The sequence below is a fragment of the Kribbella sp. CWNU-51 genome (assembly GCF_054073265.1).
Genome location: NZ_JBSXMZ010000023.1, coordinates 226648 through 283745 on the forward strand (window position 1 = coordinate 226648; position 57098 = coordinate 283745).

Here is a 57098-nt window from a genome sequence, read left to right on the forward strand (position 1 = left end):
GCTCGGTGAACCACCCCGGGAGCGGATCACGTACTGGTGCCCGGCCTGCCAGCCCGAGAACTGACCTGTGGACAACGCCATCACCGGGACGCGACACGGATATCTTCTCTGATGCATCGAACATTTGTTCGAACGAGAGGAGAGGTTGATGTGCGACAGATGCGGTGGCTTGACCAACGAGCAGTATTCGCGGCAGATCGAACGGAACATCCAGACCTACGGCTGGACGATGCAGTACGTCGAGGGCGACGGCGCCCGCAATCCCGGCTTCGGATACAGCCTCGGGCTGAGCCTGTACCGCCACCCGGAGATCATCGTCTTCGATCCCGATCCAGCCTGGGCCTACCTGGGCCTCAAACCCTTGGCCTGGGCAGTGATGGACGGCGCTGTCTTCGACGAAGGCGACGACCTCTCGGCATTCTTCCCACCACCAGAAACCGCCGAGCTCCTCCGCTTCCCCGACTCGGCAACCCACCTCTTCACCGCCAACCACATGTTCCGCGACCCCGACGAGTCTCCCCTCCCCGCCCTTCAACTCCTCTGGCCCCATCGCGTCACCCTCATCCAACCAAGCACCAGCCACCCCACCCCCAAGCGAGACGCCAATGACGACCGGCGCTAATGCCCGACCAGTTCCCGTTCAGCGAGGCCTGGGCGAGGCCGGGTGGTGCGCTAGGCGACGGCACCCCGCTCGGGAAGTGCGCGAGCGGTCGGAGCTATCAGTGCTGGGCCTGCCGCGGGTTGGTGCCCGTGGATGTGGCGCTCATGGACGTGGCGGCCGTAGATGCGGCGCCCGGGGACGTGGTGGCCGTGGATGCGGCGCCCGGAGATGTGGCGCTCATGGATGCCGCCCCCGCGGATGTGGCGGCCGTGGATCCGGCGCCCAGGGACGTGGCGCCCGGGGACTTGGCGCTCGTGGATGTGGACCTCGGAGGTGCGATGGCTGTGTGTAGGGCTGTGCGGGCGGCGGCGATGGCTGGGTGGGTGGCGGTGCCGCGGCGGTAGGCCAGGTGGGTTCTGCGTCGGATGGAGAGGGGCGTCAGTACGACGGCGGCGGGTGGCGCGGCGGCGCCCAGGTCGGGGACGAAGGCGACGCCTTGGCCGGCCGCGACCAATGCGAGCACTGCGCCGAAGTCGTCGGCGTGATGGCGGATGCGGGGCGTGAATCCTGCGGCCTCGCAGGCCCGGATGGTCAGGGAGTGGCAGAGGGTCCCTGGGGTGCCGGCGATCCACGGGGAACCACGCCGGTCGGTCAAGGGTCCGGTCGTCAGGGCAGCCAGGTGGACGGTTTCTTCGAGCAGCGGTTCCGTTTGCAAACCGGGATCGGATGCGATTGGGACGTAGTCGTATTCCTGGAGCAGGGCGACGTCGAGACTTTCATCGCGGAGGGCATCGGGCATCGACGCCGGATCCAGTTCGGTGACCATCAGGTCCAGGCCTGGGTGGTCAGTGCTGAGGGCGACGACGGCTGGCGTCAGGATGGTCGGGACTGCAGTCGGGAAGACGCCGATGCGCACGGTTCCGGTGAGTGCGGTTGCGGTCGATGCCAGGTCAGCGGCGGCCTCCTGCAGGATCGCGAGGATCGACTCGGTGCGCTCGACGAGGGCGCGTGCGGCTGGGGTCAGCGTGACTCGCCGGCCGGTCCGTTCGAGTAGCGGTACGCCGGTCTCGCGTTCGAGGGCGGTGAGCTGTTGTGACACCGCGGACGGCGAGTAGGTCAACGCCTCGGCAACGGCAGCGATCGTTCCCCGGTGGGCCAACTCGCGGAGGAACCGGAGTTTGCGTACGTCGAGCATCAGCTCAGCTTACGCTCGACGACACAAATGCGAACTGGATCTGCAGAGCGGAATGCGTGATCGTCGAGGCATGTCGCTCTCTGGTCTCTTCGTTCCGCTCGTCACGCCGTTCACCGCCGCGGGTGAGCTCGCCTCCGATTCACTGGAGGCACTCGCCCATGCCGTCCTCGATGACCGAGCGGCCGGGATCGTTGCCTTGGGCACGACCGCCGAACCTGCGACGCTGACGTCTGCGGAGCGCCGAAGGGTGGTCGATATCTGCGCCAAGGTGTGCGTGGAGCACGGCGCGGACTTGGTTGTCGGCACCGGGTCGAACTCGACCGCCGGCTCGATTGACTCGCTCGCCGAGATCGATCCACGCGCCACCGCTGTTCTCACGGTGGTCCCCTACTACACCCGGCCGTCCGAGGATGGCGTCGTTGAGCATTTCCGGCGACTTGCGGCTGCCAGTCCGGTGCCGTTGCTCGTCTACAACGTTCCCTACCGCACGGGCAGGCCGTTGGGCGCGGATGCCCTTGGTCGGCTAGCTCGGATCCCCAACGTTGCCGGGTTCAAGCACGCAGTCGGAGGGATCGACGATGCGACTGTCGAGTTCATGAGCACCGTGTCGGAGGATGTCGCGGTTCTAGCCGGCGACGACCTGTACGTGGGCCCACTGCTGGCGCTCGGAGCACACGGCGCGGTCCTGGCCTGCGCCAATGTGGCGACGCGGGCGTACGCAGACCTCCTCGCCGCTTGGCGCGACGGGCCGCTCGAACACGCGCGTGCGCTCAGCAACCGGCTCGTTCCGCTGGCCCGCGCGCTCTTCGCCGAGCCCAATCCTGCGGTGATCAAGGCCGTCTTGGCGGCTCACGGCCGCATCCCCAGCCCAAACGTGCGCCTACCACTGCTGCCGTCCAGCCCGGCAGCCACCACCGCCGCTCTCGCATGCTGCGACACCTTCGACACACCCGGCACCAAGCCAGCTCTCGAGCCGGCAATCCGCCGCTAACCGCGAGGACCCGGGCAGGAGGTGCTCGGCGGAGGTCCAGCTCCGTGGTCCGCTAGATCCAACTTCCCCGCGGCGCAGCGGGCTGCGGCCGCCCGCGCGAGGCGCATCGTGGCTGCTGCCCGAACGCAGCGGGCAGTTGGCGGTCGGGCGCACCAAGCGGACAGCGTCAGGCCGGGTTAGGCGGCGAAACGCGACGAGCCCGGGCCTGGTTACGCGGCGGAGGCGATGACGTCGGGCGGTGGAGGAGGCGATCCGGCCGGTTAGGCGGCGGAGGCTACTACCTCGGGCTCGATGGTGGGGTGGGTCAGGACCAGGGCCTCTTCGCGGGCAAGGTCTTCGCTGACTTCGGCGAAGACGGTGGACAGCGGCACGTCCAGGGCCATGCAGATGGCTGCCAGGAGCTCGCTGGAGGCTTCCTTCTGGCCGCGTTCCACCTCGGAGAGGTAGCCCAAGCTCACGCGGGCGTCGGCGGATACCTCGCGGAGGGTGCGCCCCTGGCGCAGCCGCTTACGCCGCAGGACGTCGCCCAGCAGGCCACGAACCAGCACCATGAGGTTTCTCCCTTCCGCCTGTCCGGTCGTTTCTACTCGCACGGTAGCTCGACCGTAGGAACCAACGGTACCCGTTGCTGGGTCACTACTCCTCGCAATGTCCACCTTCGGTGCGCCGCGCCGGTCTGTCCTACCTGTCCCCATGGTGGTCTCAACACCCCGATCAGTCGAGTTCTTCCGCCACAAGAGTTGCTCCGAGTTCCAGAACGGCCTGCACACTTGCTCGGCGTACGGCTGCCCGGTCACCGTTCACCTGCAACTTCCGCACCTGCACCGAGCCCGGTCCGGCCGCTGCGACGTACACCGTGCCGGCCTCGATCCCCGCCTGCGGGTCCGGTCCGGCCACACCGGTCGTGGCAAGGCCGTAGGTGGCCTCCAGCCGCTCCCGTACGCCGGTGGCGAGTGCGGCGGCCGTATCTGGGTGGACCGGCCCCACGGCAGCCAGAAGGTCCTCAGGAACGCCCGCAAGCGTGGCCTTGAGGTCAGTCGCGTACACAACCACTCCGCCGCGATAGACCGCCGACACGCCCGGCACATCCGTCAGCGCGCCTCCGACCAGTCCGCCGGTCAGCGACTCAGCTGTGGCAATTGTCTCCCCGCGATCCTTCAACAGGCCCACCAAGCGCGCGAGTACCACCTCGAACTCCGCGTCCCCACCGGCCACCTGTCACCTCCACCAATTCCCAACAGATCCCACCACCCCCACCAGACTCCCCCGACCCCAGACGTCGGCACGCCGGGCCGGTGTCACGGGAGGGGGCGTTTCGCGGCGGCGCGGAGGCGGAGTGCTCGGCCCACGTAGTCGATGCCGGTGACGATCGTGACGATAACGGCGGCGGCCATGAACGCGACGGCGGTCCAGTGGAGGGGCGCGAACGACTGCCACGGGAGGAGATAGAGGCCGAGCGCGATCGCCTGGAGCACGGTCTTCAGCTTGCCGCCGCGGCTGGCCGGCATCACGCCGTGCCGGATCACCCAGAAGCGCAGTGCCGTCACACCCCACTCGCGGACCAGCACCACGATGGTGACCCACCACGGGAGTTCACCGAGATAGGACAGACCGATGAAGGCAGCGCCGGTGAGTGCCTTGTCGGCGATCGGGTCGGCGATCTTGCCGAAGTTCGTGACCAGGTTCCAGCGGCGGGCGATGTCGCCGTCGAAGCGGTCGGTGACGATCGCCACGACGAACGTAGCGGTGGCGAGCAGGCGGTTGCCGTCGCCGTCGCCACCGTCGCGGAGCAGCAGCCAGACGAACAGCGGGACCAGGATCAGCCGCAGGACCGTGAGCGCGTTCGGCACGTTCCACACGCTGGGGGCGTGGAGCGGACCGGAGGACGCGTGCGACGCCGGGTTCGTCGGCGAGTTGGTCACGCGGTCAGGTTAACTGCCAGACGGCCGTCCCGGGTGCTCACGAGTGCCGCGAACTCGGCAATCAGGTCGACTCCGTCGCTCCCGACCACCTTCGCGGACACCAGATCGCCGACCCGGACGCCCGCCGGCAGGCCCGTGACCGTGGTCGAGCCGTCCACCTCAGGTCCCTGATGAGCGGCCCGCCCCTCCCCCGTACGCCCGACTTCGTCCCCTGAGGTGGAGCTGTCCGCGGACTCGACGCCAGTTGCGGTCTTGGTGTCTGCGGAAGGGGTGGGGTCGAGGGATTCGACGAGGACTTCGAGGAGTTCGCCGGTACGGGATTCGGCTCGGGCTGAGGTGAGGTCTTCGGCAAGCCGGGTGACGCGGTCGAGGCGGGCGGCGATGGTGTCCTCGTCGAGTTTGCCGTCGTACGTCTCGGCTTCGGTGCCGTCCTCGTCGGAGTAGCCGAAGACGCCGATCGCGTCGAGGCCGGCGCGGGACAGGAAGTCGCACAGGACGTCGACGTCGTCCTCGGTCTCGCCGGGGAAGCCGACGATGACGTTGCTGCGGATACCGGCCGTCGGGGCAGCCGCGCGGACCTGGGCGATCAGCTCGAGGAAAGGCTCGGAATCACCGAAGCGGCGCATGCGGCGCAGGAGTGGGCCGGATGCGTGCTGGAAGGACAGGTCGAAGTACGGGACGACGCCGGGGGTCGAGGTCATCGCGGTGATCAGCGTCGGGCGCATCTCCGCCGGCTGCAGGTACGAGACGCGCACGCGGGTGATGCCGGGGACCGCGGCGATCTCGCCGACCAGGGTCTCGAGCAGGCGCAGGTCGCCGAGGTCCTTGCCGTACGAGGTGGAGTTCTCGGAGACGAGGAAGAGCTCGCGTACGCCGTTCTCCGCCAGCCACTCGGCTTCGCGGAGGACCTCGGCGGGACGGCGGGACACGAACGCACCGCGGAACATCGGGATCGCGCAGAACGCGCAGCGGCGGTCGCAGCCGGAGGCGAGCTTGAGCGGAGCCATCGGGCCGCCGTCGAGGCGGCGGCGCATCACGCGTGGGCCGCTCGCCGGGGCGGAGGTGAGGTCGGGGGCTTCGATCTTCAGCTCTTCGGGCCGACCGGTGGCGAAGCGGCCCTTCAGGGCAGGCCCGTCAACCGAGGCGTCGTCAGACACCTCGCGCGCCGGCATCAGCTGGTCGGGGATGTGGCCGGCGTCGTGGACGTGGGTGGCGTCGCCGTGACCGGCGGCGTGCGTGGGGTCGCCGTGGCCAGGGATGGCTATGCCTGTGGTGGAGGCTCGGTCTGCGGGGGCCAGCGGGAGGAGTTTGCGGCGGTCGCGGGGGACGTGGGCCTGGTGCTTGGTGCCGGCCAGGATCGAGCGGAGGCGGTCGGAGATGTCCGCGTAGTCGTCGAAGCTGAGGACCGCGTCGGTCTCCGGGAGCGCTTCGGCGAGTTGGTCGCCGTACCGTTCGGCCAGGCAGCCGACCGCGACGACGGCCTGGGTGCGGCCGGAGTCCTTGTAGTCGGCGGCGGCGAGCAGCGTGTCGACCGAGTCCTTCTTCGCGGCCTCGACGAACCCGCAGGTGTTCACCACCACGGTGTCCGCCTCGGCGGCGTCCTCGACCAGCCGGAACCCGCCGGCTTCGAGCCGGCCGGCCAGTTCCTCGGAGTCGACATCGTTACGGGCACAGCCCAGCGTGACCAGGGCGACGGTGGTGGGTGGCGTAGTCATCCCCCCGAGTATGACTCGCCGTGCAGTCCGGCACCTAACTCAGGACCACGCTCCGCGACGTGAAGACCCCGGGCGGCGAGAGGTCAATTCGTCGGGTACTTGGTGAGGGTGCCGTCGGGGTGGGCGGTAAAGCGGTACAGCTTGGTGGATCGGCGCTGGCCGTTGAGGGTGACGATGAGATTGGCTGGGATGCCGACGGTGATGCGGATGTCCCCGGTCGTGGTGACGGACTGAGCGATCCCGGGGCTGAGGTGCCCCTGGAAGAGGCGCTTGCCCTTCTTGTCGCGGACCGTCAGGTAGGTGCCGTCCCCCTTCGCAGTGAGGGTGAGCTCGGTCTTCAGCACCGGTGGCTTCTTGGACGGCGTCCGGGTGGGACGGACGGTCGGCGTCGGCTTGGGCGTGGGAGTCGTGACGGTCGCGGCGGTGGTCGTGGTCTTGGAGGCGTTGGCCTCGATGTCGCTGGGGAGGGTGAAGAGGCGGACCATCCCCCAGCCCATCAGGCTCACCAGGATCGCGCCGACCACGAGCGCCCACCGCGGCCGGGCCGGATGCAGAGTCGGGCCTTTGACCGCGGCGCGTTCCTCGCGGCGAGCCTTCTCCTCCTCGACGGCGTGTTCGGCGTCGAAGGCGGCGAGCAGTGGCGCGGGATCAGCCTTGACCACCCGGGCGATCGAGCGGATATGGCCGCGGGCGTAGAAGTTCCCGCCACAGCGCGAGAAGTCGTCGGCCTCCATGGCGACGAGCAGCCCGGTTCTGATCCGGGTGGCGGCGCTCAGCTGCTCGATCGACATGTCGGCCCGTTCCCGGGCCGCCGTGAGCTCGCTGCCGATGCTCACGTCCCCACCATCCTCTCCATCGCCCGGCGTATCTCCGCGGTCCGTCGACATCGCCATGCCGACAACCGGATCGTCGACATCAAGTCAACGGCCTTGGTGCGACGGGGTCACGGACGTGTCAGAGTTGTTCCCTGACCGGACATCTGGCATCCGCCAGCATGTGCAATGCCTGTACCACTTCCCCGTTCGACGGCGGAGCCGTCAACCCGAACGGTACCGCGAGCGAGGAGCCGGTCAGTCGACGGTTCGCATCAGTTGTCTTGCGAGTCGAACTCGGCATCGCTCCCAGCACCGGTCCAGGATCCAGCAAATGAACGGCAATCCGGCCGTCGTCCAGCAGGTGGCGGCGCTGCAGCACCGTCACCTCGTCGATGTCCTCCCAGCGCGTTCCGATCCATTCGTGTCCGATCCGCAGCCGGATGCCGACCTCGTCGGCCACCAGCATGTCCCCGACCGTCAACGCCCTCGCACAGACCACAGCCAGTACGGCGAACCCCGCGGCCGCGAACCATCGCAGGATGCCGGTGGGACTGGTGGACGCGGAAGCGGCGAAGCCCACCGCGACCAGCAAAGCCCCGAGGGCGAGCCCGCCGTGCACCTTCTGCGAGGCGCGGACGGTGAACGGCACCGGCTTCGGGTCGAGGTCGAAATGGTCCTGCCTGGGCAGTGCGCTCGCGGCGGTCACGGGTCACTCTCCTCGGAGGGTGGTGATGAAGTCCTCTAGATCGTCCGGTTTGACCAGGACGTCCCTGGCCTTCGAGCCCTCACTGGGACCGACGACGCCGCGGCTCTCCAGGATGTCCATCAGCCGGCCGGCCTTCGCGAAGCCGACCCGGAGCTTGCGCTGCAGCATCGAGGTGGAGCCGAACTGCGTCGACACGATCAGCTCCGCGGCCTGCACGACCAGGTCGAGGTCGTCGCCGATCTCGTCGTCGAGATCCTTGCTCGGCCCCGCGACGGCGGTGACGTCCTCGCGGTACGTCGGCTCCAGTTGGGTCTTGCAGTGCTCGACGACGCCGTGGATCTCGGACTCCGTCACCCACGCGCCCTGGATCCGCATCGGCTTGCTCGCGCCCATCGGCAGGAACAGGCCGTCCCCCTGGCCGACCAGCTTCTCCGCACCCGGCTGGTCCAGGATGACCCGGCTGTCGGCCAGCGACGAGGTCGCGAACGCCAGTCGCGACGGCACGTTCGCCTTGATCAGACCGGTTACGACGTCCACGGACGGCCGCTGGGTGGCGAGCACCAGGTGGATGCCGGCCGCCCGGGCCAGCTGGGTGATCCGGACGATCGAATCCTCGACGTCGCGCGGGGCGACCATCATCAGGTCGGCGAGTTCGTCGACGATCACCAGCAGATACGGGTACGGCGAGAGCACGCGCTCGCTGCCCGGCGGCGGCTTCACCTTGCCAGCGCGGACCGCCTTGTTGAAGTCGTCGACATGCCGGAAGCCGAACGCGGCCAGGTCGTCGTACCGCATGTCCATCTCGCGGACGACCCACTGCAGCGCCTCGGCCGCCTTCTTGGCGTTGGTGATGATCGGCGTGATCAGGTGCGGGATGCCCTCGTAGTGGTTCAGCTCGACCCGCTTGGGGTCGACCAGGATCATCCGCACCTCGTCCGGCGTGGCCCGCATCAGGACCGAGGTGATCAGCGAGTTGACGAACACCGACTTGCCCGAACCGGTCGCACCCGCGACCAGCAGGTGCGGCATCTTCGCCATGTTCGCGACCACGAAGCCGCCCTCGACGTCCTTGCCGAGGCCGGCCACCATCGGGTGGTGGTCGTTGCGCGCGGTCGCCGACCGGATCACGTCGCCGAGGCTGACGATCTCCTTGTCGGTGTTCGGGATCTCGATGCCGATCGCGGACTTGCCCGGGATCGGCGACAGGATCCGCACGTCGGCCGAGGCGACGGCGTACGCGATGTTCTTCGAAAGCGCGGTGACCTTCTCGACCTTCACCGCCGAGCCGAGCTCGACCTCGTAGCGGGTGACTGTCGGGCCGCGCGTGTAGCCGGTGATCTGCGCGTCGATGCCGAACTGCTCGAACACCTCGGTCAGCCGGTCGACCACCGCGTCGGACGCCTTGGTCCGGGCCTTGTGGACCGAACCCGGCTTGAGCATCTGGCCGTCGGGCAGCGTGTACGTGATGTCGCCGGACAGGCTGAGCTGCTCCACCCGCTGCGGGATCGGCGTGTGCGGAGGCGGCTCGGGCGGCGTTTCCGGCTTGCTGGGACCACCGCCGGCGCCGACCGCGATGCCGAGGCCCGGAGCCCCGGCTGCAGCGGCCGCATCACCATCGACGTCGTACGCGTCCTCTTCAGGAACCGGAGCCGCCTTGGCCTTGCGGCCTCGCTTGGAGATCTCACGTCCCTCGAGCACCGGCGAGTCGTACGGCTTGATGGTCGGCTCGCCGTCCTCCTCTTGCGCGGCCTTGGCCCGGCGCTCCTTGCGGGTCAGCCGCACGGTGTCGTCGGTCGGCGCGGCCACGACGGACGGTGCGTCCTCCGGCAGCGCCGTACGCCCCATCAGTACGTCGAACGCCGCACGGAACCGCAGTGGGATCGCGTAGACCGGAGTGCCCGTGACGACGAGGGCACCGAAGATCGACAGCAGCACCAGCAGCGGTGCGGCAACGTACTGCGTCAACAGGTCCGACAGCAGGGACGAGACGACGTACCCGATCGCGCCGCCGGCGTCCTGCAACGAACCGTCGGCCGGGTTGCTCGGACGGGGCAGACCGTTGGCGATGTGGACCAGGCCGAGTACGCCGAGGGAGATGGCGGTCCAGCCGATCACCTGACGTCCGGCCGGGCCGTTGCGGTCCGGGTGACGCAGCGTGCGGATCGCGACGAACAACAGCATCAGCGGGACGGCCCAGCCGAGCATGCCGACGCTGCCGCCGACGACGGTCCGGATGCCGTTGCCGACCGCGCCCGGGAGGTCCCACCAGATCGCGGCGGCCACAACGACCGCCAGGCCGATCAGGAACAGGCCGGCGCCGTCACGGCGATGCTCGGGGTCGAGCTCGCGGGCACCGTGACCGATGCCGCGCACCATGCTGCCGATCAGATGCGCGATGCCGAGCCAGATTTTCACCACGCCGCGACCGAGAACGATCATGGCGGCCGCGAACGGACCCGGTCCGCTGTTTTTGGGCGTGCTGGTCCGCGCGGCGGAGGATCCACCGCGCTTCGCGCTCTGCCCACGCTTCTGGGCACCTGACGGACGGGAGCGTCCACCAGCAGCCGAACGAGCCGAACTCGGCCGTTTGGCTGCCGACTTCTGCGCCCGCGCCGGGGAAGACGTGCGGGTCGCCATATCTAGCAGGCTACCCCGATTACCTCTCGAGTCCCACGTGTCACACGCCGATTACGCTGCCCCATACATAACGTCACAACGCCGCCGCAACCGGACTGCAGCCACAGACCGAGAGGAAAGCGGTCCCTTCACGCCCCGGTGGTGCCGTCGAGTTGTTCGCGCAACAGGTCGGCGTGACCGCAGTGGCGGCTGTACTCGCCGATCATGTGGATGTAGATCATCCGGAGCGTCGACTCGGTCCCGCTGAAGGTGAAGCGGTCGTCGAGCGACCGCCCGGCCGCGGCCTCGTCCGACAGCTTCCACTCCGCGATCAGACCTTCGTACGCCGACTGTGCCTCAGCGGGATCGATGCGCTCGAAATCGGCGTCCTTGCCCAGCTCGGGAGCGAACAGCGGCTCAGCCGGCGACTCCGCGGCGAAGTGGATGCGGAACCAGATCCGCTCCACCTTGGTGAGATGCCGGATGAGGCCGAGCAAGGAAAGGTTGGACGGCGGAGACGGCCGCTCGGCCAGCTGCTCGGCCGTCAGACCGGCGCACTTGTACAGAAGCGTGGTCCGGTAGAAATCCAGGTAGCCCCGCAGCAGTTCGGCTTCGGGCGCGGTCAGCGAGCCGTCCGGCCGCTCGACCGCTGGCGCCGTCCACGCCGTCTTCAACGTCATGCCGCCATCAAACACGCCACGGTCGCCCGGAGCGAATCCATTACGGATTGACCGGCGGCGCCCAGCCGGGTCGCGGGATGAGACAGAACGGGTGACCGGCCGGATCCTCGTACACAGTGGCCGAGAGCTTGCGAGCGCCGAGAGCCAGGACCGCCGACCCGGCCGCGTCGAGGTCGTCGACCATGACGTCGAGGTGCATCTGCCGGGGACGCGTGGGATCCGGCCACTGCGGGCGCTGGTGGCCGAGGGCTCGCTGGAAGGCGAGACCTGAGGTGTGGTCGTTGTCGGCGACCACCACCCAGTTGTCGCTCTCATACGTGATGGGCTGGCCGAGCACGGCCGAGTAGAAGCGCGCGAGCTCCAGCGGTTCCGGGCAGTCGATCGCCAGGTGGTGCAGCCGTCCGATCATGGCTACAGTCTGCACGTCTCAGGATGTGTTCGGGAATCCCGGAATGTGAGATTGCCACTGGCGCGGGTCGAGGGCTGTTCGTTACCGTTCTCGGCAGGTCATGAGTGCCAGCGCGAAGCCCCGGCTCGCTGGCCGGCAACCCTCCTCCGCGGTGGGGTGCCCCGGGTGAAGACCAGGCCGTGCGGATACGCCGCTCGGCAAGTGCGGACTTCCTGGAGCAGCAGCATGTCGATTCTCTCGATCCTCGAACCGGCCAGCGCGAGTACGCCGCGGCCGACGGTCACCCGGCTCGTCACCGGCAGCATCCCCACCACGGTCGGCTCGGACCTGCTGGTCCCGCTGGCCGACGGCCGCGTCACCGACTACGCGAACTTCGACCACGGAGCCAGTGCGCCGTGTCTGGAGTCCGTCCGGGCCAGCGTCGAGGCTGCGCTGCCGTCGTACGCGTCGGTGCACCGCGGGAACGGCTATGCGTCCCGCATCACCACCCAGTGGTACGAGCGTGCTCGCGCCGAGGTGCACGCGTTCGTCGGTGCCCGTGCCGACGACCAGGTGATCTTCACCCGCCAGACAACTGACGCGCTGAACCTGCTCGCCCAGGCCGTCCCCGCGGACGCGACCGTGATCGTCTTCGAGTCCGAGCACCACGCCGCGCTCCTGCCCTGGCCGGCCGAGCGGACCGTCCGCCTCACGGCGCCAGCCGCCCCCAGCGAAGCGGTGACCAACGTCGCCGACGCTCTGCGCACCGCGCCGGAGGGTCCGCGGCTGGTGGTCGTGACCGGCGCCTCCAACGTGACAGGTGAGATCTTCCCGATCGCGGAGATCGCCGCGGTCGCCAAGGCGCACGGTGCGCGGGTCTGCCTCGACGCTGCACAACTGGCACCGCACCGGCCGGTGGACATCGCCGCACTGGACGTTGACTGGGTCGCATTGTCCGGCCACAAGCTCTACGCGCCGTACGGCGCCGGTGCACTGATCGGCCGCGCCGACTGGCTCGACGCCGCCGACCCGTACCTGTACGGCGGTGGCGCGACGACCGCGGTCACCGGCGACACCGTGGTCTGGGCGACCGGCCCGGCGCGGCACGAGGGCGGCTCCCCCAACGTGATCGGCGCAATCGCGCTCGCCTCGGCGTGTGCCGCGATCAGCAAGCACCGTGACGCAATCGAGCAGCACGAGCGCAGTCTGCTCGCCCGCCTCCGGACCGGACTGGCTCAGCTCCCCGGCGTCACGACGTACTCGATCTTCGGCGAGGACGCGGACCGCGTCGGCACTGTCTGCTTCACGGTTGCCGGTCTGAGCTCCACGCTCGTGTCAGCGGCACTGAGCGCCGAGTACGGCATCGGTGTCCGGGACGGCAAGTTCTGTGCGCACCCGCTCGTCGGTCACCTGCTCGCGGACTCCGCCGAGCACGGCACCGCGGTCCGGGCGAGCCTCGGCCTCGGTACGACGCGTGAGCACGTGGACCGGCTCGTCAACGCCGTACGGACGCTGGCCGCCGGTGGACCGCGGTCGGAGTACGAGGACACCGCCCACGGCTGTCAGCCCACCGACGACCCGCGGGACCTCCAAGCTCCTCGCATCTGGTAACGAACGCCGGCCCTCCTACTGCTCAGGAGGTACAAGGCCTACATGGTGAGCAGCGAACGCCAGTAGGTCCGCCCATTCCGCCGCGACCATGGCGGCGGGTTTCCCGAAGCCGTGACCGGTGTTGACCTCGACGCGGGTCAAGACCGGTCCCGGACCGGATTGGGCATGCTGCAGCTCGGCGATGAACTTGTGGCTGTGCAACGGCACCACCCGGTCGTCGTGATCACCCGTGACCACGAGCGTCGCCGGGTACGACGTGCCGTCGCGCAACCGATGCAGTGGTGAGTAAGCCAGCAAATCCTCGAACTCCGACGCATCGTCCGGATGGCCGAAGTCAGAGGCCCACGCGGCGCCCACTGTGAACAGGTGGAACCGCAACATGTCCATGACGCCCACACCGGGCAGTGCAACCGCGAACAGGTCCGGTCGCTGTGTCATGGCCGCTCCCACGAGCAGACCGCCATTGCTGCGACCGTGGATCGCGAGCTGCGCAGAGGTGGTCACCCCGGTGTCCCGCAGGTGCTCGGCGACCGCGATGAAGTCGTCGAAGACGTTCTGCTTGTTCTTCAGCCGTCCCGCGTCGTGCCAGTCGCTGCCGTACTCACCGCCGCCCCGCAGGTTCGCGATGACCAGCACCCCGCCGGCCGCGAGCCACGCCGGCCAGCCCGGCTTGTAGTCGGCCAGGATCGGGATGCGGAAGCCGCCGTACCCGTAGAGCAGCGTCGGGCGTGGTGCGGAGACGTCCAGGTCTGAGCGAGTGATCAGGAAGTACGGCACCTCGCGGCCCGGCTCGACGCGTCGCGTCACGGTGACCGACGGCGACGTGAATCCACCTGAGCCACGGACGAGCTCCGGCAAGGCCCGGACGACGCCCGACGACGTCGAGACGACGTACGACACCGTGGGATCGGTTGTGGTCGACAGGCCGATGAAGAGCTCGTCGTACTCGGGGCTGGCGTCGAAGCCCACCACTCCCCCACCCGGTACGTCGATGACCCGCGCATCGGACCCGTCGAGCGCGAAGAGCGTCAGCGCCGGCCGTGCGTCGACCAGCGTCAGGGTGGCCAGTCCGGCAGCTGTGCCGCGAACGGCCTGCAGTGTGGCCTCGCCCTCCGGGATCAGGTCGACGAACTCACCGTCCAACGAAGCGAGCACCACGCGACCACGGGAGGCGTCACGATCGGTCCGCAGTACCAGCTGGTCGCCGGACATCCGCACGAACGCGATCTCGTCGGCGAAGGAGTCCACCACCTTCACCGGCTCGCCGAAGCCGTCGGACGTGATCGGAAAGACCCAGAGCCGAGCGCCGGGGTCGGTGCCCTCGGTGATGTGGACGACGAGGTAGCGATCGTCGTCCGACACCTCCGGCGTGATGAAGTAGCGGTCCTGATCCGGGAAGCTCAGCACGAGCTCGTCATCGGACTGCGGTGTGCCGACCTTGTGCAGCATCAGACGCCCACCGGTGAGCGTCTTCGTCTCGGTGCCCTCACTGCGACCACTCGCCGGGTAGTGCAGATAGAGGTACGCCGAACTGTCCGGGAGCCACGTGGCTTCGCAGAACTTCGCCCCCGTGACCACGTCGTCCACGGGCGTACCGGTGGCGATGTCGAGCAGCCGGAACGTCGTCCAGTCGCTGCCGCTCTCGTTGACGCCGTACGCGAGGTACTTGCCGTCCGGACTGACGGTGAACGAGCCCAGCGAGTCAGTGCCGTCGGCGGACAGCGTGTTGGGGTCGATCAGGACCCGGCCGCCGGCGAGCAGCGCGTCGAGGGACTCGGCGACGTACACGACATCCTGGGCCTGGGTGCCGTCGTTGCGGCCGACGAGGTACCAGCCGGCCTTCTTCGCCGGGACGCCGGCGCGTGGGCGGGCCAGGATCGCCGCCATCGTGGTCTGGAACCACTCGCGCTCCGGATAGCCGGAGAGCTCGGCCTGGGTGAACTCGTTCTGCCTGCGGACCCAGTCCCGGGTGTCGGGTGCGTCAGGGTCTTCCAGCCAGCGGTACGGGTCGGCGATCTCCTGCCCATGCAGCGTGTCGACGACATCGTCGCGGCGGCTCTCCGGATAACTCATGCGGACAAACCTAACCGGACAGGACAACCTTCAGGAGTTCGTAGGCCGGCCAGGGACGAGCGTCGTACTCACCTGCTCCGGTGGGCGGCATCCCGCGCAGGCGCCGGAGCCAGGTGAGTACGACGGGCCCCTCAGTGGTGGGCCGGGGTGATGTCCTTGGTCCAGAGGACCGTGCCGAACAAGTTGCGCAGGGAGACCGTGAGGACTCCGGTGCGCGGGTCGATCGTGGTGTGGCCGAAGAACTGGTTGCCGCTCGCCGGCGACTGGCTCGCGAAGTCGGCGGCCTTCGAGAACACGACCTGCGGACCGAACGTGTCGTCCAGCGCGTTCGGCCCGAACGTACCGGCGTTGATCGGGCCGGCCACGATCTCCCAGAACGGGTCGAAGTCGGTGAACGCCGCGCGGGACGGGTCGTAGTGGTGGGCGGCCGCGTAGTGCACGTCGGCGGTCAGCCAGATCGCGTTGCGAACCTTGCGCTTCTTGAACTGGCTGAGCACCCAGGCGATCTCGTGCTCGCGACCACCTGGCGCACCGGCGACGCCGTTGGCGACGGCCTCGATCAGGTCGCCGTCCGGGACCAGCAGGCCGAGCGGCATGTCGCTGGCGATCACCTTCCAGGTCGCCTTCGACGCGGCCACCTCGCGGACCAGCCAGGCGGCCTGCTCGGCACCGAGCATCGCGACCGGGCCGACGGTGGCGGGCGTCGGGTTGGCGCCGCGGTAGGTCCGCATGTCGAGGCAGAAGACGTCGAGCAGCGGGCCGTAGCCGACCTTGCGGTAGATCCGGTCCCGGCCCGCGACGTGCTCCATCGGCAGGTACTCGAGGAAGGCCTTCTTCGCCCGGGACGCGAGGACGTCGACGCGCTTCTCGGTGTAGCGGTCGTCGGTGAGGATCTCCCCCGGGTACCAGTTGTTCAGCGTCTCGTGGTCGTCCCATTGCGCGACCAGCGGCACGTCGGCGTACAGGTCGCGGACGTTGTGGTCGAGCAGGTTGTACTTGTACCGGCCGCGGTACTCGGCCAGCGTCTCGGCGACCTTGGCGACCTCCTCGGTCACCACGTTCTTCCAGATGGTGCCGTCGGCAACTTTCAGCTCGGCCGCAATCGGGCCGTCGGCGTAGATGTTGTCGCCGGAGTGCAGGAAGAAGTCAGGGCGGGTGTCGTGCATCGCCTTGTACGCGATCATGCCGCCGAGGTCCGGGTTGATGCCGTAGCCCTGACCCGCGGTGTCGCCGGTGAACACGAAGGACACCGGCCGGTTGCGGCCCGGCGTACTGAACGAACCGTCGAGGGTCTCGCCGACCCGGCCGTGGGCGTCCTCGAAGCCGATCCGGTAGTCGTAGCGCTGGCCGGGACGCAGGCCACGCAGCGGAAGCCGCGCGGTGAAGTCGTCGGCGGCACTGGTGACCGGGCCGCGCAGCCGGATCGACTTGTCGAAGCGACCGTGGCTGGTCAGCTGGACGACCAGCCGCCCAGGGCGGTCCGTTCGGGACCAGACGACGGCCGACTGCGGGGTCACGTCGGCGCTGGCGATGCCGGACGGCAGGGCGGGCCGATCACGGCGTACGACGGTGGGAACCGCGGTCGCAACCCCTGGTACTGCGAGGGTGGCGCCGGCGACGGTGGATGCGGCCAGGAGCTGGCGGCGGCTCAAGTTCATGAGCCGAAAGTGCGCTCCGCTGATGACGGTCAGGTGACGGCCGGGCGAACTGGGCGCCAAATCACCCGCAGCGCCGGACACCCGGCCGCGGTCACCGGACGCCGGCTTGCGTGTGGCTACTGGGCGTGGTTCCGTTGGGGTTACCAGCCACCTTCTCGTACCCGCTGCCCCAGACCCGGTAGCGCATCGACCCGATGCACTCCGGAGCGGGGCATTCTCATGTCACAGCTTGTCGCGGACGAACATGATCCGCCACGGCCGCAGCAGCAGTACACGAACCTCTACACCGACCTCCTGACGACCGTCCGCGAGCTCGGACTACTCAAGCGGCGGCGCGGGTACTACTTCACCCGGATCGGCTTGGTGCTGGCCGCCTTCGCGGCGGTCTGGGTCGGTGTCGGCCTGCTCGGCAACTCCTGGTTCCAGCTCCTGATGGCGGGTGCCCTGGCGCTGGTGCTGACACAGGTCGCCTTTCTCAGCCACGACAGCGCGCACCGGCAGATCTTCGACTCCGCCGCGTGGAACGACTGGACCGCTCGCCTGCTGGCCGGTGGACTCGTCGGGATGAGCGCCGCGTGGTGGCGGTCGAAGCACAGCCGTCACCATGGGGCACCGAACCAACTGGGAAAGGATCCGGACATCGCGATCGGGGTCGTCGCGTTCACCCCCGAGCACGTTGCCAAGCGCACGGGCTTCCAGGCGTGGCTGACCCGCCGCCAAGGCTGGCTGTTCTTCCCGTTGCTGACCCTGGAAGGCTTGAGCCTCTACGTCTCGAGCATCCGCCATCTGCTGCGCCGCGGTGCGACCTCGGTCGAGCGCATCGAGGCCGCGATCGTCGTGGGCCGGCTCGGCGCCTATCTGGCCGTGCTGTTGATCCTGCTGCCGATCGGCAAGGCCGGCGCGTTCCTCGGCTTGCAGCTTGCCGTCTTCGGCGTCTGCCTCGGTGGTTCGTTCGCGCCGAATCACAAGGGCATGCCCCTGGTGCCGAGGACGATGAAGCTGGACTTCCTGCGGCGCCAGGTGCTGATGTCCCGCAACGTCCGCGGCGGGGTGATGGTCGACTTCGCGATGGGCGGCCTGAACTACCAGATCGAGCACCACCTGTTCCCGAGCATGCCCCGGCCGACGCTCAAGGCGGTCCGGCCGATCGTCCGCGAGTACTGCGCCCTGCATGAGGTGAAGTACACCGAGGTCGGCTTCTTCGCGTCGTACAAGATCGTCGTCGACTACCTGAACAACGTCGGGCTGCGGGCGCGCGACCCGTTCCAGTGCCCACTCGTCGCGCAGAACCGGAACTGATGCACTTTGCCAAGCCGACCTCGCCGGTCCACCTCACCGCACGCAGGGCGTCACGATGATTCTTGATGATGACGGCGTGGGCGCCCAGCAGCGGTACGTCAGCCTGTACACGGATCTCCTCCAGACTGTGCGGGAGCTCGGCCTGCTTCGGCGGCGCCAGGGCTACTACTACACCCGGATCAGCGTGGTCCTGACGGCGCTACTGGCCGTCGCCGTCGGCGTGGTCCTGCTCGGCGATTCCTGGTTCCAGCTGGTGCTGGCCGTTGCGCTCGCACTCGTCCTCGTGCAGGTCGCGTTCCTCAGCCACGACAGCGCGCATCGGCAGGTCTTCGACTCCGCGGCCCGGAACGACTGGACGGCACGCATCCTCGCGGGCGCGATCGCCGGCATGAGTGTGACCTGGTGGCGGACGAAGCATTCCAGGCACCACAACGCGCCGAACCAGGTCGACAAGGATCCCGACGTCCAGCTCGAGGCCATCGCCTTCACGCCGGATGCGGTCGCGAAGCGCGGACGACTGGGTCAGTGGTTCGCCGCACGCCAGGGCTGGCTCTTCTTCCCATTGCTGACGCTGGAAGGGCTCGGCCTGCACGCGTCGAGTCTTCGGCACCTGCTGCGCCGCGACGCGACCCGGCTGGAACGCATCGAGGCCGCGATCGTCGTCGCGAGGCTCGCCGGCTATGTGGCTGCGCTCTATCTGCTGCTCCCGGCCGGGAAAGCCAGTGCCTTCCTCGGCCTGCAGCTCGCGGTGTTCGGCGTCTGCCTCGGTGCGGCGTTCGCACCGAACCACAAGGGCATGCCGCTCGTCCCGGCCGGCATGCGGCTCGACTTCCTCCGCCGCCAGGTGCTGATGTCACGCAACATCCGCGGTGGCGTCCTGGTCGACTTCGCGATGGGCGGCCTGAACTACCAGATCGAGCACCACCTGTTCCCGAGCATGCCCCGGCCCACGCTCCGGCGGGTGCAGCCGATCGTCCGCGAGTACTGCGCTCTGCACGGCGTGAACTACACCGAGGTCGGCCTGTTCACTTCGTACAAGATCGTCGTCGGCTACCTCAACAACGTCGGCCTGCGCGCCCGGGACCCGTTCCAGTGCCCGCTGGCGGCAGAGCTGCGCTCAGGCCGGCGGGATCTCGCCTGATCCGCGGATGGTGAGCTTCACCGGGACGCGGACCGTCCGGCCGGGGCGATGCGGCTCCGGGAGACGCTCGGTCATCAGCTGGATCGCCGTCCGGGCCATCACGTCGGCCGACTGTGCGACCGCGGTCAGGCCGGGGCTGAGCAGGTCGCCGAGGGCGAGGTCGTCGAAGGAGACCAGCGCGACCCGATCCCGCCGGCCCGCGAGACCACGGAGGACCTCGGCCGTGGTCATGTTGTTGGCCGACAGCAACGCCGTCGCCGGCTCCGGACGATCCAGTACGGCGGACAGCGTGATGCCGATGCCCTCGGTGGTCGGCTCGGACAGGTGGACCAGGTCCTCGTCCACGTCGATGCGGTGCCGGGCCATCGCGGCCCGGTAGGCGACCACGCGCTCGCGGGCGGTGAAGATCCGCTCGTCGTCACCGAGGTAGGCGATCCGCCGGTGCCCCTGCCGGACCAGGTGGTCGATCGCCTGGTCGATCCCGCCGGCGTTGTCCGCGAGGACGGCGTCGGCCTCGATCCCGTGGGCCGGCCGGTCGATCGTGACCACGGCCATTCCCGCGTCGACGTGCGGCGCGAGGTAGTCCTGGGTCTCCCCGATCGGCGCCATGATCAGCGCGTCCGGCCGGCGGGCGACGAACTCCAGGCAGACCTCCCGCTCGCGCTCCGGGTCCTCGTCGGTGAGCCCGATCATCACGACCGAGCCGGACGACCGGGCCCACAGCTCGACCGCGCGCCCGAGCGAGGCGAAGAACGGGTCGCCGATGTCGCGGATCACCACCGCGATCGTCCCGGTCTTGCCGCGGCGCAGCATCCGGGCGCTCTCGTTCGGGGTGTAGTTGAGCTCCTTGATCGCGGCCTGGACCTTGGCGGTCAGCTCCGGGCTGACGTTCGGCTCCTCATTCACCACCCGGGAGACGGTCTTCAGCGCGACCCCCGCCCGGGCCGCGACCTCCTTCATCGTGGGCCGGCGCTGGCCCGTCCCGTTCACTCCGCTGATGGTCATCGCCGGCCCCTCTCTCCCCTGTTGTGTCAGTGCCTCGTGCGCTTAGCTCTCCACGACGACCGGGATGATCATCGGGCGGCGGCGGTGGGTGTCGCTGACCCACTTGCCGACCACCCGGCGGATCACCTGCTGCAGCTGGTACATGTCGTCCACGCCACTGCCGATCGCCTTCTCGATCTCCGCCTCGATCTTCGGCTTGAGGTCGTCGAAGACGGTGTCGTCCTCGGCGAACCCGCGTGCCTGGATCTCCGGCCCGGCGGTCAGTTTGCCGGTGACAGAGTCCATCACGGCGATGACCGAGATGAAACCCTCGTCGCCGAGAATCCGGCGATCCTTCAGCGAGGTCTCGGTGATGTCGCCGACGGTCGAGCCGTCGACGAACACGTACCCGCAGTCCACCTTGCCGGCCACCACGGCCTGCCGGTCGATCAGGTCGACCACCACACCGTCCTCGACGACGACCACGTTCTTGGCCGGTACGCCGGTCTGGACGGCCAGCTCCGCGTTCGCGTGCAGGTGCCGGATCTCGCCGTGCACGGGCATCACGTTGCGCGGCTTGACGATGTTGTAGCAGTACAGCAGTTCGCCCGCGCTGGCGTGTCCGGAGACGTGCACGAGTGCGTTGCCCTTGTGGATCACGTTCGCGCCGTGCCGGGTCAGGCCGTTGATCACCCGGTAGACCGAGTTCTCGTTGCCCGGGATCAAGGACGACGCGAGTACGACGGTGTCGCCCGGCTGGATCTGGACGACGTGATGGTCGTTGGCCGCGATCCGCGACAGCGCCGACATCGGCTCACCCTGCGAACCGGTCGACACCAGCACGACCTGCTCCGGCGGGTAGTTGTCCAGCTCGCGCATGTCGATCAGCGTGTCGCCGGGCACCGTCAGGAAGCCGAGATCACGGGCCACACCCATGTTGCGGACCATCGAGCGGCCGACGTACGCGACCTTGCGGCGGTGCTTCACCGCGGCGTCCATCACCTGCTGCACCCGGTGCACGTGCGAGGCGAAGCAGGCGACGATGATGCGCTGGTTCTTCGCGTTGGTGAAGACCCGGTCCAGCACCGGGGCGATGTCGCGCTCGTGGGTGGTGAAGCCGGGCACCTCGGAGTTGGTGGAATCGACCATGAACAGGTCGACACCCTCCTCACCGAGCCGGGCGAACGCGCGCAGGTCGGTGATCCGGTTGTCCAGCGGCAACTGGTCCATCTTGAAGTCGCCGGTGTGCAGCACCGTGCCGGCCGGCGTCTTGATCGCCACCGCGAGCGCGTCCGGGATCGAGTGGTTGACCGCGACGAACTCGCAGACGAACGGCCCGATCTGGAGCTTCTCGCCCTCGACCACGGTCTGCTGCGGCACGTTGCGGTGCCGGTGCTCCTTCAGCTTGCCCTCGAGCAGCGCGAGCGTGAGCTGCGAGCCGATCACAGGGATGTCGCCCCGCTCACGCAGCAGGTAGGGCAACCCGCCGATGTGGTCCTCGTGGCCGTGCGTCAGGACCACTGCGACGACGTCGTCGAGGCGGTCCCGGATCGGCTGGAAGTCCGGCAGGATCAGGTCCACGCCGGGCTGGTTCTCGTCGGGGAACAGTACGCCGCAGTCCACGATCAGCAGCTTGCCGTCGTACTCGAACACCGTCATGTTGCGGCCGACCTCGCCGAGGCCGCCGAGCGGGATCACCCGCAAAGCGCCCGGAGCGAGTGGTCCGGGCGCGTCGAGATCTGGATGAGGATGGCTCATGCAATCAGTCCTGCCGTCTTGAGGTCGGTGGTGAGCCAGTCCACTTGTTCGGCGGTCGCCTCAACCAGCGGCAACCGGAGTGTCGCGTGCTCGATGACGCCGGCCAGCTTGAGCGCGGCCTTCACCATGATGGCGCCCTGGGTCCTGGTCATGATCGTCTCGACGGCGGGCACCAGCCGTCGGTCGAGCTCCTGTGCTCCTGCGAGGTCGCCGGCCACCACGGCGTCGATCAGTTGCCGGTACTCCGGGCTCGCGACGTGCGCGACGACACTGGCGATGCCGACCGCGCCGATCGCCAGCGAGGCGAGATTCAGCTCGTCGGCACCGCAGTAGTAGAACAGATCGGTGTTCGCCAGCACCTTGGTGGTCCCGGCGAGGTCGCCCTTGGCGTCCTTCACCGCGACGATCCGCGGGTGCTCGGCGAGCGCGATCAGGGTCTCGCTCTTGATCTCCACGCCGGCCCGGCCGGGGATGTCGTACAGGATGTTCGGCAGGCCGGTGGCGTCGGCGACCGCGGTGAAGTGCGCGCGCAGCCCGTCCTGCGGAGGCTTGTTGTAGTACGGCGTGACGACCAGGAGGGCATCGGCTCCCGCGGCCTCGGCCTGCTTCGCGCACTCGATCGTGTGCGCGGTGTTGTTCGTCCCGACACCGGCGATCACCTTGGCGCGGTCCCCGACCGCCGCCAGCACCGCCTTCACCAGCTGGACCTTCTCCTGGTCCGAGGTGGTCGGCGCCTCGCCCGTGGTCCCGTTGATGATGAGGGCATCGTTACCGCGGTCCACCAAATAGCTCGCGACCTTCTGCGCGGCGTCGAGATCGAGCGCGCCGTCGGGCCGGAACGGGGTGATCATCGCGGTCGTCAGGCGGCCGAAAGGCGGCGCTGGCGTGGCGAGGGAAGCTGACGAGGACATGGGGCTCAGATTACCGCTCCGCAGCCTCGGAGAAATGAGTAGGCCTGGTGGCTGTCCGCTCGGGGGTCCGGGCAGCCACCAGGCTCACTCGTCCTATCGGGGCTGCCCCGGCAGTCGTTACAGCTTCCACGAAAAAAATCCGGAAAAACTTCTGCGAATACTTTCCGTAGCTGGACCGCTGCACTGCGTCGATCATTTCAGCGCGCCAGCCAGATCGAGGTTGCGTCGAAAACGTGCTGGACCGCCCGCAGCCCGCCAGGAAGCAGCAGTACGCCGGCCGCCAGCAGGAGCGGCGCGACCACCAGGCGCTCGACCCAGCTACCGGTGCTGAAGCGGAGGAGACGCGGGAGCCGGATCTCGTACCAGGTCTCGCCGCGGATCGGCAGCGGCCAGAGCCACGGGCAGCCGGAGCGGGTGAGGCTGTCGCCGAGACAGTGGACGAACATGCCGAGGCCGACAGCCATCCCGATCCAGCCGCCGATCTCCGACAAGCCGGCTTGGACAGCGTCGGCGGCCGTCGTACCGGGCAGCGACGTACCGAAGACCGACCAGGCCGTCGCGCCGAGAACCGCGAGGACGATCCAGTCGCCGAGTACGTCGGCGGCCAACACGAGACCCGTGACGGCGACAGCGAGGACCGCCCACTTCCCCCGGTCGCCGAGGCTGGCCGTGAGTACGCCGAGCAGGATCGCGGCGGCCAGTGTGTGGGTCGCGTGGCGATGCCTCCCCGTACTGTCCTCGTCGCGTGGACCCTTGGTGAGGTCGTAGAGGACGCCGGAGAATGCGCGGATGAGACCGGACGTCAGCCGGGTGATCGGTCCGAGCAGCCGGGAAGCGCTCGCTCCCGGGTGATCGAGGTCAGGCAGCAGTGCGTAGCCGGCGGTCGCGGCGGCGAACGGCACCACCTCGGCCACCGACGTCAGCCCGATCAGCGGCGCGACCACCAGCCCGGCGCACCACCCCGACAAGGCATGCGACCGCCCCATCACCGTGCCTCACACTCCCCTCACCCTGGAACGGCTCATCCTTTCAACCGCGGTCCGGCCCTCCAGGGAGGCTCGCCCAGCGCCGTCGTTTTGCATAATCATGCAGAGGGGTGCATACTTTTCCTGTGTCCAAGGTGCTTACGTCATTGCCGGTTGGTGAGCGGGTCGGGATCGCGTTCTCGGGTGGTCTCGACACGTCGGTCGCGGTCGCGTGGATGCGCGACAGAGGGGCGGTGCCCTGCACGTACACCGCCGATCTCGGTCAGTACGACGAGCCCGACATCGCGTCCGTCCCGGGCCGAGCCACGGCGTACGGCGCCGAGATCGCCCGCCTGGTCGACTGCCGGGCGGCGCTGGTCGAGGAAGGGCTGGCCGCGCTGGCCTGCGGTGCGTTCCACATCCGCTCCGGCGGGCGGACGTACTTCAACACCACCCCGATCGGGCGGGCCGTGACCGGCACGCTGCTGGTCCGGGCGATGCTTGACGACGACGTCCAGATCTGGGGCGACGGGTCGACCTTCAAGGGCAACGACATCGAGCGGTTCTACCGCTACGGCCTGCTGGCCAACCCGCACCTGCGGATCTACAAGCCGTGGCTCGACGCGGACTTCGTCTCCGAGCTCGGCGGCCGCAAGGAGATGTCCGAGTGGCTGGCCACCCACGGCCTGCCGTACCGGGACAGCACCGAGAAGGCCTACTCCACCGACGCCAACATCTGGGGCGCCACCCACGAGGCGAAGACACTGGAGCACCTCGACACGGGCGTCGAGACCGTCGACCCGATCATGGGCCTCGCGCACTGGGATCCGTCCGTCGAGATCCCGGCCGAGGACGTCACGATCGCGTTCGAGCAGGGCCGGCCGGTGACGATCAACGGCAAGGAGTTCGGCTCCGGGGTCGACCTGGTGCTGGAGGCGAACGCGATCGGCGGCCGGCACGGGCTGGGCATGTCGGACCAGATCGAGAACCGGGTCATCGAGGCCAAGAGCCGCGGGATCTACGAGGCGCCGGGGATGGCGCTGCTGCACGCGGCGTACGAGCGGCTCGTCAACGCGATCCACAACGAGGACACGCTGGCCAGCTACCACAACGAGGGCCGGAAGCTCGGCCGGCTGATGTACGAAGGCCGCTGGCTGGACCCGCAGTCGCTGATGCTGCGGGAGTCCCTGCAGCGCTGGGTCGGTACGGCGGTGACCGGTGAGGTCACGCTGCGGCTGCGGCGGGGCGAGGACTACTCGATCCTCGACACCACCGGCCCGGCGCTCAGCTACCACCCGGACAAGCTGTCGATGGAGCGGGTCGAGGACTCCGCGTTCGGCCCGGTCGACCGGATCGGCCAGCTGACCATGCGCAACCTGGACATCGCCGACTCCCGCGCCAAGCTCGAGCAGTACGCCGGCCTGGGCATGTTCGGCAGCCATAACCCGGCGCTCGCCTCCTCCACCGACCTGATCGGCGCGATGCCGACCGGCGGCGCCGACGCGATCGCATCCCGCGGCGAGGCCACCGAGGAAGACGAGCTCCTCGACCGTGCCGCGATGGAGTCCGGCACCGACTGACCCCACCGCCTGCTCTCCCCACCCGTTTGAGGGGCCAACCCCGAGTGGTGGGTTGGCCCCAGCTCGCGGCATTTCAGCGGTTGACCCCGAGTTGGTGGGTCCGGCCCCAGCCCGCGCCATTTCAGGGGTTGACGGCCCGCGCCATTTCAGGGGTTGACCCCTGAGTTGGTGGGTTCGGCCCCCAAATTCCCAGGGGGCAACCCACAAGCTCGGGGGGCAACCCCTGAAATGGAGCCCACATCTGCCTGCCCTCCGTGTGGTTGAACAGGTGAGAGGTTGAGTGGTGTGGAGGGTTTTGGGTGACGGGTCGGAACCTCGGACAGGTTGTGGGCACCGTGGACACCGGATCAGCTGTCCGCCGCCCGGCGAGGTGTCGGTTGTCCCGGCTTGGTGTCCGCGGTCCCGGCCTGGTGTCCACCGTCCCGGGTAGGTGTCTACGGTCAGGCGTCGTAGTCCAAGGTCACCTTGGGCGTCGTCGGGTGGGACTGGCAGGTGAGGACGTAGCCGGCTCGGATCTCGTCGGGTTCGAGGGCCCAGTTGGTGTCCATGCGGACCGACCCCTCCAGGACCTTCGCGCGACAGGTGCCACACACGCCGCCCTTGCAGGCGAACGGCGCGTCGGAGCGGACTGCCAGCGTCGCGTCGAGGACAACCTTCGAGTGCTCGCCCAGCGAGAAGCTCGAACGTCGACCATCGAGGATCACCGTGACCTCGGCGGCATCTTCGTCCACTGCCGTCTCTTCGACTGGCGCGGCCGGGGCCTCGTCGCCGACGTGGAAGAGCTCGGCGTGCACGTGCTCACGCGCCACGCCCTCCCCGAGCAACAACTCCTGCGCACCGACGACCATCGCGTACGGCCCGCACAGGAACCACTCGTCCACAGTGTCCAACGGCAGGATCGTCGCGAACATCCGCCGCAGCCGATCCGCGTCGATCCGCCCGCTGAACAGCTCGACCTCGGTCGACTCCCGCGACAATACGTGCACCAGGTGGAGCCGCTCGGCGTATCGGTCCTTCAGATCGGCCAGCTCGTCGGCGAACATCACCGACCCGGCGGTCCGATTGCCGTAGAGCAGGGTCACGCGTGCGCCTGGCTCGGTAGCGAGGATCGTCGCGACCAGCGACAGCACCGGCGTGATCCCGCTGCCCGCGGCGACGAACGCGTAGTGCTTCACGTTCGCCGGGTCGAGCGTCGTACCGAACCGGCCGAGCGGGGTCATCACCTCCAGCTCGTCGCCGACCTTCAGCTCATGCGCCGCGTACGCCGAGAACTCGCCGCCAGGGATCCGTTTCACGCCGATCCGCAGGACGCCCGACCCCGCGGGCGAGCAGATCGAGTAGCTGCGCCGTACGTCGTCCCCGGTACGACGGATCGTCAGGTGCTGACCCGCGGTGAACTCGTACTCCCCCGCCAGCTCGGCCGGCACCGCGAACGTGATCGCCACCGAGTCGTCGGTGATCGCCTCGATCGCGGCCACCTTCAACGGGTGAAAGACCGCGCGGCGGCGAGCCATTGTCGTCGTCATCTAGATCGCCTTGAAGTGGTCGAAAGGCTCCCGGCACGCGTTGCAGCGCCAGAGCGACTTGCAGGAGGTCGAGCCGAAGCGGCTGAGCTCCGTGGTGTCGGGCGACCCGCACAATGGGCACCGGATCGTCAACGAAAGAAGGACTGGCCCACCAACGGCGCGACGACCAGTTGGTGGGGCGATGCCGTACTCCGTCAGTTTCGCCTTGCCGGCCTCACTCATCCACTCCGTCGTCCACGCCGGCGACAGCACGGTCTCGACCCGCCCGTCGACGTGCAGAGCTCGCAGTGTCAGCTCGACCTCGTGCCGGATCAGGTCCATCGCCGGACAGCCGGAGTACGTCGGTGTGATCGTCACGACGACCTCATCGCCTTCGTGCCGCACCCCGCGCAACACACCGAGGTCCGCGATCGTCAGCACTGGCACCTCTGGGTCCGTGACCTCGCCAACGGCCTCGAGGATCGCGGTGTCGGTCACCATGTCGCTCCCGGATGCGAGCGAGCCACGTGCTGCAGCTCCGCGAGCAAATAACCCAAGTGCTCGGTGTGACGCCCCTGACGGCCACCACTGTGCTGGTACGACGCCTCTGGCCGGCTGCACGTGGATTCGTCGATCACTGCCATCACTCGACGCGTCCACTCGTCCTGCAGGGTCGACGGGTCCACTGCGACCGCGAGACGTCGCACCAGGTCGTCCGACTCGAACATCTCGGCGGTGTAAGGCCAGACCGCTTCCAGAGCGGCCTGCATGCGGCTATGGCTCTCGTCCGTGCCATCGCCGAGGCGCAGCACCCACTGGGTCGCGTGGTCGACGTGGTAGGCGACCTCTTTGACTGCCTTGCCGGCAACGCCGGACAGCGTCTCGTCGGCGGACGTCTGGAGCTCGTCGTACAAGAGATGCTGATAGGTCGCGAAGTACAGCAACCGGGCCATCGCGTGGGCGAAGTCACCGGTGGGCAGCTCGCACAGCTGCAGGTTGAGGAAGTCGCGCTCGTCCCGGAAGTAGGCGAGATCGTCCTCCGACCGGCCGGCTCCTTCGACAGAACCGGCGTACTGCAGCAGCGACCGCGCCTGGCCCAGCTGGTCCAGCCCGATGTTGCCGAGGGCAACGTCCTCCTCGAGCTGCGGGGCGGCCGCGATCCACTCGGCGGTGCGCTGCGCGGAGATCAGCGCGTCGTCGCCGAGGCGGAGCGTGTACACGAACAGGTCGTTCACAGGTGCTCGACGCCTTCCGGGACCTGGTAGAAGGTCGGGTGCCGGTAGACCTTGTCGCCGGCCGGGTCGAAGAACTCGTCCTTCTCGTCCGGGCTCGACGCGGTGATGTCGGAGGCCCGCACAACCCAGATCGACACGCCCTCCTGCCGACGCGTGTAGACGTCACGCGCGTTCCGCAACGCCATGGTCGCATCCGGCGCGTGCAAGCTACCGACGTGCGTGTGCGACAACCCACGACGCGAGCGAACGAACACCTCCCACAACGGCTCGATCATGCGGCCCCCTCCTTCAAAGCTTGCTTGGAGGCATACGCAGCCGCGGCCTCACGGACCCACGCACCGTCCTCGTGCGCCTTGACCCGATGCGCGAGCCGCTGCTGGTTGCACGGGCCGTTGCCCTTCACCACGTCGTACAACTCGGTGTAGTCCGGCTCGGTGAAGCGGTAGTGCCCGGACTCCTCGTCGTACGACAGGCCATCGTCGGGCACGCGCAGTCCGAGTACGTCGGCCTGCGGGACGGTCATGTCGACGAAGCGCTGACGGAGCTCGTCGTTGCTGTGCCGCTTGATCCCCCACGCCATCGACTGCTCCGAGTGCGTGGACGCGGAGTCGGGCGGACCGAACATCATCAGCGACGGCCACCACCAGCGGTCGAGGGCGTCCTGGGCCATCGCCTTCTGCGCCTCGGTGCCGTTGCACAGCGTGTGCAGAATTTCGAAACCCTGCCGCTGGTGGAACGACTCCTCCTTGCAGACCCGCACCATCGCCCGTGCGTACGGCCCGTAGGAGCAGCGGCACAGCGGGACCTGGTTGACGATCGCGGCGCCGTCGACGAGCCAGCCGATCGCGCCGATGTCGGCCCAGGTCAGGGTCGGGTAGTTGAAGATGCTGGAGTACTTCTGCTTGCCGCTGTGCAGCAGGTCGAGCAGGTCCGCGCGATCCACGCCGAGCGTCTCGGCCGCGGCGTACAGGTAGAGCCCGTGGCCGGCCTCGTCCTGCACCTTTGCCATCAGGATCGCCTTTCGGCGCAGCGACGGCGCGCGGCTGATCCAGTTGCCTTCCGGCTGCATGCCGATGATCTCGGAGTGCGCGTGCTGCGCGATCTGCCGGATCAGGGTCTTGCGGTACCCCGCCGGCATCGCGTCCCGCGGCTCGATCCGGCCGTCGGCGTCGATGGTCGCCTGGAAGCTGTCCATACCGGCAGCATAGCCGAGATGTGACACTTTCTCTCCAAACCAACAAGAAGTGTCACAAAGTCGGACGGGGTGGTGGTAGGCCCACCCCGTGAAGTGGTGGCAGCGCGCTGGGTCCGCGCCGGGTGCACCGGGAGTATTCAGTTCAAGGCTTATACAGTTTTGGAAAGGACTCCCCGTGACCACGCAGACCCTCCCGGCCGCCGATCATCGCGGACCGGTCACCGGTACGGAACGTGCGCTCGCACCCGACCTGATCCGCGGTGCGATGCTGCTGCTGATCGGCCTGGCCAACAGCGCCAACTTCGCCTTCGCCGGCCAGCCCGGCGTCGAAAGCTCACCGCACGGCCTCGAGCGCGTGCTGAACTTCGTCAAGCTCACCTTCGTGGACGCCCGGGCCTACCCGGTGTTCGCGGTGATGTTCGGCTACGGCCTGGTCCAGCTGGCGCGGCGGCAGCGCTCCGCCGGCGCGACCCCCGGTGCGGTCCGGCGGATTCTGCTCAAGCGCAACGGCTGGCTGATCGCCTTCGGCCTGGTCCACGCGACGCTGCTGTACTTCGGGGACTTCCTCGGCGCCTACGGCATCGTCGGCATCATCTGCACGCTGTTCCTGCTCAACCGCGGCGACAAGTTCCACCGGATCATCCTCGGCATCTGGGCCTTGGAGACCGTCTACCTCCTGGTCATCGCCGCCCAGGCCGCACTCACCGTCGTCAACAGCTCGGGACCCGCACACCCGCTCACCAACGACCCGAATCCGTCGCTCGCTGCCTCGTCGTACGGCGCCAGCGTGATCGATCGGCTGCACGAGTACCCACTGCACACCGCGAGCGTCGTCGGCTTCATCATGGTCGTCTGGCTGGGCATCTGGGCCGCCCGCCAGCAGATCCTGGAGAACCCGGGTGCACACCGCAAGCTGCTGTCCTGGGTCGCCGCTGTCGGCCTGGGGATCACGATCCTGGGTGGTCTGCCGCTCGCGCTGATCGGTGCCGGCTGGTTGCACGTCGACGAGACCGCGGTCGACGCTCTGAGCTATCTGTCTCACGTCAGCGGGATGTTCGGCGGCCCCGGGTACGTCGCTCTGTTCGGTCTGCTGGTCTCGCGCATCACCACGCTGTCGCTGCCGGTCCGCGCGATCTCCGCACTGGGTCAGCGGTCGCTGTCCGGCTACCTCTTCCAGTCGCTCTCGTGGATGGTGCTGCTGGCTCCCTTCACGCTCCACCTCCACTTCGGGAGTACGGCGTACACCGCGGCCTTGATCGCGATGGGTGTGTGGGTCGTCTCGGTGATCTGCGCCTACACGATGAGCAAGCGTTCCTACCGCGGTCCCGCCGAAACCCTCCTCCGCCGCCTCGTCTACTGACCCACCTTGAGCACCCACCAACCACCTTCCGTGCCGGATTTTGGTTGGTGGGTGCTCAAGGTCGTCTCCCCGCGGCGGGAGGCGGGGACGGGGTTTGGGAGGATGGCGGGCATGAGTGACTTCGGCGTACCGGAACCCGCCAACCTGTCCGACCTGTCCGGTGAGAGCCCGGTGGCCGAGACGAGTGTGCGGCTGGCACTTCCCGCCGAGGCGAACGAGATCGGCGAGATCCAGGTCGCCGCGTGGCGGACGGCGTACGCCGGTCTGCTGCCGATGGATGTCCTCTCCGACCTCAACCCGGCGCAGTTCGCGGCGCAGTGGCGGGCCGCGTTGCTCGCGCCGGGTGAGGCGCGCAACCGGGTGATGGTCGCGCTGGCCGGCCGCACCTTGGTCGGCTTCGCCGCAATCACGCCGTCCGACGACCCGGACGCCGACCCGCGGCGGGACGCGTTGATCGCCGAGCTCGTGGTCAAGCCGGAGGCCACCCGCGCCGGCCATGGTTCGCGGCTGCTGAACGCGGTCGTCGACACCATCCGCGCCGACGGGTTCAGCCGCGTGACGGTGTGGGTCAACTCCACCGACGACGTGCTCCGCGCCTTCTACACCGAGGCCGGCTGGGCCCCGGACGGCGCGCATCGTGAACTCGACCTGTATGGCGACGAATCGGTGCGCATCAAGCAGATCCGCCTCCACACCGACCCGGGTTCAGCTGACTGACCGCAGCGCGAACCGCCGGCGGTAGTCGCTGGGCGTCAGACCGGTGGTGCGTTTCAGCTGGATCCTCAGGTTGGCCGCCGTACCGAGGCCGCAGGTCCTCGCGATGGTCTCCAGCCTGACCTCGCCGCGTTCGAGCAGCCGGCAGGCGAAGGCCACCCGCTCACCGGTCAGCCAGGCGAGTGGCGTCGTACCAAGCTCGGCCTGGAACCGGCGATGCAGGGTCGCTTGACTGACCGCGGCGTACGTCGCGATGTCCGCGACCATCAGCGGACTGCCGAGCCGCTCCCGCGCCCACTCGAGCAGCGGCGCCAGTGAGGTGTCCGCGACCACGGGCACCGGCTGGTCGATGAACTGCCGCTGACCGCCGTCGCGATGCGCCGTGAACACCAACCGCCGGCTGACCGCGTTCGCGATCTCGGCGCCGTGATCGCGGCGGATCAGATGCAGGCCGAGGTCGAGCGCCGCCGCACTCCCGGCCGCGGTCAGGACGTTGCCATCGTCAACGAACAGGACGTTCGGCAGCAACTCCACCTGGGGATACGACCGCCGGAAGGTGTCAACCCACCGCCAATGTGTCGTCGCCCGGCGCCCGTCCAGCACTCCCGCTGCGGCCAGGGTGAACGACCCCGTGCAGAAACTCACCAACCGCGCTCCCCGCTCCGCGGCCCGCCGTACGACGTCCAGTATTGCGTCCGACGGTGGCACCTCGGGATCGGGACGATTCGGCACGATCACCGTGTCGGCGCGATCCGCCCGATCGAGGCCGGCGACCCCTGTCAGCGTGAAAAAGCCGGAATGCATGCGGATCGCGGGCTCCGGCGTACAGAGGCTGAGCTTGTACCAGTCTCGGTCGAGCTCGGGCCGGCGCAGGCCGAACAGCTCGATGGCGACGCCGAGCTCGAACGGGTTCGAACCGTGGTCGACGATCACGGCGACGTGGTGCGAGGATTCTTTCGGCATCTGCCATTTCTAGCACTCACTCATCCCCGGCGCACCCGGGAAGACTGGGCCGTATGAGCCACGAACCAGTTGATCTGCACGCTGTCCTGAAGACCTTCGACGACCTCTGGAGCCCGCGGATCGCCGCGCGGATCAACGACTACGACGTCCGCGTCACCAAGGTGGCGGGCTCGTACATCTGGCACGTGCACGACACCACCGACGAGTTCTTCCTGGTCCTCGACGGCGAGCTGAGCATCGCCGTCCGCGACCCGGACGAACGTGTCGTCACCCTCTCCCCCGGCCAGGTCTTCGTCGTCCCCCGCGGCATCTACCACCGCCCCTTCTCCGACGCCGGCGCCTCCATCGTCGTCATCGAACCCGCCGGCATCCCCACCACCGGCGACCACCACGACCCCCTCCCGGATCACATCTCCACCCACACCGGCCTGGAGATCTGACCACCGCCCATAGCATCCGGCGGATCGGCGACCGGCCGGGGGTGGTGCTCGACCGGTGTCGGCGAGCATGACAGATTGCGACGGTCCGATTACGCAAGGCATCCGCTGGAGTCTGCATGAAGTACCTCACCCTGGCCGTGGGTCTAGGGCTGTCCGCTGCTGTTGTTCTCGTCGTACCGGGGTCCGGTGCGACCGCCTCGATGCAAACGGCGACGGTGGTCGACCGGGCGCATCCGGTGGCCAACAAGTACTTGAAGCAGAGACCGGTGTGGACCCAGTGCGGCGACAAAGAGCTGCGCACGTACTGCGCCAAGATCACCGCACCGCGCGACTGGGCGAACCAGTACTCCGGCAACGACATCCAGATCGCGGTCAGCAAGGTCGCACCGGCCAAGGGCAAACCCAGCCGGGTCATCTTCGGGAACCCTGGCGGCCCGGGTGGCGCCGGCCTCGGGATGGCGCCGTACCTGGCGAGCCAGGCGCCGCTGGCGAAGGACCACCTCGCCGTGGGGTTCGACCCGCGGGGCACCGGTGACAGTACCGACGTGACCTGCGAGGGCGCACCCGGCTACTCGATGGACGCGCGCGACCGGGATCCGTGGAACCTCGACCTGATCGCCGAGGCGTCGGCGATGACGCAGCCGTACTGCGACCGCCAGTCGCGCGGACTGCTCCCGTACGTGACCACCGCGCAGACCGTGCAGGACATGGACCTGATCCGGCAACTGCTCGGCTACGACACGATCGATTACCTCGGGTACTCCGGCGGCACCTGGCTCGGGGCGTACTACCAGACCTACTTCCCCGAGCACGTCGGACGCTTCGTGCTGGACTCGAACACCGACTTCACCCAGCCCTGGATCAACACCTTCGTCGCGCAGCCGCCGGCCTTCGAGCGCCGGTTCCGCGAGGACTTCGCGACCTGGGCGGCGAAGTACGACGGTGAGCTGCACCTGGGCACATCACCCGGAGCGGTCATCCGGACCTACGAGCGGCTACGCGCGGCACTGAAGAAGCAACCGGCTGTCGAGGAGTTCCTGGACGGCTCGGTCAAGGTCGGCTACGACCAGAACACCCTGGACTCGATCATTTCCGGGGATTTGTATACAAAAATCGACTTCTATTCACTGGCGCTCGACCTGGCATTTCTCCGCGACCTTTCCGCGGCCCAGACAAAGGGCGGAGCCCGGGCCGCGCAACGCCAGGTGGACGCATTGTCGCCCGCCCGGCAGCACGAACTGGTCCAGCGCGCCAACCGCGGCGTCGTCGGGCTCCCTCCACTGGGCCGGATGATCGGGGACGACGCCGAGAGCGCGACCTTCACGGCGATCACCTGCAACGACATGGCCTGGCCGCAAGGCCGCGAGTACGGCCGGCAGTTGGCCAGCCGCATCGGACCGAAGAACCCACTCCTCGGCTGGACCATGACCGAGAACCCGTGCTTCTACTGGGATCGCCCCGACCTGACCATGCCGACGCCGACCGGCAAAGGCTTGCCCACAACGCTGATGGTGCAGTCGGTGCACGATCCGGCGACCAACTACTCGCTCGCCGTCGACGCCCACAACAGGTACGCCGGATCGCGCCTGCTCACCGTCACCCGCGAGGGCGACCACGGCGTGTACGGCGGCGTGAACAAGTGCGCCGACAAGATCGTCAACGCCTTCCTCACCACCGGCAAGGCGCCGGCCAAGGACGTCAGCTGCGCCGGCGAGGGCATCCCCGCCCCGTCGGCGCCGGCACCGGAGCTCGAGGAGAGCGGCGAGCAGGGGTACGCCGGGAGCGCGCCACTGCGCCGGATCGCGGGATTCACCAAAGCCGTCTCGGGATATCTGCACTGATCCGAGCGAACGTTTGAATCGCAGGAAAGGATTGTCCGGCGCGGACAGAAAATGCGGTCAATTTCTGCCCGATTTCCCTACGCTCGGGCAGACCGTGATCACCGTCGGCGAAATCCGGACCACGCTTTCGTTGTCAGGACAAATTTGTCAGGGCGATGTCAGGGTAACGTCCCTGTGCGACACAGCGTGATTTCGACAACCTTGAGTCAGCGCGGAGGAACCAGGCGTCGACCGGGAGGGCTCGACGGCAGGTATCCATCGCCGACGTGGCTTCGGCCGGCTGTGGGGTGGGGGGACTGCCTGGGGGGTCAGACAGAGACACAGCCGGCCGGGCCACGCACACGGCGTTATTCGCCCGCGCTCCCAAAAACCCTCGCGGGGTGCCGTCGATCCCCCAGGTCGTGGTGCTCCGCGAGGCACAAGGTCGGGGGGCTCGATCACCAGACCCGACCTACGCCGATCAGCAGCCCTGGTGGACTGCTGATCGGTCTTGTTCTGCCCGGCGTCAGAGCCGGCCGGTGCGATTCGGATTGTGGCTCGAGGCCGGTGGCGGGTAGCCGTCGGCGACCGCGGCCAGTGGGGCCGCCCGCCCGGCCGACCAGGCGGTCCGGAAGACCCGCCGGTCGAGGGACTCCTCGATCGCGGCCCGAGTCGCTTGGTAGTCCGGCTTCTCGATCTCCGGCACGGGTGCGCCGATGACCTCGCGGACACCATCCGCGGCACCCAGCAGGAAGGCGGCGTAGTCGCTGCGGCCGCGTTGCTGGGCGACCGCCGCGAGCTCCTCGAGCACGCTGGCCGACCGCCACCGATCACCCAGATCGCGATGCTCGGCCAGGCTCTCGTCCAGCAGATGTACGGCGCGCTCCGTCAGGCCGCGGCGGCGTTCCACGATGCCCAGCTGGTTGAGCGACCAGGCGACACCCTCGCGGTACCCGAGCCGCTGGGACAACGCCAGGCTCTCCTGCAGCAGATCCTCGGCCTCGACCAGCTCACCGCTGTACTGCGCGATCGCGCCGAGGCTGATCAGCGACCAGGCCAGCCCCTCGCCGTCACCGATCACCCGGAAGCTGTCCCGTGCGCGCTGGCACCGCCGCGCACCCACTTCGAGATCACCGCGCAACCACGCCACGAATCCCAGGTGGTTGTGCGCCCACGCCATCCCGGACCGGTCGCCGAGACTCTCGTAGAGGTCGAAACTCTCGCAGTGCAGATCCTCCGCGGCCGAGTAGTCGCCGCGCTCCCGGGCGACTCCCCCGAGCCGCTGCAGGACGAGCGCCGTACCGGCTGCGTCGTCCTGCTCCTTGTACTGCACCAGGGCGGTCTCAAGCCGGACGGTCGCGGCGTCGTACTCGCACTGCAGGAACGCCAGCATGCCCGCCCCCAGATTCGCCTTCGCGCAGGCAGGAGCCAGACCGCCCAGCTCTTTGGCCGGCACCGAGTCCGCGAGGGTCAGGGATCGTTCCAGCCACTGGCTGCCCTCGGCGTAGTGCCCGCGCAGGTAGCAGAACAGCCACAGGCCGCCGGACAACCGCAGCGCCTCGCTGACCGACCGCGTCCGCAGGGCCCACGCCATGGCGGAGCGGAGGTTGTCCAGCTCGTCGTCGAGGCGCTCGAGCCAGTCGGCCTGATTCGGACCGCGCAGGTGGCCCTCGGCCTCCTCGGCGAGGCTGATGTAGTACTGCGCGTGCCGCCTGGCCGCCTCCTCCGTCCAGCCGGCCCCCGCCAGCCGGTCGGCGGCGAACTCACGAATCACCGCGAGCATGTAGTACCGCGCCATGCCGCGCCGCCGCGTCACCCGGATCAGCGACTTGTCCACCAGCCGCCCGGTGAGATCGAGCGCCTCGGCCCGCTCCAACGGGCCTGGTGAAGCCTTCCCCGACATGACGGTCGCGGCCGCGTTCAGCGTCCAGCCGCCGACGAACACCGACAGCTGCGCGAACACGTCCCGCTCCGCCGGTGTGAGCAGGTCATGGCTCCACTCGATCGCGCCGTACATGGACTGCTGCCGCGGCGACGCCGTCCGCGAGCCGCCGGCCAGGATGCCGAACGACGTCTCCAGCTCGCTCGCCAGCTCCTCGATGGTCATCACGTTGGTCCGCGCCGCGGCCAGCTCGATCGCGAGCGGCATACCCTCGAGCCGCCGGACCACGCGCGCGACCTGGTCGATCTGCCCGGCCGGATCGTAGCCGCGGGCGATCGCGCGCTCCACGAACAACCGGACCGCGGCAGACGACTCCAGCTGATCCTCGTCGTGCGGCAGGGCCAGCGCAGGTACGACGTACACGCTCTCGCCGGGGACACGGAGGAGCTCGCGGCTGGACGCGAGGATCGACAGGTTCGGGCAGTACTCCAGGAGCGCCGCGCAGATCTGACCGACGGTCGCAACGACGTGCGAGCAGTTGTCGAAGACCAGCAGCATGTGGCTGCGGCCGATCTGTTCGGCGATCTCCTCGACCAGCCGGGTGCTCTCCACGAGATGCAGGCCGGTGGACGCAGCGACGGCCGGTACGACGGCGGCCGGGTCGCTCAGCGCGGCCAGTGGCACCCAGCAAACGCCGTCCTGGAAGCTGTCGGTGAGTTCGTTGGCCAGCGCCATGGTCAGGCGGGTCTTGCCCACGCCACCAGGCCCAGTGAGCGTCAGCAGGCGGGTGATGCGCTGGCCGAGCAGGCGTCTGGTGGCGGTGAGCTCGGTGGCGCGGCCGATCAGCTGGTTCGGCGGGGCGGGTGGCTGGCGCATCGGCGGCCGGCTGGTCTCGGTCTCCCGGCGCGCGGACGCGGTGAGCTGTGACCGGTCCGGATCCTCCAGCCGCAGAGCGTCCGCGAGCAGGCGCAGCGTGTGGGCTCGCGGCGCGCGCCGACGTCCCCGCTCCAAAGCCGCGATCGCGTCGACACTCAAGCCGGCGAGCTCCGCCAGTCCCTCCTGCGACAGCCCGGCCTCACGCCGGTGCCGGCGCAGCAGGCCGCCGAATCCTGCCCCCTGCACGTCGTCTGAGCCGCGGCCAGACCCGTCTGATGGCACAGGACGGCTCCACCCAGTCTCCGACCTGCACGTGGCGGTTGCCACGCACGTCACGAAAGTATCCCGTTTCACACCTGGTTGTCAGTTACCGCCATGTCGTTCACAGCGAACTCCCAGGTAACTAACGGGCTTCAGCCCACCGCCTGGTCGTGGTGAGCGATCGCTGTGCGCATCGTCGCGCGGGCCCGTTTCCGGTCGCCCGCGGCGTCGTACGCAGTGGACAGGCGGAACCACACCCGCCAATCGTCGGGCGCCGCTTCCGCCTCTTCCTTGTACTTGAGGAACGCGGCGTCCGCGGCGGCTCGGTCGATCCGTCCGGATGGCCGGCGCGGCAGATCGTCGACCGGCAGGCCACCGTCCGCCTCGAGTTCGCCGGCGAGGGCCTCGGTCCGGCGGCCGAACTGCAGTTCGCGCCAGACCAGGTAGATCCCGAGCAACGGGATGACCAGGACCGCGATCCCGAGCACAATCGCGACCGGGTCGCCGGTCCCGATCAGCAACACACCACGCCAGCCGAGCAGTACGGCGTACGCGACGAACACCACCGCGATCACGATCGCCGCCCGCTTCGCGCTCATTTCAGTGTCATTTTCTTCCCCGCCCCACCGCCCCGGTCAGGCGAGATCCATGAAGTGCTCGAGGCCGACCGTCAGCCCGGGCGTGCCGACGATCCGCCGGACCCCGAGCAGGACGCCGGCCATGAACGAGACCCGGGCCATCGAGTCGTGCCGGATCGTCAGCGTTTCCCCCTCGTCACCGAACAGGACCTCCTGGTGCGCGACCAGGCCGCGCAGCCGGACCCCGTGCACCCGGATCCCGTCGACATCCGCACCCCGCGCGCCGTCCAGCGCCGTCGTGGTCGCGTCAGGGATCGGCCCGGCCCCGGCGTCCCGGCGGGCGGCGGCGATCAGTTCCGCCGTACGGCGCGCCGTCCCGGACGGAGCGTCCACCTTGTCAGGGTGGTGCAACTCGACGATCTCGACGGACTCGTAGTACCGGGCAGCCTTGGCGGCGAACTGCATCATCAGGACCGCGCCGATCGAGAAGTTCGGCGCGATCAGTACGCCGGTGCCCGGGCTGGCGTCGAGCTGCGAACGCAGCGTGGCCAGCCGCTCGTCGTCGAACCCGGTGGTCCCGACGACCGCGTGGATTCCGTGCTCGATGCACCAGGCCAGGTTGTCCATCACGACCTCGGGCCGGGTGAAGTCGACCACCACCTGCGCACCGGTCTTGGTCAGTTCCTCGAGCTCGTCGCCCTGGTCGAGCCGGGCGACCAGCTCGCAGTCGTCGGCCTCCTCGACCGCGAGGCACGTCTGAGCGCCCATCCTGCCCTTGGCTCCCAGCACACCGACCTTGATCATGCGCACCCTTCCGGTTGGAATCGAGGGCACCAGGATCTCATCCGGTCCCCCGCGCTCCGGTCAGGGTGCCGTCGGTCAGGGTTTCTGCGCGGCTCGCTCGGCGCGCGGGACGTAGACCTGCAGCTTGATCGTGTCCTTCGCGGGCGCGAGCAACGTGTAGTCCGCCTGGAAGTCCAGCCCGCAGGCGCGCAGGGCGGTGACCTCGACGTCGGAGATGGGACGGTTGAGGATGATGATCGGCGGGCGGCTCGCACCCCAGGGCGGGCCGTTCCGGCAGACCTCCTCGATCCCGGCCGCGGTCCTGGACCGCTCCTTCGGCGCGACCCAGGCCTCACCGACCGGCTTCCCCTGCAGCATCAGGACGATCCCGGCCATCTTGTCGAACGCCAGGATCGGCCGGCTGGCCGGCTGGAGGTACGCCCGGAGCTCGGTCGCCAACTTGGAGTAGTTGCGCTCGGCCAGCGGCTCGACGTAGAGGCCTTTCAACGCCGGCAGGGAAGCCGCCGTGGTCAGCTGTGTGTGCCCGACCGACCGATAGGGGTACTGGAACAGCCCGGTGTAGGCGATGGACGCCACCGCTACCAGCGACGCAACGGCCACGATCCCCACGGTCGCCCGCGCGACGATCGGCGTCGCCCAGATCCCGGTCACCACCGCGATCATCACCGCGGCCCAGGCGGCGAACGCATTGAAGCCGATCGTGTAGAGCGGGTTGTTCGTCCCGAACGCCTGCACCATCGGCAGCACGACCAGCAGCCCGAGGACGACCCATCCCCGCGCGTTCTCGCGGCCCAGTACGGACCGGTCCGTCAGCCCGAGCCGGCCGGCGACCACAGCGGCGACGGCCGTCACCAGCGCGACGAGTACGGCGGCGAGGAGCGTCACCGTGTACCGCGACGTGTGCCCGGACCCACCCACCGCGCCACCATCGGCGACCACCCGGCGTACCGACAGAGCGAACGCGACGAGCACCAGGACCCCGGCGGTGATGCGCAGCCAACGCCATCGGGCGATCACCGCGACAGCGGCCGCGACCAGCAGGATCCCGTGGTCGCGGAGGGTCCGTCCGAGCAGGTTGAGACCGGTCGACCAGTAGACGTGCAACAGGGCGGCCGGCGAGTACGACGTGTCCGCGATGAACCTGTTCACGGTCATGATCCCCGGCACCGCGACGTTCAGCCGGACCACGAACAACTGCACCACGAGCGCCGCCAGCGCGAGTCCGGCCAGCGCGAGACCGACACCGCGGGCAACAGCCCGCAGGCCCTGGCCGGCCAGAACGATCAGGGCGGCGACCACGATCAGCCCGATCACCACCACCGAGGTCCACTTCGCCAGCACCATCGCACCGATGACGAGACCGGCCACGACCAGCACCCAGAACGGCACGGTGCGCCCGCGATCGACCGCCGTCGCCATCCACAACACGCACGAGACCAGCGTCAGCGCACCGAGCAGGACCACATCGTTGTAGCCGGGCGACTGCGGCAGCCAGCTGTAACACATGCCACCCGCGGCCAGAATGACCGCCATCCCAGCCAGCTCCCACAGCTTCGTCGGCGCCGCGCCCGGCCGCCGGCCGCGCAACCAGCGCATGAAGCTGTACCCGAAGATCAGATGGACGACGACCACGGTCAGCAGCCGGAACAGCCGCAACCGGACGATGTCGTACCCGAGCCACTCGAAGACCGGGCCGTACAGGTACTGCACTCCGGTCAGTGCGAGCGGATTGCTGTTCCACCACCGGTAGGACAGCAGGTAGTAGCCCTCATCGGTGATGTCGAAGCCTTCGTTGGCGGCCCGGCCCGCGGTCAGGATCCACCACCCCGCGAGTCCACCGGCAACCACGATGACCCCGACCAGCAGCGCGAACTGCCTGCTCTTCGGGGTCATCGGTAGTGCACTCACGGCCGCCACCCTAGGCCATCACTCCACAGATACGCCTTGGGCCGGGGTGTAGGCGGTCTGGGCGTCTTCGGCGAAGTGGCAGGAGACGGTTTGGCCGGAGGGGATCTCGCGGAGCTGCGGTTCCTCGCTGCTGCAGCGGGATTCCGCGCGCAGACAGCGGGTGTGGAACCGGCAGCCGGACGGTGGCATCACCGGCGACGGCGGGTCACCGGCCAGCACGATCCGCTTCCTGCCCTGCCGGGCCAGTCCCGGCTCGGCGGACAGCAGGGCCTGCGTGTACGGATGCGCGGGGACGTCGTACACCTGCTGGTGCTCGCCCAGCTCGGCGACCTTGCCCAGGTACATCACCGCCACCCGGTCCGACACGTGCCGGACCACGGAGAGGTCGTGGGCGACGAAGATGATGCTGAGACCAAGCTCACGCTGCAGGCGCATCAGCAGGTTCACCACCTGCGCCTGTACGGACAGGTCCAGTGCGGACACCGGCTCGTCGCACAGCAGTACGTCGGGGTTCAGCGCGATCGCCCGGGCGATCCCGATCCGCTGTCGCTGGCCGCCCGAGAACTGGTGCGGGAACTTGGTCTCGTCCTCGGCCCGCAGCCCGACCAGTTCGAGCAGCTCACGCACCCGGGACCGGATGTCGACGCTCTTCGCCACGTCCGGGTGGACCTCCAGCGGCTCGGCCACGATCTCGCCGACCCGCATCCGCGGGTTCAGGCTCGAGTACGGGTCCTGGAACACCACCTGCACGTTGCGCCGCCAGCGCCGCAGATCGCGCGCCCTCAGCTTGCTGACGTCGACCCCGCCGTAGAAGAGCTGACCCGACGTCGGCTTCTCCAGCGAGGCAAGCAGCCGGACCAGCGTGGACTTCCCGCAGCCCGACTCGCCGACGATGCCGAGCGACTCGCCCCTGCGGAGCGTCAGGTCGACGCCGTCGACCGCCCGGACCACTGTCTTGGTCCCGAAGCTCAGCGCCGGGCTGATGTCGTAGTGCTTCACCAGATCCGTTGCCACCAGCAACTCGTCGGACATCACACCGCCTCTCGTTCCGCGATCGACGTACGGCGGATGCACGCGGCATCCCGGCCAGGGGCGACGGTGAGCAGCGGGGGCACCTCACGCGCGCAGTCGTCGATCGCGTGCGGGCACCGCGGCCGGAACGCGCAGCCGGACGGGATCGCCCGCAACGACGGCGGCGTACCGGGGATGGTCGGCAGCTCCTGACCCTTCAGGTCCGCTGACGGCATCGAGCCCAGAAGCCCTTCCGTATAAGGATGAACGGGATACTCCAGGGCCTCCGCGGTGGACGCTCGCTCGACGACATGTCCGGCGTACATCACCACCACGTTGTCCGCGACGTCCGACACCACGCCGAGGTCGTGGGTGATCAGGACGACGCCCATGTCGCGCTCGGCCTGCAGTTCCGCGATCAGTTCCAGGATCTGTGCCTGCACGGTGACGTCGAGCGCCGTGGTCGGCTCGTCCGCGATCAGTACGTCGGGATCGAGCGCGAGCGCCATCGCGAGCATCACCCGCTGCCGCATGCCGCCGGAGAACTCGTGCGGGTAGTCGCCCACCCGCTTCGCCGCGGCCGGGATCCGGACCTGGTCGAGCATGTCCGCGGCCTGCCTGAGCGCGGCCTTCTTCGACATGCCGCGGTGCACGCGGTAGCACTCGGCGATCTGGGTGCCGACCGACTGCACCGGGTTCAGCGCCGACAGCGAGTCCTGGAACACCATGGTGATCCGGTCGCCGACGATCTTGCGCCGTTCCTTCACGGTCATCCCGATCAGGTCCACGCCGCGGTACTCCGCCGTACCGGAGACGATCCGGCCCGGCGGCATCTCGAGGATCCCGGTCAGCGCCTGGGTCGACACGCTCTTCCCCGACCCGGACTCCCCCAGGATCGCCAGCGTCTCGCCGGCCCGGACCTGCCAGGACACCCCGTCGACCGCACGCACCGGCCCGCGCGGGGTGTCGAACTCAACGCTGAGGTTCTCGACCTTCAGCAGTACTTCGCCATGCCTCGTCACTGCGCTCACCTCAGCAGCTTCGGGTCGAGGGCGTCGCGGATCGAGTCGCCGATGATCATGAACGAGATCGTCATCGTCGAGATGAACAACGCCGGCCAGATGAACAGGTGCGGAGTGTCCCGGTACGACGCCGCGACGCCGAACTGCGAACCCCACGAGATCGACGGCGGTTGCAGCCCGACCCCGAGGAACGTCAGCGCGGCCTCGAGGCCGACCATGCCGCCGATGCCGAGCGTGGTCATCGCCAGCAGCGGCGCCATCGCGTTCGGGAACACGTGTTTGCGCAGGATCCGTACCGGGGGTACGCCGATCGACCGGGCCGCCAGCACGTACTCGCGGTTGCGGACCGAGAACACCGTGGCCCGCATCAACCGCATCCCGCCCGGCCAGCCGATCAGCAGGATCACGCCGACGATGATCCAGATGCTCCGGTTCGGCACCGAGTTCAGGATCACGATCAGCACCACGATGCCCGGCACCGCGAACAGGACGTCGGCGGTCCGCGAGATCAGCGCGTCGACGAAGCCCGGGAAGTACCCGGCCAGCAACCCGAACGAGCCGGCCAGGATGAACACCCCGAAACTCGCGCAGATGCTGACCAGGACCGACGGACGGGCGCCGTAGATCACGTTGGCGAAGTAGTCGCAGCCCTGGATGTCGAAACCGAACAGGTGTCCCGGGCTCCGGCCCTGCCGGCTCTTGGTCAGCTCGCAGAACCGCGGATCGACGGAGGTGAAGAGCTTCGGCACCGCCGCCATCAGGAAGAACAACAGCAGGAGCAGGCTGCAGACGACGAACTGCGGCTTGCGCAGCAGCGCCCGCAGCAGTTCGCGGTTCGACAGCGTGCGGCCGTCGCCGAGCTCCTGCGCCTCGGCGCCGACAACCGCCTGGATCTCAGACATTGCGCACCCTCGGGTCCAGGACGCCGTACAGGACGTCGACCAGTAGGTTGATCACGATGAACGAGATGAAGGCGAGGGTCGACAACAGCACCACGACGCCACCCTCCTTCAGCTTGATCGCCTGGAACATGAACTGACCGAGCCCGGGCAGGTTGAAGATGCTCTCGGTGATGATCGCGCCGCCGAACATCCCGGCCAGGTCGATCCCGATGAAGGTCACGATCGGGAGCAGCGCGTTCGGCAGGATGTGTGACCACAGCACCCGCTGCTCCCCCATCCCCTTCGCGCGCGCCGTCTTCACGAAGTCGGCGTTCACCGTCTCCACGATCGACGTCCGCATCAGCCGGGCGAGACCGGCGAATCCGAGCACGCCGATCACCAGCGCGGGCAACAGGTACGAGCGCGGGAACCCTTCCAGCACACCCGAGACCGGGAACCACTTCAGCTCGACGCCGAACAGGTACTGCGCGGCGAAGTACGCCACCAGCCCGGGCACCGCGAGCAGCACCAACGTTGCCAGCAGCAACGACTTGTCGATCAGCCCGTTGCGCTTGAAGCCGGCGTAGACGCCGAAGAACAGCCCCAGTGTCCACTGGAACGCGTTCGCCAGCAGGGTCAGCTTCAAGGTGACCGGGATCCGCAGACGGAGCTGATCGGCGATGTCCGCGCCCGCGAACGTCGTACCGAAGTGGCCGGTGAGGATGTCCTTCATGCTCAGCAGGTACTGGATGATGAAGGGATCGTCGAGGTGGAACTGGGCCCGCTTGGCCGCCAGCACGGCCGCCGGGATCGGCTTGTCGCCGGCCAGTTCCCGCAGGGGGTCTCCGGGCATCGCGAAGACGAGCGCGAAGACCCCCAGCGTGACGATCAGCCCGATCGGGACGGCCGCCAGCGCGCGGCGCAGGACGAACCGGATCACTTGAACGTCGCGTAGAGCGCCGACACCCCGACGTACTTCGACACCCGGGGCTCGATCTTGTCCGAGTGCAGATAGGCGTTCGACTTGGTGTACAGCGGGATCAGCGGCATGTCCTCGAGCGCGATGTCCTCGGCCTGCTGGTAGAGCTTGATCGCCTTGTCCTGGTCCGGCTCGGCGTCGCCCTTGGCCAGCAGGGCGTCCAGCGCCGGGCTGTTGTAGCCGGCGAAGTTCGCGTCACCGTTGGACTTGAACATCGGGGTCAGGTAGTCCTCGATCGACGGGTAGTCGTGTCCCCAGCCGCCGAACCGCAGGCCGTCCAGCTTGCGGGAGTCGGCCAGCTCGGTGATCTCCGAACCCTGCTTGCCGGTGTACTTCACCTGCAGGCCGAGGTTCTGCCGGAGCATGTTGCCGATCGCCTCGGCGAAGATCTGCCCGGTCGCGGACGTGGTGCTGTAGCTGATGTTGACCGTGCCGGAGAAGCCGCCCGCCTCCTGCAGCAGCTGCTTGGCCTTTCCTGCGTCGAAGTCGCAGTACTTGCAGGCGTTGTCGCGGTAGCCGGAGATGTCCGGCGCGATCAGGCCCTTGGCCGGGTCGGACAGGCCGACCAGGTCGGCGAACGCCTTGCGGTCGATCGCCTCCGAGAACGCGTGCCGCAGCTTCGGGTTCTGGTAGCGCGCGTCCCAGGCCGGGAAGACCAGGTAGTTCGCGCCGGAGCTGACGCTGGTCACCCACTTGTCCGGCGCGTCGGTCTTGAAGCTCTGCACCTTGGTCGACGGCACGTCGGTGAAGTCCACGTTGCCGGCCAGGAACTCGTTGTACGCCGTGTCCGCGTTCGGGATGAACCGGTAGGTGATCGAGTCCGCCTCGGGCGGGTTCGCGCCCTTGTAGCCGTCCCACTTGGCCAGCTTGATGTCGTCACCGGCGTTCCAGTCGGCGGCCAGCTTGTACGGGCCGTTGCCGATCGGCTTGCGCTTGTAGGCGTCCGGGTTCTTCCGCACCTCCTCCGGCAGCGGGGCCAGGCCGAGGTACTGCAGGGTCAGGCCGAACTGCGAGAACGGCACCTTGAGCTTGACCGTGAAGGTCAGGTCGTCGACCTGCTTCAGGCCGCTCAGCGTCTTCACCGCGGTCGGCTTCGGCGTGGCGCCGTCCGCAGTCGGCGGGTTCAGCGCCTCGTACCCCTCGACCTTGGAGAAGAAGCCGTTGTTCTTCCAGGCGTTCGAGCCCTCGGCGGTCATGTTCCAGCTGTCCACGTAGTCCTTCGCGGTCAGCGGCTGGCCGTTCTGGAAGGTGTTGCCGGGCTTCAGCTTGATCGTCCAGGTCTGGCTGGTCTTGTCCGGCGTGACCGAGTCGGCCATCACGTTCTCGAGCTTGCCCGAGTTCGGGTCGGTGGTCACCAGCGGGGCGAACATAGCCATCGCGACCTGGATGCCCGGACTGCCGTTCTCGTTCAGTGGGTTGATGTACTCCAGCGGGTCCGCGGCGATCGCGATGATCTCACTCTTCGCGCCGCCGCCGGAACTACCGCCGGACTTCCCATCTCCACAAGAGGCGAGCACCAGTGCGAGACCGAGTGCCACCCCCACAACCCCAGTCAGACGTCGCACAGTCAAACCAACTTCCTCGGCGGGAGGGCCGTTAAGCGGGCGGATCAAGCGTCATGGTGGCTGGTCGAAACTGCGCATGTCAACGTTGTCAGGCACAAAACGGCGGCGCGTAACGCAGGCGTTACTTTCCCAAGACCTCAGACGACCAGCCAGCCATCACGGAGGACCGACCCACCTTAATCACATAACCTCCCTGAGTCATCAGACGTCAGGTCAGATCTCACCCAATAAGCTTTGTGCACACAAATGCGCACTCAGGCCGTTGCCCTCATCACAGCGGCGACTGCGGTGAGTGCCCGGCCTCCTGCAGGCTGTGCCGGGACGACCCGTCCGCCGATTCGCGGTGTGTCGCGAACAGCCGTGCGAACCGCCCGTCCGGCTGTGCCATCAGCTCCGCGTACGTCCCGCACTGCGCCACCGAACCGTCGTCGCGAGCCGCTGCCACTGACCACCCGAGATCCCGGAGCCACCCCACTGCTGACCCAGTTGGGTGTCGAGCGGTAGCTCCGCGGCGAAGGTGCCGGCCAACGCGCGCTGGGGTCGATCCAGCGCGGTGCGGCACGTCGGGCCGTCAAATGCGTGCCATCCGCAGAACAGGCCCAGCCCGTTCGGCGAGGGATCCAGGGGCAGATCACGTGGTGACGCGACACAACTCCTGGCAGATTACCGCGTCAGCGGGGCGGGATGTTCTGGTTCAGGTGGAACAGGTTGCCCGGGTCGTACTTCCGCTTCAGCTCGGTCAACCGGTCGTACGTCGAGGCGCCGTACGCGGTCCGGATGCGGTCGGTGCCCTCGTCGGTGAGGAAGTTGACGTACACCCCGGACTGGTGCGGCTCGATCGCCCGCCACGAGTCCCGCACCCACTCCTGCTGCTCGGCGAATCCCTCCGGACCGAGCGTCACCCCGACGAAGTTGAACGTGTGCCCGCTCGATCGCCCGCCGAACGCCGTACTGTCCTCAGGCACTCGGGAGATCGCGCCGCCGAGGTGGAAGATCGGGTACGCCGTGTACGGCGAATCGATCGCCAAACCGCGCTCGGCCGCGATGTCGATCACGTCGTCGGTCAACTCGCCGACGTCGCACGCGCGCATGTAGTACCACCGGCCATGCGGGAAGCTCGGATCGAACATCGACTGCAGAGCGAGGTACGGCGTCGCCGTGCACCTGTCCAGCAACGGCGGTGCGAACGCCTTGAGCGGCGCCACCACCTTCTCGCCTTCCTCGACCGGTCCGGCGTAGCTGACGACGACCGCCACCACCGGCCGGCCGTGCAGCTCGGCCGGAATCGTCGGCAGGGCCGGCAGCCAGCGATGGATCACCGCGGTGGTCAGCTCGTCCGGGACGTCGGTGATCCAGTCCCGGTAGCGGCGCATCAACTCCGGCGACCGCTCCATCGGCCACGCCACCAGGCCGCCGTACACGATCGGTCCGACCGGATGCAGCCGGAACTCAAACTCGGTCACGATGCCGAAGTTCCCACCGCCGCCGCGGATACCCCAGAACAGATCGGCGTTCACGTCCTCGCTCGCGATCACCAGCTCACCGTCGGCGGTGACCACGTCGACCGAGATCAGGTTGTCGATGCTCAGTCCGTACTTGCGCATCAGCCAGCCGATCCCGCCGCCCAGGGTGAGGCCGGCCAGACCGGTGTGCGTGACGATGCCGGACGGCGTCGCCAGGCCGAACGCCTGCGTCTCGCGGTCGAGTTCACCCAGCAGCACACCCGCCTGCGCACGGGCGGTACGTCGTACCGGATCGACCCGGATGCCCTTCAGCGCCGCGAGATCGATCAGGATCCCGCCGTCGCACGTCGAGTGCCCCGGGAAGCTGTGACCGCCGCCGCGGACCGCGACCGGCAGGCCGGTACGGCGGGCGAACGCCAGCGCGCTCCGGATATCGGCGACTCCGCTGCAGCGGGCGATCACCGCGGGCCGCCGGTCGATCGACCCGTTCCAGACTGCCCGTTGTTCGTCGTACGACGGATCGCCCGGATGGATCAGCTCCCCGCGGAAGTCATCGCCGAGCGCCTGAATCTCCGGAGTCATCGTGCTCATGACCTACTCCCCCCTCCCCCAGGCCCCCCTTTCACCGACCAGTCTGCTCCTGCCGATCAGGGCTGTCGAGGCGCTCAGTTGACTAGAGTTCATCCCTAGTGATCCACTAGAGCGACACTCTAGTGAATTCCACGGGGCTACCGCGAACGGGAGATCAGCACCGATGACCGAGACCCTTCCGCACTCCGGCGCAGTACGTCGCCAACTCCGCACCACCGCGCGGCTGACCGCGCTGATCGGCGGGCCGGTGTTCTGGCTGGGCACGCTGCTGCATCCCGCCCGGGACGGCTGGAGCATCGCGGCCGTCGGCGAGCGCTACGGACTCACCCACGACATCCAGGCGGCCGGCCTGCTCCTGCAGGTGATCTGCCTGGCCAGCGTGATCGCGCTCGGCACCCAGATCACCCGACGGCGCGATCTCCGATCCTGGTACGCCGCTCTGACCGGCACGCTGCTGTGGTTCGCCCTGATCATCTTCGACGGGTCACACAACCCGGTCCGGGCGGAGTACGCGCCGAGCCTGGTGCATGAGCCGGCCGACCTCGACACCCCGGCCGCGCTCATCGTGATCCCGGCCCTGCTCGTGTTCCCGCTCGGCTACGTGTGGCTCGCCCGCACCCTCAGTCGTCACGACCTGCGCCTGGCCGGCGTGCTGCTCGGGGTCGGTGCCACCGTCTACACGATCGGCGGCCTGTTCATCTTCACGTCCGGACCGGGCTTCGGGCTCATCCAGCTCTTCGAAGTCGCCGGCGCGACGCTCTACGCCGTGGGTTTCATCCTCCTCGGTCGCGCCGCCACCGACCTCCCCCAGGCCCGCTGACGATGCCCGCCGACGAGAGCGCGGCGACACTCATCCAGGCCCTGCTGTCCCCGACAGGACGGGCCGATCCCTTCCCGTTGTACGCCGCAGCGCACCGGAACGGCGCGGTCCAGGCCATCACCGAGACCGTCTTCCTCGTGGTCGGCTACGCGGCGGTCAACCAGGTGCTTCGAAACCCTGGATTCGGCTTGCCGAGCGATCCTGTGGACGCGGGCGACGCTGCAGCGCTGCGCTTGATGAACCGGTCGATTCTGCGGACCAACCCGCCGGACCACGGTCGCATGCGCTCGTTGATCTCCCAGGTCTTCACGCCACGCCGGGTCGCCGCCCTGCAGCCGACGGTCGTGGCCGCTGTGGACACCCTGCTTGAAGCGCTCGCCGAGTCGGGAGCGGATGGCCGGACGGTCGATTTCATGGACCGGTTCGCCTTCCAACTGCCGGTCACCGTGATCTGCGAGCTGCTCGGGATCCCGATGGCCGACCGCCGCCAGTTCCGCCCACTGGCCTCCGCGTTGACCGCGGCGCTGGAACTCACGGGCGATGTGGACGGTCCGGCCGACGAAGCCGCCCGCGAACTGGGACAGTACTTCACTCACCTGATCGGCGAACGCCGGACGACGCCGGGCGACGACCTCGTCAGCGCCCTGGTGGCGGCCCGCGACGCGGATGACGGCCGCCTGTCCGACGAGGAGTTGCTCGCCAACCTGATCCTGCTGCTGGTCGCCGGCTTCGAGACGACAACCGATCTCCTCGGCAACGGGCTGACGATCCTGCTCGACCGCCCGGACCTCGCCTCGGCGGTACGCTCCGGCCAGATCACGATAGCGGCCTTCCTCGACGAGGCCTTGCGCTACGAGTCTCCGGTGCAGGTGACGACCCGGGTGGCAAGCACCGACGACCTTGTTGTCGAGGATGTCCGCATCCCAGCCGGCAGCGACCTGATTCTGTTGCTCGGGGCGGCCAACCGTGACCCGGCTCGCTATCCGCAGCCCGATCGGTTCGATCCCACCCGCGCCGACAACAAGCCACTCAGCTTCGGCGCCGGCCAGCACATCTGCATCGGCAACAACCTCGCCCGGCTCGAAGCCTCCGTGGCCTTCCCCCGCCTCCTCGACCGCTTTCCCGGCCTCTCCGCTGATCCCGGACGGCAGCCCGTACGCCGCGACCGACTCGTACTGCGTGGGTACCAGACGCTGCCGATCCGGGTCAGAGCGTGAAAGCGGTGCTGTCTTCGTCGAAGGGGCCCATCACGGTCAGGGCCGGGGTGCCGGCGTACAGCTCGGCGGCCAACTGGCTGACGTCGTCGAGGGTGACGGCATCGATGCGGTGCAGGATGTCGTCGACGGTGGGGAGCTCGCCGTACACGAGTTCCGCCTTGGCGATGCGGGTCATCTTCGCGCCGGCGTCCTCCAGGCCCATCACGACCGAGCCGCGCATCTGGCCCTTCCCGCGGAGCAGTTCGTCCGGGGTGATGTTGCCGTTGGCAATCAACTCGAGTTCGGCGCGGACCACGTCGAGGACCTCGCCGGCCTTCTTCGGCAGGCAGCCGGCGTACACGCCGACCATGCCGGAGTCGGCGTACGCCGAGCCGAACGTGAAAACCGAGTACGCCAGGCCGCGCTTCTCCCGGACCTCCTGGAACAGCCGGGACGACATCCCGCCGCCGACGATCCCGTGCAGTACACCGGCGACGTACCGGCGCTCGTCGTTCCGCAGCAGGCCCGGCATCCCGAGCACCAGATGCGCCTGCTCGACATCACGATGGTGAACGCGCACTCCGCCGTACGTCGGAACTGGCTCGGCGGCACCTAGTCGGACCGGGGCGGGCTCGGCCTCCGTGGTCACCCAGTGCCGCTCGAACGCCTTGCGGACCAAGCGGACTACGTCCGCGTGGTCGACGTTCCCGGCGACCGAGACGACGATGTCGGAAGGCTTGTACCGGCGCCGGTACCAGCCCACGACCTGCTCGCGGGTCAGCCCGGCCACGGACTCGGGCGAACCGGTGATGGAGCGACCCAGCGGGGACATGCCCCAGAGCTGTTCGGCGAAGAGGTCGTGGATGTGGTCCGACGTCTCGTCGGCGTGCATCGCGATCTCTTCGTCGATGACATCGCGCTCACTCTCCACGTCAGCGGCCGTCAGCGTGGCGGAGGTGATCATGTCGCAGATGACGTCGACCGCGAGCGGCAGGTCGGAGTCGAGCACCCGCGCGTAGTAGCAGGTGTACTCCTTGCCGGTGAACGCGTTCATCTCGCCGCCGACCGCGTCGATCGCGGCGGAGATCTCGAGCGCGTCGCGGCGCTCGGTGCCCTTGAACAACAGGTGTTCGAGGAAGTGCGTCGCGCCGGCGAGGTGGTCCGGTTCGTCCCGGGACCCCACGCCGACCCAGACGCCGAAGGTGACCGAGCGGAAGCCCGGCACGGACTGGGAGACAACCCGAAGCCCGGAGGGCAGGACGGTCCGTTTCACCGGACCGCCCGCCTCCGGGCTCAGCAGGGTGCTGGTGATGGCTCGCGTCACTCGGCGGAGTCAGCCACCTTCTCGTCGGCCAACTTGTCGCCCTCACCCTCGATCACCGGGATCAGCGACAGCTTGCCGCGGTCGTCGATCTCGGCGATCTCGACCTGCAGCTTCTGACCGACCGACAGGACGTCCTCGACCGCCTCGACCCGCTTGCCGCCGGCCAGCGGACGCAGCTTGCTGATGTGCAGCAGACCGTCCTTGCCCGGCAACAGGCTGATGAACGCACCGAAGTTGGTCGTCTTCACGACCGTGCCCAGGTAGCGCTCGCCCTTCTCCGGCATGGTCGGGTTCGCGATCGCGTTGATCGCGGCCCGGGCCGCCTCGGCGCTCGGACCGTCGGTCGCGCCGATGTAGACGGTGCCGTCGTCCTCGATCGAGATGTCGGCGCCGGTGTCCTCGGTGATCTGGTTGATCATCTTGCCCTTCGGGCCGATGACCTCGCCGATCTTGTCGACCGGGACCTTCACCGAGATGACCCGCGGCGCGAACTCGCTCATCTCACCCGGCGCGTCGATGGCCTTGGCCATCACGTCCAGGATCGTCAGCCGCGCGTCCTTGGCCTGCGTCAGCGCACCGGCCAGCACGCTGGCCGGGATGCCGTCCAGCTTGGTGTCCAGCTGCAGGGCGGTGACGAAGTCCTTGGTGCCGGCGACCTTGAAGTCCATGTCGCCGAACGCGTCCTCGGCGCCGAGGATGTCGGTCAGCGCGACGAACTCCTCCTTGCCGTCGACCTCACCGGAGATCAGGCCCATCGCGATACCGGCGACCGGGGCCTTCAGCGGCACACCGGCGGACAGCAGCGACAGCGTCGAGGCGCAGACCGAACCCATCGAGGTCGACCCGTTCGAACCGAGCGCCTCGGACACCTGACGCAGCGCGTACGGGAAGTCCTCGCGCGACGGCAGCACGGGCACCAGGGCCCGCTCGGCCAGCGCGCCGTGACCGATCTCGCGACGCTTCGGCGAACCCACCCGGCCGGTCTCACCGGTCGAGTACGGCGGGAAGTTGTAGTTGTGCATGTAGCGCTTGCGGGTCTCCGGGGACAGCGTGTCCAGCTGCTGCTCCATCCGGAGCATGTTCAGCGTGGTGACACCCAGGATCTGGGTCTCGCCGCGTTCGAACAGCGCCGAACCGTGCACCCGCGGGATCACCCGCACCTGGGCCTTGAGCGGCCGGATTTCGGTCAGCCCGCGGCCGTCGATGCGGATCTTCTCCTTGAGCACCCGCTGCCGGACCAGCTTCTTGGTCAGCGACCGGAACGCCGCGGACAGCTCCTTCTCGCGGCCCTCGAAGTCGGCGGCGAGCTTGTCCACCGTGGCGGCCTTGACCGCGTCGGTGGCGTCCTCACGCTCGTGCTTGCCGGCGATGGTCAGCGCCTGCGCCAGCTCCTCGGACGCAGCGGCCTCGACCGCGGCGAACGCGTCGTCGGCGTAGTCCGGGAAGACGGGGAACTCGCCGGTCGGCTTCGCGGCCCGCGCGGCCAGGTCGGCCTGCGCCTCGACCAGCGTCTTGATGAACGCCTTGGAGGCCTCGAGGCCCTCGGCCACGATCTCCTCGGTCGGCGCCTGGACACCGGACGCGACCTTCTCGAAGGTCGTCGGGGTCGACTCGGCCTCGACCATCATGATCGCGACGTCACCGGTCTCGGTCACCCGGCCGGCCACCACCATGTCGAAGACAGCGTCCTCGAGCTCGGTGTGGGTCGGGAACGCCACCCACTGGCCCTCGATCAGCGCGACGCGGACGCCGCCGATCGGGCCGGAGAACGGCAGGCCGGCCAGCTGGGTCGACATCGACGCGGCGTTGATCGCGAGAACGTCGTACAGCTTGTCCGGGTTGAGCGCCAGGACCGTGATGACGACCTGGATCTCGTTGCGCAGGCCGGACACGAACGACGGCCGCAGCGGGCGGTCGATCAGCCGGCAGGTCAGGATGGCCTCCTCGGACGGGCGGCCCTCCCGGCGGAAGAACGAGCCGGGGATCCGGCCCGCGGCGTACATCCGCTCCTCGACGTCCACCGTCAACGGGAAGAAGTCGAACTGGTCCTTGGGCTTCTTGCTGGCCGTGGTGGCCGACAGCACCATCGTGTCGCCGTCGAGGTAGGCGGCGGCGGAGCCGGCGGCCTGCTGGGCCAGACGGCCCGTCTCGAAGCGGATGGTACGGGTGCCGAAGCTGCCGTTGTCGATGACGGCTTCAGCGAAATCTGCGCCCTCCATGGGCGCGCTTGTGGATCCCGACACGGGATACCCCTCTCTAGCAGTGTGACGACTGCGAGGCGCGAGCTTCCGGGGTGCCGGTCTTCGATCGAGGCCCGCGGAAACTGTGTTGAATTTCCGAAAGCCACTACCGAGGACCGGTCGTCCTCCCGCCACGCGCTTCGCGTCGCCTCGTTCGTCTTGCGTGCTTCTGTATTCAGTTATGACCCGCGCCCGTGATTCAGCACTGGCGCGGATACGCCAGGAGCGGCCACCCGAGCTCGGGGGCCGCTCCTCGCGACGTCATCGGCGAAGGCCGAGCCGCTCGATCAGGGACCGGTAGCGGTTGATGTCCTTCTTCGCCAGGTAGTTCAGCAGCCGGCGGCGCTGACCGACGAGCAGCAGCAGGCCACGACGGCTGTGGTGGTCGTGCTTGTGCTCCTTCAGGTGCTCGGTGAGCTCCGCGATGCGGTGCGTGAGGAGCGCGACCTGGACCTCGGGGGAACCGGTGTCGCCCTCGGTCAGGGCGTACTCGCCGATGATCTTCTTCTTCGCCTCAGGATTGGCTGACGACACGTGCGATCCTCTCGATGTCCGTTGCGCGGCGCACCGGGGCTTGGGTCACCCGGGCACTCTCGATCCGCGGCCGTTCAGACGGCAGCGCCCAGAGTATCAGTCCGTGGACGCGTCACCCTAATTCTGGGTAAGGATCCGGCGCGCTCCGTCGACATCGGCTTTCATCTGGACGAGCAGCTCGTCGATGGTCTCGAACCGGATCTGGCTGCCCCGCAATCGGGCCACGAAATCCACCGCGATCCGGGCGCCGTACAGCTCCAGGTCATCGCGATCGAGCACGTACGACTCCACCCGCCGGTCCACGCCGTCGAAGGTGGGGTTGCTGCCGACACTGATCGCGGCGGGCAGCGGCTCGTCGTACGACGGAGCGCCGGGAGCCGGCTCGAGCACGGTCAGCCAGCCCGCGTAGACACCGTCCAGCGGGATCGCGGCCGTGGCGTCGGCGGGAATGTTCGCGGTCGGGTAGCCGAGCTCCCGGCCGCGCTTGTCGCCCTCGACGACCACTCCGGTGACCCGCAACGGCCGCCCGAGTGCCTCCGCGGCGGCCTCGACGTCGCCCTCGGCGATGCGCTCCCGGATGTACGTCGACGACCACGGCTGCCGGTCTCCTGCCAGGCTCAGACCCTCGACCTGGAACCCGGCCTTGGCGCCGGCCGCGACCAAGGTGTCCACATGCCCGGCGGCCTTGTGACCGAACCGGAAGTTCTCACCGACCACGACGGCCTTGGCGTGCAGCGCGTGGACCAGGACCCGGTCGATGAACTCCTCCGGCGACCAGCCCGACACGTCCTTGGTGAACGGGAGGATCAGCACCGCATCGGCCCCATAGTCGGTCAGCAGCCCGGCCCGCTCCTCGGGGCGGCTGAGCATCGCCGGCGCCCGGTCGGGCCGCAATACCACCATCGGGTGCGGGTCGAAGGTCAGCGCGACCACCGGCAGGCCACCCAGCTCGGCCGCCCGCGCCCTGGCGTGCGCGAGGACCTCCTGATGCCCCCGGTGTACGCCGTCGAAGTTGCCGATCGTGACGACCGTCGGCCCGAAATCCGGGCTCACCTGGTCCAATCCGTGCCAGACACGCATGACAGCAGGATTCCATGTCGCCGCGGGATTCCGCGCAGCAGGTCCACGATCACCCCTTGTGATCGGGCGGTGACTCAACCTAGGGTGGGGCCCGCACCGCCGAACTCTGGGGAGGGTCCCGTGAAGCTACGCCGCCTGGTCGCCGCCTGCGCGTCCCTGGTTCTCCTCGGCACGCTGCCGGTCGCTCAGGCTGACGCCACGCCCGCGTTCCGGAACTACGTGGCGCTCGGCGATTCGTACACGTCTGCGCCGCTCGTCCCCTTGCCGGACCTGTTGTCGCTCGGGTGCGTGCGCTCGTACAGCAACTACCCGAAGATGCTGGCGGCCGCACTGCGGGTTCGCCACTTCACCGACGTGAGCTGCGGTGGCGCCGACACCACGAACATGACGCAGCCGCAGAGCACACCACTCGGGACGGCCGCGCCGCAGTTCGACGCGCTGACCCCGGACACGGACCTGGTCACGCTCGGGATCGGCGGCAACGACTTCGGGGTGTTCGGCGACATCGTCGGCACGTGTCCCGGGCTGCGCGCCTCCGACCCGACCGGCGCACCGTGCAAGGCACACTTCACGGTCGACGGCGTGGACACGCTGAAGGCTCGCCTCGCCCAGACGCAGGTCCGGATCACGGCCGTTGTCCAGGGCATCAAACAAAGGTCGCCGAAGGCAACGATCCTGGTGGTCGGCTACCCGAAGATCGCGCCGGAGCACGGGACCTGCCCGGCGATCCTGCCGTTCGCCGACGGGGACTACGGCTACCTGTACTCGATCGAGCAGGCGCTCAACTCGGCAGTGTCCACGGCCGCCGCCGCGACAGGAGCGACGTACGTCGACACCTTCGGCCCCTCGACCGGACACGACGCCTGCGCGCCGGACGGCCAGGCGTGGATCCAGGGCAAGGACATCAACCTGCTCCGCGCGCTGAACTACCACCCGCGCTACGAAGGCCAGGCCGGCGTCGCATCCCTCACGTACAAGACGTTGCTCGGCGCACCAGCGGTCGTCACCGCTGCGGAACAGTCCGAGTGGGCCGCGCACGCTCGAGTGCTGGCCCGTCAGGCCGCCGCCTCCCCTCAGGCCCTCGAGGCCTCCCTGAACCGCCTACGGACCAGCGCGCAACGCTGACCCTTTCCAATCCGTACGGCGGACCCCGGGCCGAGCCACCTCACGCGTGGCCCGGCCCGGCGGTATTTAGAGCCGCCCTGTGAGCTCGGTGAGGGCCCGGCCGAGCGGAAGGTTCAC

Annotated in this window: 52 protein-coding genes and 1 riboswitch (2 of these 53 only partly in view); of the genes, 14 read left to right on the plus strand and 38 right to left on the minus strand. The window is 68.6% G+C overall.

Annotated features, from left to right (window positions below; genetic code table 11):
* Together ACXC9Q_RS24855 and ACXC9Q_RS24860 are read left to right on the plus strand one after the other, a co-directional pair.
* Positions 1 to 64, plus strand: partial view of an Fpg/Nei family DNA glycosylase gene (locus tag ACXC9Q_RS24855; protein WP_457059060.1) — the end only. It extends 722 nt beyond the left edge of the window; 64 of the gene's 786 nt are visible here — the last part of the coding sequence; the start codon falls outside the window, past its left edge; its stop codon occupies positions 62 to 64.
* Between the two features lie 105 nt (positions 65 to 169).
* Entirely contained in the window at positions 170 to 622 is a 453-nt protein-coding gene (locus ACXC9Q_RS24860) for a DUF4262 domain-containing protein (protein ID WP_457059061.1), read from the plus strand.
* A gap of 97 nt (positions 623 to 719) precedes the next feature.
* Here the strand turns inward: ACXC9Q_RS24860 and ACXC9Q_RS24865 are convergent, their stop codons facing one another.
* Positions 720 to 1796 carry a LysR family transcriptional regulator gene (locus ACXC9Q_RS24865; protein WP_457059062.1) on the minus strand — a complete coding sequence of 359 codons (1077 nt, stop codon included), beginning with the start codon at positions 1794 to 1796 and terminating at the stop codon, positions 720 to 722.
* Between ACXC9Q_RS24865 and dapA (ACXC9Q_RS24870) the strand changes: the two genes are divergently transcribed.
* Positions 1780 to 2787 carry a 4-hydroxy-tetrahydrodipicolinate synthase gene (gene dapA, locus ACXC9Q_RS24870; protein WP_457059063.1) on the plus strand — a complete coding sequence of 336 codons (1008 nt, stop codon included), beginning with the start codon at positions 1780 to 1782 and terminating at the stop codon, positions 2785 to 2787. The two genes, ACXC9Q_RS24865 and dapA (ACXC9Q_RS24870), sit on opposite strands and share 17 nt — an antisense overlap.
* Positions 2788 to 3047: 260 nt before the next feature.
* On the opposite strand, the gene ACXC9Q_RS24875 is transcribed toward dapA (ACXC9Q_RS24870), so the two are convergent.
* The 9 genes from ACXC9Q_RS24875 to ACXC9Q_RS24915 form a co-directional block, all read right to left on the minus strand.
* Positions 3048 to 3338: a helix-turn-helix domain-containing protein gene (locus ACXC9Q_RS24875; protein ID WP_328521677.1), complete on the minus strand. Its 291-nt coding sequence runs from the start codon at positions 3336 to 3338 to the stop codon at positions 3048 to 3050.
* A 163-nt stretch (positions 3339 to 3501) separates the two neighbouring features.
* Positions 3502 to 4002, minus strand: coding sequence for a CinA family protein (locus ACXC9Q_RS24880; RefSeq protein ID WP_457059064.1), 501 nt, complete (start codon positions 4000 to 4002; stop codon positions 3502 to 3504).
* 83 nt (positions 4003 to 4085) lie between these two features.
* Positions 4086 to 4709: a CDP-diacylglycerol--glycerol-3-phosphate 3-phosphatidyltransferase gene (pgsA, locus tag ACXC9Q_RS24885; RefSeq protein ID WP_457059065.1), complete on the minus strand. Its 624-nt coding sequence runs from the start codon at positions 4707 to 4709 to the stop codon at positions 4086 to 4088.
* Positions 4706 to 6424, minus strand: a complete 1719-nt coding sequence (locus ACXC9Q_RS24890; protein ID WP_457059066.1) for a MiaB/RimO family radical SAM methylthiotransferase — start codon at positions 6422 to 6424, stop codon at positions 4706 to 4708. The genes pgsA and ACXC9Q_RS24890 overlap by 4 nt, the downstream gene beginning before the upstream one ends.
* A gap of 83 nt (positions 6425 to 6507) precedes the next feature.
* Positions 6508 to 7260, minus strand: coding sequence for a helix-turn-helix domain-containing protein (locus tag ACXC9Q_RS24895; protein WP_457059067.1), 753 nt, complete (start codon positions 7258 to 7260; stop codon positions 6508 to 6510).
* Between the two features lie 118 nt (positions 7261 to 7378).
* Positions 7379 to 7945, minus strand: a complete 567-nt coding sequence (locus tag ACXC9Q_RS24900) for a hypothetical protein (protein ID WP_457059068.1) — start codon at positions 7943 to 7945, stop codon at positions 7379 to 7381.
* A 3-nt stretch (positions 7946 to 7948) separates the two neighbouring features.
* Positions 7949 to 10384 carry a DNA translocase FtsK 4TM domain-containing protein gene (locus tag ACXC9Q_RS24905; RefSeq protein WP_457059069.1) on the minus strand — a complete coding sequence of 812 codons (2436 nt, stop codon included), beginning with the start codon at positions 10382 to 10384 and terminating at the stop codon, positions 7949 to 7951.
* Between the two features lie 326 nt (positions 10385 to 10710).
* A complete protein-coding gene (locus tag ACXC9Q_RS24910; protein ID WP_457059070.1) occupies positions 10711 to 11241 on the minus strand; it encodes a DinB family protein in 531 nt (176 codons plus the stop codon).
* Positions 11242 to 11281: 40 nt separating this feature from the next.
* Positions 11282 to 11650, minus strand: coding sequence for a VOC family protein (locus tag ACXC9Q_RS24915; RefSeq protein WP_457059071.1), 369 nt, complete (start codon positions 11648 to 11650; stop codon positions 11282 to 11284).
* A gap of 96 nt (positions 11651 to 11746) precedes the next feature.
* Positions 11747 to 11860, plus strand: a riboswitch (SAM riboswitch).
* A 15-nt stretch (positions 11861 to 11875) separates the two neighbouring features.
* On the opposite strand from ACXC9Q_RS24915, the gene ACXC9Q_RS24920 reads away from it, so the two are divergent.
* A complete protein-coding gene (locus ACXC9Q_RS24920) occupies positions 11876 to 13240 on the plus strand; it encodes an aminotransferase class V-fold PLP-dependent enzyme (protein ID WP_457059072.1) in 1365 nt (454 codons plus the stop codon).
* A gap of 15 nt (positions 13241 to 13255) precedes the next feature.
* Here ACXC9Q_RS24920 and ACXC9Q_RS24925 read toward each other — a convergent pair whose 3' ends face one another.
* Positions 13256 to 15313 (minus strand): prolyl oligopeptidase family serine peptidase, encoded by a 2058-nt coding sequence (locus ACXC9Q_RS24925; RefSeq protein ID WP_457059073.1) that lies wholly within the window; start codon positions 15311 to 15313, stop codon positions 13256 to 13258.
* 131 nt (positions 15314 to 15444) lie between these two features.
* Positions 15445 to 16971 carry an alkaline phosphatase D family protein gene (locus ACXC9Q_RS24930; RefSeq protein WP_457059074.1) on the minus strand — a complete coding sequence of 509 codons (1527 nt, stop codon included), beginning with the start codon at positions 16969 to 16971 and terminating at the stop codon, positions 15445 to 15447.
* 219 nt (positions 16972 to 17190) lie between these two features.
* Between ACXC9Q_RS24930 and ACXC9Q_RS24935 the strand changes: the two genes are divergently transcribed.
* Together ACXC9Q_RS24935 and ACXC9Q_RS24940 are read left to right on the plus strand one after the other, a co-directional pair.
* A complete protein-coding gene (locus ACXC9Q_RS24935) occupies positions 17191 to 18270 on the plus strand; it encodes a fatty acid desaturase family protein (RefSeq protein WP_457059075.1) in 1080 nt (359 codons plus the stop codon).
* Positions 18271 to 18325: 55 nt separating this feature from the next.
* Positions 18326 to 19411, plus strand: coding sequence for a fatty acid desaturase family protein (locus tag ACXC9Q_RS24940; protein WP_457059076.1), 1086 nt, complete (start codon positions 18326 to 18328; stop codon positions 19409 to 19411).
* Here the strand turns inward: ACXC9Q_RS24940 and ACXC9Q_RS24945 are convergent.
* The 4 genes from ACXC9Q_RS24945 to ACXC9Q_RS24960 all read right to left on the minus strand — a co-directional run bounded on the left by ACXC9Q_RS24945 (position 19388) and on the right by ACXC9Q_RS24960 (position 24050).
* Entirely contained in the window at positions 19388 to 20416 is a 1029-nt protein-coding gene (locus ACXC9Q_RS24945; protein ID WP_329475933.1) for a LacI family DNA-binding transcriptional regulator, read from the minus strand. The genes ACXC9Q_RS24940 and ACXC9Q_RS24945 overlap by 24 nt on opposite strands.
* A gap of 42 nt (positions 20417 to 20458) precedes the next feature.
* On the minus strand, positions 20459 to 22153 hold the full coding sequence (locus ACXC9Q_RS24950; protein WP_457059077.1) for a ribonuclease J: 1695 nt from the start codon (positions 22151 to 22153) through the stop codon (positions 20459 to 20461).
* The gene (dapA, locus tag ACXC9Q_RS24955; protein ID WP_457059078.1) at positions 22150 to 23064 is read right to left on the minus strand and encodes a 4-hydroxy-tetrahydrodipicolinate synthase; all 915 of its coding nucleotides are present in this window, start codon (positions 23062 to 23064) and stop codon (positions 22150 to 22152) included. Before dapA (ACXC9Q_RS24955) ends, ACXC9Q_RS24950 begins: the two co-directional genes overlap by 4 nt.
* Positions 23065 to 23261: 197 nt before the next feature.
* Positions 23262 to 24050, minus strand: a complete 789-nt coding sequence (locus ACXC9Q_RS24960; protein ID WP_457059079.1) for a metal-dependent hydrolase — start codon at positions 24048 to 24050, stop codon at positions 23262 to 23264.
* A gap of 125 nt (positions 24051 to 24175) precedes the next feature.
* Between ACXC9Q_RS24960 and argG the strand changes: the two genes are divergently transcribed.
* Positions 24176 to 25609, plus strand: a complete 1434-nt coding sequence (gene argG / locus ACXC9Q_RS24965; RefSeq protein ID WP_457059080.1) for an argininosuccinate synthase — start codon at positions 24176 to 24178, stop codon at positions 25607 to 25609.
* Positions 25610 to 26049: 440 nt separating this feature from the next.
* Here argG and paaE read toward each other — a convergent pair whose 3' ends face one another.
* From paaE to paaA, 5 genes are read right to left on the minus strand one after another with little or no spacing between them, the layout of a single operon-like run.
* Entirely contained in the window at positions 26050 to 27135 is a 1086-nt protein-coding gene (paaE, locus tag ACXC9Q_RS24970) for a 1,2-phenylacetyl-CoA epoxidase subunit PaaE (protein ID WP_457059081.1), read from the minus strand.
* A complete protein-coding gene (gene paaD, locus ACXC9Q_RS24975) occupies positions 27136 to 27615 on the minus strand; it encodes a 1,2-phenylacetyl-CoA epoxidase subunit PaaD (RefSeq protein WP_457059082.1) in 480 nt (159 codons plus the stop codon). It abuts the gene before it with no gap.
* Complete coding sequence (gene paaC / locus ACXC9Q_RS24980) at positions 27609 to 28349, minus strand: 1,2-phenylacetyl-CoA epoxidase subunit PaaC (protein WP_457059083.1); 741 nt, start codon at positions 28347 to 28349, stop codon at positions 27609 to 27611. Before paaC ends, paaD begins: the two co-directional genes overlap by 7 nt.
* On the minus strand, positions 28346 to 28624 hold the full coding sequence (gene paaB, locus ACXC9Q_RS24985; protein WP_167213524.1) for a 1,2-phenylacetyl-CoA epoxidase subunit PaaB: 279 nt from the start codon (positions 28622 to 28624) through the stop codon (positions 28346 to 28348). The genes paaC and paaB overlap by 4 nt, the downstream gene beginning before the upstream one ends.
* On the minus strand, positions 28621 to 29544 hold the full coding sequence (gene paaA, locus ACXC9Q_RS24990; RefSeq protein ID WP_457059084.1) for a 1,2-phenylacetyl-CoA epoxidase subunit PaaA: 924 nt from the start codon (positions 29542 to 29544) through the stop codon (positions 28621 to 28623). Before paaA ends, paaB begins: the two co-directional genes overlap by 4 nt.
* A gap of 175 nt (positions 29545 to 29719) precedes the next feature.
* On the opposite strand from paaA, the gene ACXC9Q_RS24995 reads away from it, so the two are divergent.
* Positions 29720 to 30904, plus strand: coding sequence for a DUF418 domain-containing protein (locus ACXC9Q_RS24995; RefSeq protein ID WP_457059085.1), 1185 nt, complete (start codon positions 29720 to 29722; stop codon positions 30902 to 30904).
* A 111-nt stretch (positions 30905 to 31015) separates the two neighbouring features.
* A complete protein-coding gene (locus tag ACXC9Q_RS25000) occupies positions 31016 to 31621 on the plus strand; it encodes a GNAT family N-acetyltransferase (RefSeq protein WP_457059086.1) in 606 nt (201 codons plus the stop codon).
* Here ACXC9Q_RS25000 and ACXC9Q_RS25005 read toward each other — a convergent pair.
* Entirely contained in the window at positions 31610 to 32581 is a 972-nt protein-coding gene (locus ACXC9Q_RS25005) for a helix-turn-helix domain-containing protein (RefSeq protein ID WP_457059087.1), read from the minus strand. The genes ACXC9Q_RS25000 and ACXC9Q_RS25005 overlap by 12 nt on opposite strands.
* Positions 32582 to 32634: 53 nt before the next feature.
* On the opposite strand from ACXC9Q_RS25005, the gene ACXC9Q_RS25010 reads away from it, so the two are divergent.
* On the plus strand, positions 32635 to 33021 hold the full coding sequence (locus tag ACXC9Q_RS25010) for a cupin domain-containing protein (protein ID WP_457059088.1): 387 nt from the start codon (positions 32635 to 32637) through the stop codon (positions 33019 to 33021).
* A 116-nt stretch (positions 33022 to 33137) separates the two neighbouring features.
* Entirely contained in the window at positions 33138 to 34862 is a 1725-nt protein-coding gene (locus ACXC9Q_RS25015; protein WP_457059089.1) for an alpha/beta hydrolase, read from the plus strand.
* Between the two features lie 505 nt (positions 34863 to 35367).
* Here ACXC9Q_RS25015 and ACXC9Q_RS25020 read toward each other — a convergent pair.
* The 11 genes from ACXC9Q_RS25020 to ACXC9Q_RS25070 all read right to left on the minus strand — a co-directional run bounded on the left by ACXC9Q_RS25020 (position 35368) and on the right by ACXC9Q_RS25070 (position 48662).
* A complete protein-coding gene (locus ACXC9Q_RS25020) occupies positions 35368 to 37881 on the minus strand; it encodes an ATP-binding protein (protein ID WP_457059090.1) in 2514 nt (837 codons plus the stop codon).
* Between the two features lie 131 nt (positions 37882 to 38012).
* Positions 38013 to 38459 (minus strand): hypothetical protein, encoded by a 447-nt coding sequence (locus ACXC9Q_RS25025; RefSeq protein WP_457059091.1) that lies wholly within the window; start codon positions 38457 to 38459, stop codon positions 38013 to 38015.
* A gap of 36 nt (positions 38460 to 38495) precedes the next feature.
* The gene (dapB, locus tag ACXC9Q_RS25030; protein WP_457059092.1) at positions 38496 to 39242 is read right to left on the minus strand and encodes a 4-hydroxy-tetrahydrodipicolinate reductase; all 747 of its coding nucleotides are present in this window, start codon (positions 39240 to 39242) and stop codon (positions 38496 to 38498) included.
* 75 nt (positions 39243 to 39317) lie between these two features.
* Entirely contained in the window at positions 39318 to 41150 is a 1833-nt protein-coding gene (locus ACXC9Q_RS25035) for a hypothetical protein (RefSeq protein WP_457059093.1), read from the minus strand.
* A gap of 18 nt (positions 41151 to 41168) precedes the next feature.
* Complete coding sequence (locus ACXC9Q_RS25040; RefSeq protein WP_457059094.1) at positions 41169 to 42182, minus strand: ABC transporter ATP-binding protein; 1014 nt, start codon at positions 42180 to 42182, stop codon at positions 41169 to 41171.
* Positions 42182 to 43183 (minus strand): ABC transporter ATP-binding protein, encoded by a 1002-nt coding sequence (locus ACXC9Q_RS25045; protein ID WP_457059095.1) that lies wholly within the window; start codon positions 43181 to 43183, stop codon positions 42182 to 42184. Before ACXC9Q_RS25045 ends, ACXC9Q_RS25040 begins: the two co-directional genes overlap by 1 nt.
* A gap of 5 nt (positions 43184 to 43188) precedes the next feature.
* On the minus strand, positions 43189 to 44085 hold the full coding sequence (locus tag ACXC9Q_RS25050) for an ABC transporter permease (protein ID WP_457059096.1): 897 nt from the start codon (positions 44083 to 44085) through the stop codon (positions 43189 to 43191).
* Positions 44078 to 45004, minus strand: a complete 927-nt coding sequence (locus ACXC9Q_RS25055; protein WP_457059097.1) for an ABC transporter permease — start codon at positions 45002 to 45004, stop codon at positions 44078 to 44080. The genes ACXC9Q_RS25050 and ACXC9Q_RS25055 overlap by 8 nt, the downstream gene beginning before the upstream one ends.
* On the minus strand, positions 45001 to 46581 hold the full coding sequence (locus ACXC9Q_RS25060) for a peptide ABC transporter substrate-binding protein (protein ID WP_457059098.1): 1581 nt from the start codon (positions 46579 to 46581) through the stop codon (positions 45001 to 45003). Before ACXC9Q_RS25060 ends, ACXC9Q_RS25055 begins: the two co-directional genes overlap by 4 nt.
* A gap of 298 nt (positions 46582 to 46879) precedes the next feature.
* Positions 46880 to 47053 carry a hypothetical protein gene (locus ACXC9Q_RS25065; RefSeq protein ID WP_457059099.1) on the minus strand — a complete coding sequence of 58 codons (174 nt, stop codon included), beginning with the start codon at positions 47051 to 47053 and terminating at the stop codon, positions 46880 to 46882.
* A 226-nt stretch (positions 47054 to 47279) separates the two neighbouring features.
* The gene (locus tag ACXC9Q_RS25070; protein ID WP_457059100.1) at positions 47280 to 48662 is read right to left on the minus strand and encodes an FAD-binding oxidoreductase; all 1383 of its coding nucleotides are present in this window, start codon (positions 48660 to 48662) and stop codon (positions 47280 to 47282) included.
* Between the two features lie 163 nt (positions 48663 to 48825).
* Here ACXC9Q_RS25070 and ACXC9Q_RS25075 point away from each other — a divergent pair, with 163 nt between their 5' ends.
* Together ACXC9Q_RS25075 and ACXC9Q_RS25080 are read left to right on the plus strand one after the other, a co-directional pair.
* A complete protein-coding gene (locus tag ACXC9Q_RS25075) occupies positions 48826 to 49482 on the plus strand; it encodes a hypothetical protein (protein WP_457059101.1) in 657 nt (218 codons plus the stop codon).
* Positions 49483 to 49484: 2 nt separating this feature from the next.
* Positions 49485 to 50699: a cytochrome P450 gene (locus ACXC9Q_RS25080; RefSeq protein WP_457059102.1), complete on the plus strand. Its 1215-nt coding sequence runs from the start codon at positions 49485 to 49487 to the stop codon at positions 50697 to 50699.
* Here ACXC9Q_RS25080 and ACXC9Q_RS25085 read toward each other — a convergent pair.
* The 4 genes from ACXC9Q_RS25085 to ACXC9Q_RS25100 all read right to left on the minus strand — a co-directional run bounded on the left by ACXC9Q_RS25085 (position 50689) and on the right by ACXC9Q_RS25100 (position 55856).
* On the minus strand, positions 50689 to 52002 hold the full coding sequence (locus ACXC9Q_RS25085; protein ID WP_457059103.1) for a M16 family metallopeptidase: 1314 nt from the start codon (positions 52000 to 52002) through the stop codon (positions 50689 to 50691). The two genes, ACXC9Q_RS25080 and ACXC9Q_RS25085, sit on opposite strands and share 11 nt — an antisense overlap.
* Positions 51999 to 54221 (minus strand): polyribonucleotide nucleotidyltransferase, encoded by a 2223-nt coding sequence (locus ACXC9Q_RS25090; RefSeq protein ID WP_457059104.1) that lies wholly within the window; start codon positions 54219 to 54221, stop codon positions 51999 to 52001. Before ACXC9Q_RS25090 ends, ACXC9Q_RS25085 begins: the two co-directional genes overlap by 4 nt.
* A gap of 282 nt (positions 54222 to 54503) precedes the next feature.
* On the minus strand, positions 54504 to 54776 hold the full coding sequence (rpsO, locus tag ACXC9Q_RS25095; protein ID WP_328521718.1) for a 30S ribosomal protein S15: 273 nt from the start codon (positions 54774 to 54776) through the stop codon (positions 54504 to 54506).
* 117 nt (positions 54777 to 54893) lie between these two features.
* Entirely contained in the window at positions 54894 to 55856 is a 963-nt protein-coding gene (locus tag ACXC9Q_RS25100; protein WP_457059105.1) for a bifunctional riboflavin kinase/FAD synthetase, read from the minus strand.
* A gap of 120 nt (positions 55857 to 55976) precedes the next feature.
* Between ACXC9Q_RS25100 and ACXC9Q_RS25105 the strand changes: the two genes are divergently transcribed.
* Positions 55977 to 56981 carry an SGNH/GDSL hydrolase family protein gene (locus ACXC9Q_RS25105; RefSeq protein ID WP_457059106.1) on the plus strand — a complete coding sequence of 335 codons (1005 nt, stop codon included), beginning with the start codon at positions 55977 to 55979 and terminating at the stop codon, positions 56979 to 56981.
* Positions 56982 to 57047: 66 nt separating this feature from the next.
* Here ACXC9Q_RS25105 and ACXC9Q_RS25110 read toward each other — a convergent pair whose 3' ends face one another.
* Positions 57048 to 57098, minus strand: the 3' portion of a protein-coding gene (locus ACXC9Q_RS25110; RefSeq protein WP_457059107.1) for an NAD-dependent protein deacetylase. Its footprint extends 828 nt past the window's final position; the window shows 51 of its 879 coding nt (coding positions 829-879); the start codon falls outside the window, past its right edge; the stop codon is at positions 57048 to 57050.

Excerpts from the sequence above, each read along its gene's own strand:
- ACXC9Q_RS24865 (WP_457059062.1), bottom strand. The coding sequence starts at position 1,796 with ATGCTCGACGTACGCAAACTCCGGTTCCTCCGCGAGTTGGCCCACCGG.
- ACXC9Q_RS24875 (WP_328521677.1), bottom strand. The coding sequence starts at position 3,338 with ATGGTGCTGGTTCGTGGCCTGCTGGGCGACGTCCTGCGGCGTAAGCGG.
- ACXC9Q_RS24890 (WP_457059066.1), bottom strand. The coding sequence starts at position 6,424 with ATGACTACGCCACCCACCACCGTCGCCCTGGTCACGCTGGGCTGTGCC.
- ACXC9Q_RS24905 (WP_457059069.1), bottom strand. The coding sequence starts at position 10,384 with ATGATCGTTCTCGGTCGCGGCGTGGTGAAAATCTGGCTCGGCATCGCG.
- ACXC9Q_RS24910 (WP_457059070.1), bottom strand. The coding sequence starts at position 11,241 with ATGACGTTGAAGACGGCGTGGACGGCGCCAGCGGTCGAGCGGCCGGAC.
- ACXC9Q_RS24915 (WP_457059071.1), bottom strand. The coding sequence starts at position 11,650 with ATGATCGGACGGCTGCACCACCTGGCGATCGACTGCCCGGAACCGCTG.
- ACXC9Q_RS24920 (WP_457059072.1), top strand. The coding sequence starts at position 11,876 with ATGTCGATTCTCTCGATCCTCGAACCGGCCAGCGCGAGTACGCCGCGG.
- ACXC9Q_RS24925 (WP_457059073.1), bottom strand. The coding sequence starts at position 15,313 with ATGAGTTATCCGGAGAGCCGCCGCGACGATGTCGTCGACACGCTGCAT.
- ACXC9Q_RS24930 (WP_457059074.1), bottom strand. The coding sequence starts at position 16,971 with ATGAACTTGAGCCGCCGCCAGCTCCTGGCCGCATCCACCGTCGCCGGC.
- ACXC9Q_RS24935 (WP_457059075.1), top strand. The coding sequence starts at position 17,191 with ATGTCACAGCTTGTCGCGGACGAACATGATCCGCCACGGCCGCAGCAG.
- ACXC9Q_RS24940 (WP_457059076.1), top strand. The coding sequence starts at position 18,326 with ATGATTCTTGATGATGACGGCGTGGGCGCCCAGCAGCGGTACGTCAGC.
- ACXC9Q_RS24945 (WP_329475933.1), bottom strand. The coding sequence starts at position 20,416 with ATGACCATCAGCGGAGTGAACGGGACGGGCCAGCGCCGGCCCACGATG.
- ACXC9Q_RS24950 (WP_457059077.1), bottom strand. The coding sequence starts at position 22,153 with ATGAGCCATCCTCATCCAGATCTCGACGCGCCCGGACCACTCGCTCCG.
- dapA (WP_457059078.1), bottom strand. The coding sequence starts at position 23,064 with ATGTCCTCGTCAGCTTCCCTCGCCACGCCAGCGCCGCCTTTCGGCCGC.
- ACXC9Q_RS24960 (WP_457059079.1), bottom strand. The coding sequence starts at position 24,050 with ATGGGGCGGTCGCATGCCTTGTCGGGGTGGTGCGCCGGGCTGGTGGTC.
- paaE (WP_457059081.1), bottom strand. The coding sequence starts at position 27,135 with ATGACGACGACAATGGCTCGCCGCCGCGCGGTCTTTCACCCGTTGAAG.
- paaD (WP_457059082.1), bottom strand. The coding sequence starts at position 27,615 with ATGGTGACCGACACCGCGATCCTCGAGGCCGTTGGCGAGGTCACGGAC.
- paaB (WP_167213524.1), bottom strand. The coding sequence starts at position 28,624 with ATGATCGAGCCGTTGTGGGAGGTGTTCGTTCGCTCGCGTCGTGGGTTG.
- paaA (WP_457059084.1), bottom strand. The coding sequence starts at position 29,544 with ATGGACAGCTTCCAGGCGACCATCGACGCCGACGGCCGGATCGAGCCG.
- ACXC9Q_RS25000 (WP_457059086.1), top strand. The coding sequence starts at position 31,016 with ATGAGTGACTTCGGCGTACCGGAACCCGCCAACCTGTCCGACCTGTCC.
- ACXC9Q_RS25005 (WP_457059087.1), bottom strand. The coding sequence starts at position 32,581 with ATGCCGAAAGAATCCTCGCACCACGTCGCCGTGATCGTCGACCACGGT.
- ACXC9Q_RS25010 (WP_457059088.1), top strand. The coding sequence starts at position 32,635 with ATGAGCCACGAACCAGTTGATCTGCACGCTGTCCTGAAGACCTTCGAC.
- ACXC9Q_RS25015 (WP_457059089.1), top strand. The coding sequence starts at position 33,138 with ATGAAGTACCTCACCCTGGCCGTGGGTCTAGGGCTGTCCGCTGCTGTT.
- ACXC9Q_RS25025 (WP_457059091.1), bottom strand. The coding sequence starts at position 38,459 with ATGAGCGCGAAGCGGGCGGCGATCGTGATCGCGGTGGTGTTCGTCGCG.
- dapB (WP_457059092.1), bottom strand. The coding sequence starts at position 39,242 with ATGATCAAGGTCGGTGTGCTGGGAGCCAAGGGCAGGATGGGCGCTCAG.
- ACXC9Q_RS25040 (WP_457059094.1), bottom strand. The coding sequence starts at position 42,182 with ATGTCCGACGAGTTGCTGGTGGCAACGGATCTGGTGAAGCACTACGAC.
- ACXC9Q_RS25050 (WP_457059096.1), bottom strand. The coding sequence starts at position 44,085 with ATGTCTGAGATCCAGGCGGTTGTCGGCGCCGAGGCGCAGGAGCTCGGC.
- ACXC9Q_RS25070 (WP_457059100.1), bottom strand. The coding sequence starts at position 48,662 with ATGAGCACGATGACTCCGGAGATTCAGGCGCTCGGCGATGACTTCCGC.
- ACXC9Q_RS25075 (WP_457059101.1), top strand. The coding sequence starts at position 48,826 with ATGACCGAGACCCTTCCGCACTCCGGCGCAGTACGTCGCCAACTCCGC.
- ACXC9Q_RS25080 (WP_457059102.1), top strand. The coding sequence starts at position 49,485 with ATGCCCGCCGACGAGAGCGCGGCGACACTCATCCAGGCCCTGCTGTCC.
- ACXC9Q_RS25090 (WP_457059104.1), bottom strand. The coding sequence starts at position 54,221 with ATGGAGGGCGCAGATTTCGCTGAAGCCGTCATCGACAACGGCAGCTTC.
- ACXC9Q_RS25100 (WP_457059105.1), bottom strand. The coding sequence starts at position 55,856 with ATGCGTGTCTGGCACGGATTGGACCAGGTGAGCCCGGATTTCGGGCCG.